Origin of the sequence: Prauserella cavernicola (assembly GCF_016595675.1) — a bacterium.
Taxonomy (GTDB): domain Bacteria; phylum Actinomycetota; class Actinomycetes; order Mycobacteriales; family Pseudonocardiaceae; genus Prauserella_A; species Prauserella_A cavernicola.
Map to the genome: position 1 here is coordinate 55871 of NZ_JAENJH010000011.1, position 56441 is coordinate 112311.

At 71.0% G+C, this 56441-nt stretch carries 56 protein-coding genes (2 of these 56 running past the window's edge); 41 read left to right on the top strand and 15 right to left on the bottom strand.

All coding sequences use genetic code 11. The features are described 5' to 3' along the window. From JHE00_RS30195 to JHE00_RS30225, 7 genes are all read left to right on the top strand, one after another. Positions 1–292, top strand: the 3' portion of a protein-coding gene (locus JHE00_RS30195; RefSeq protein ID WP_200324738.1) for a DUF3558 family protein. It extends 290 nt beyond the left edge of the window; only the last 292 of its 582 coding nucleotides appear in the window; its start codon lies beyond the left edge, outside the window; it ends in the stop codon at positions 290–292. Continuing rightward, positions 289–879, top strand: a complete 591-nt coding sequence (locus JHE00_RS30200) for a PE-PGRS family protein (protein ID WP_200324740.1) — start codon at positions 289–291, stop codon at positions 877–879. The genes JHE00_RS30195 and JHE00_RS30200 overlap by 4 nt, the downstream gene beginning before the upstream one ends. Continuing rightward, a complete protein-coding gene (locus tag JHE00_RS30205; RefSeq protein ID WP_200324742.1) occupies positions 876–1619 on the top strand; it encodes an ESX secretion-associated protein EspG in 744 nt (247 codons plus the stop codon). Before JHE00_RS30200 ends, JHE00_RS30205 begins: the two co-directional genes overlap by 4 nt. A 341-nt stretch (positions 1620–1960) precedes the next feature. Then, positions 1961–2392, top strand: a complete 432-nt coding sequence (mraZ, locus tag JHE00_RS30210; RefSeq protein ID WP_200324744.1) for a division/cell wall cluster transcriptional repressor MraZ — start codon at positions 1961–1963, stop codon at positions 2390–2392. Between the two features lie 195 nt (positions 2393–2587). Continuing rightward, positions 2588–3544 carry a 16S rRNA (cytosine(1402)-N(4))-methyltransferase RsmH gene (gene rsmH / locus JHE00_RS30215; protein WP_307832183.1) on the top strand — a complete coding sequence of 319 codons (957 nt, stop codon included), beginning with the start codon at positions 2588–2590 and terminating at the stop codon, positions 3542–3544. Beyond that, positions 3544–4317 carry a cell division protein FtsL gene (ftsL, locus tag JHE00_RS30220; protein ID WP_200324747.1) on the top strand — a complete coding sequence of 258 codons (774 nt, stop codon included), beginning with the start codon at positions 3544–3546 and terminating at the stop codon, positions 4315–4317. The genes rsmH and ftsL overlap by 1 nt, the downstream gene beginning before the upstream one ends. Beyond that, entirely contained in the window at positions 4317–6233 is a 1917-nt protein-coding gene (locus tag JHE00_RS30225; protein ID WP_200324749.1) for a peptidoglycan D,D-transpeptidase FtsI family protein, read from the top strand. Before ftsL ends, JHE00_RS30225 begins: the two co-directional genes overlap by 1 nt. A 95-nt stretch (positions 6234–6328) precedes the next feature. On the opposite strand, the gene JHE00_RS30230 is transcribed toward JHE00_RS30225, so the two are convergent. Continuing rightward, a complete protein-coding gene (locus tag JHE00_RS30230; protein WP_200324751.1) occupies positions 6329–7156 on the bottom strand; it encodes an ABC transporter permease in 828 nt (275 codons plus the stop codon). Next, complete coding sequence (locus JHE00_RS30235) at positions 7153–8136, bottom strand: ATP-binding cassette domain-containing protein (RefSeq protein ID WP_200324753.1); 984 nt, start codon at positions 8134–8136, stop codon at positions 7153–7155. Before JHE00_RS30235 ends, JHE00_RS30230 begins: the two co-directional genes overlap by 4 nt. A 91-nt stretch (positions 8137–8227) precedes the next feature. On the opposite strand from JHE00_RS30235, the gene JHE00_RS30240 reads away from it, so the two are divergent. Then, positions 8228–8959, top strand: coding sequence for a TetR/AcrR family transcriptional regulator (locus tag JHE00_RS30240; RefSeq protein ID WP_307832184.1), 732 nt, complete (start codon positions 8228–8230; stop codon positions 8957–8959). 22 nt (positions 8960–8981) lie between these two features. On the opposite strand, the gene JHE00_RS30245 is transcribed toward JHE00_RS30240, so the two are convergent. Continuing rightward, on the bottom strand, positions 8982–10778 hold the full coding sequence (locus tag JHE00_RS30245; RefSeq protein WP_200324757.1) for an AMP-dependent synthetase/ligase: 1797 nt from the start codon (positions 10776–10778) through the stop codon (positions 8982–8984). Positions 10779–10919: 141 nt separating this feature from the next. On the opposite strand from JHE00_RS30245, the gene JHE00_RS30250 reads away from it, so the two are divergent. From JHE00_RS30250 to JHE00_RS30280, 7 genes are read left to right on the top strand one after another with little or no spacing between them, the layout of a single operon-like run. Next, a complete protein-coding gene (locus tag JHE00_RS30250) occupies positions 10920–11327 on the top strand; it encodes a polyketide cyclase / dehydrase and lipid transport (RefSeq protein ID WP_372440518.1) in 408 nt (135 codons plus the stop codon). A gap of 9 nt (positions 11328–11336) precedes the next feature. Then, positions 11337–12125 carry a metallophosphoesterase family protein gene (locus tag JHE00_RS30255; RefSeq protein WP_200324759.1) on the top strand — a complete coding sequence of 263 codons (789 nt, stop codon included), beginning with the start codon at positions 11337–11339 and terminating at the stop codon, positions 12123–12125. Positions 12126–12151: 26 nt separating this feature from the next. Then, a complete protein-coding gene (locus JHE00_RS30260) occupies positions 12152–12604 on the top strand; it encodes an SRPBCC family protein (RefSeq protein ID WP_200324761.1) in 453 nt (150 codons plus the stop codon). Between the two features lies 1 nt (position 12605). Next, a complete protein-coding gene (locus tag JHE00_RS30265) occupies positions 12606–13745 on the top strand; it encodes an ArsA family ATPase (RefSeq protein WP_200324763.1) in 1140 nt (379 codons plus the stop codon). Between the two features lie 2 nt (positions 13746–13747). Continuing rightward, on the top strand, positions 13748–14203 hold the full coding sequence (locus JHE00_RS30270) for a hypothetical protein (RefSeq protein WP_200324765.1): 456 nt from the start codon (positions 13748–13750) through the stop codon (positions 14201–14203). Then, positions 14204–15160 carry an ROK family protein gene (locus tag JHE00_RS30275; RefSeq protein ID WP_200324767.1) on the top strand — a complete coding sequence of 319 codons (957 nt, stop codon included), beginning with the start codon at positions 14204–14206 and terminating at the stop codon, positions 15158–15160. It begins immediately after the preceding gene. A gap of 9 nt (positions 15161–15169) precedes the next feature. Beyond that, the gene (locus tag JHE00_RS30280; protein ID WP_200324769.1) at positions 15170–16057 is read left to right on the top strand and encodes an NUDIX hydrolase; all 888 of its coding nucleotides are present in this window, start codon (positions 15170–15172) and stop codon (positions 16055–16057) included. Here JHE00_RS30280 and JHE00_RS30285 read toward each other — a convergent pair. After that, a complete protein-coding gene (locus JHE00_RS30285) occupies positions 16054–16593 on the bottom strand; it encodes a hypothetical protein (RefSeq protein ID WP_200324771.1) in 540 nt (179 codons plus the stop codon). The two genes, JHE00_RS30280 and JHE00_RS30285, sit on opposite strands and share 4 nt — an antisense overlap. Continuing rightward, positions 16590–17351: an alpha/beta hydrolase gene (locus JHE00_RS30290; RefSeq protein ID WP_200324774.1), complete on the bottom strand. Its 762-nt coding sequence runs from the start codon at positions 17349–17351 to the stop codon at positions 16590–16592. Before JHE00_RS30290 ends, JHE00_RS30285 begins: the two co-directional genes overlap by 4 nt. A gap of 189 nt (positions 17352–17540) precedes the next feature. Here JHE00_RS30290 and JHE00_RS30295 point away from each other — a divergent pair, with 189 nt between their 5' ends. Next, positions 17541–18302 (top strand): lysophospholipid acyltransferase family protein, encoded by a 762-nt coding sequence (locus JHE00_RS30295; RefSeq protein WP_200324776.1) that lies wholly within the window; start codon positions 17541–17543, stop codon positions 18300–18302. A 21-nt stretch (positions 18303–18323) separates the two neighbouring features. Further along, positions 18324–18827 (top strand): polyadenylate-specific 3'-exoribonuclease AS, encoded by a 504-nt coding sequence (locus tag JHE00_RS30300; protein ID WP_200324778.1) that lies wholly within the window; start codon positions 18324–18326, stop codon positions 18825–18827. 49 nt (positions 18828–18876) lie between these two features. Here JHE00_RS30300 and JHE00_RS30305 read toward each other — a convergent pair whose 3' ends face one another. Continuing rightward, a complete protein-coding gene (locus JHE00_RS30305) occupies positions 18877–19968 on the bottom strand; it encodes a 3-deoxy-7-phosphoheptulonate synthase (protein WP_200324780.1) in 1092 nt (363 codons plus the stop codon). Between the two features lie 360 nt (positions 19969–20328). On the opposite strand from JHE00_RS30305, the gene JHE00_RS30310 reads away from it, so the two are divergent. Then, a complete protein-coding gene (locus JHE00_RS30310) occupies positions 20329–21354 on the top strand; it encodes a 6-phosphofructokinase (protein ID WP_200324782.1) in 1026 nt (341 codons plus the stop codon). Between the two features lie 72 nt (positions 21355–21426). On the opposite strand, the gene JHE00_RS30315 is transcribed toward JHE00_RS30310, so the two are convergent. Continuing rightward, on the bottom strand, positions 21427–21873 hold the full coding sequence (locus tag JHE00_RS30315; protein ID WP_200324784.1) for a hypothetical protein: 447 nt from the start codon (positions 21871–21873) through the stop codon (positions 21427–21429). A gap of 77 nt (positions 21874–21950) precedes the next feature. Here JHE00_RS30315 and JHE00_RS30320 point away from each other — a divergent pair, with 77 nt between their 5' ends. The 3 genes from JHE00_RS30320 (at position 21951) to tesB (ending at position 25050) form a co-directional block, all read left to right on the top strand. Beyond that, positions 21951–22616, top strand: coding sequence for a DUF2461 domain-containing protein (locus JHE00_RS30320; RefSeq protein ID WP_200324786.1), 666 nt, complete (start codon positions 21951–21953; stop codon positions 22614–22616). A 66-nt stretch (positions 22617–22682) separates the two neighbouring features. Then, positions 22683–24107 carry a pyruvate kinase gene (pyk, locus tag JHE00_RS30325; protein WP_200324788.1) on the top strand — a complete coding sequence of 475 codons (1425 nt, stop codon included), beginning with the start codon at positions 22683–22685 and terminating at the stop codon, positions 24105–24107. Positions 24108–24144: 37 nt separating this feature from the next. Continuing rightward, positions 24145–25050 (top strand): acyl-CoA thioesterase II, encoded by a 906-nt coding sequence (gene tesB / locus JHE00_RS30330; protein WP_200324790.1) that lies wholly within the window; start codon positions 24145–24147, stop codon positions 25048–25050. Between the two features lie 86 nt (positions 25051–25136). Here tesB and JHE00_RS30335 read toward each other — a convergent pair whose 3' ends face one another. Next, entirely contained in the window at positions 25137–25487 is a 351-nt protein-coding gene (locus JHE00_RS30335; RefSeq protein WP_307832185.1) for a hypothetical protein, read from the bottom strand. A 191-nt stretch (positions 25488–25678) separates the two neighbouring features. Here JHE00_RS30335 and JHE00_RS30340 point away from each other — a divergent pair, with 191 nt between their 5' ends. The 4 genes from JHE00_RS30340 to JHE00_RS30355 all read left to right on the top strand — a co-directional run bounded on the left by JHE00_RS30340 (position 25679) and on the right by JHE00_RS30355 (position 30202). Beyond that, positions 25679–26551 carry a helix-turn-helix domain-containing protein gene (locus JHE00_RS30340; protein ID WP_200324792.1) on the top strand — a complete coding sequence of 291 codons (873 nt, stop codon included), beginning with the start codon at positions 25679–25681 and terminating at the stop codon, positions 26549–26551. A gap of 11 nt (positions 26552–26562) precedes the next feature. Beyond that, a complete protein-coding gene (locus JHE00_RS30345; RefSeq protein ID WP_200324794.1) occupies positions 26563–26772 on the top strand; it encodes a DUF397 domain-containing protein in 210 nt (69 codons plus the stop codon). 163 nt (positions 26773–26935) lie between these two features. Further along, positions 26936–27142 (top strand): hypothetical protein, encoded by a 207-nt coding sequence (locus JHE00_RS30350; RefSeq protein WP_230425247.1) that lies wholly within the window; start codon positions 26936–26938, stop codon positions 27140–27142. A 60-nt stretch (positions 27143–27202) separates the two neighbouring features. Beyond that, the gene (locus JHE00_RS30355) at positions 27203–30202 is read left to right on the top strand and encodes a helix-turn-helix transcriptional regulator (protein ID WP_200324796.1); all 3000 of its coding nucleotides are present in this window, start codon (positions 27203–27205) and stop codon (positions 30200–30202) included. A 7-nt stretch (positions 30203–30209) separates the two neighbouring features. Here the strand turns inward: JHE00_RS30355 and JHE00_RS30360 are convergent, their stop codons facing one another. After that, a complete protein-coding gene (locus JHE00_RS30360; RefSeq protein ID WP_200324798.1) occupies positions 30210–31811 on the bottom strand; it encodes a succinic semialdehyde dehydrogenase in 1602 nt (533 codons plus the stop codon). A gap of 65 nt (positions 31812–31876) precedes the next feature. Next, positions 31877–32479 (bottom strand): TetR/AcrR family transcriptional regulator, encoded by a 603-nt coding sequence (locus JHE00_RS30365; RefSeq protein ID WP_200324800.1) that lies wholly within the window; start codon positions 32477–32479, stop codon positions 31877–31879. 101 nt (positions 32480–32580) lie between these two features. Here JHE00_RS30365 and JHE00_RS30370 point away from each other — a divergent pair, with 101 nt between their 5' ends. The 7 genes from JHE00_RS30370 (at position 32581) to JHE00_RS30400 (ending at position 37889) form a co-directional block, all read left to right on the top strand. Next, positions 32581–33732 carry an acyl-CoA dehydrogenase family protein gene (locus tag JHE00_RS30370; protein WP_200324802.1) on the top strand — a complete coding sequence of 384 codons (1152 nt, stop codon included), beginning with the start codon at positions 32581–32583 and terminating at the stop codon, positions 33730–33732. 14 nt (positions 33733–33746) lie between these two features. Further along, the gene (locus tag JHE00_RS30375; RefSeq protein WP_200324804.1) at positions 33747–34889 is read left to right on the top strand and encodes a CaiB/BaiF CoA transferase family protein; all 1143 of its coding nucleotides are present in this window, start codon (positions 33747–33749) and stop codon (positions 34887–34889) included. Positions 34890–35119: 230 nt separating this feature from the next. Next, positions 35120–35287 carry a hypothetical protein gene (locus tag JHE00_RS30380; protein ID WP_200324806.1) on the top strand — a complete coding sequence of 56 codons (168 nt, stop codon included), beginning with the start codon at positions 35120–35122 and terminating at the stop codon, positions 35285–35287. A gap of 314 nt (positions 35288–35601) precedes the next feature. Then, positions 35602–36096 carry a helix-turn-helix transcriptional regulator gene (locus JHE00_RS30385; RefSeq protein ID WP_200324808.1) on the top strand — a complete coding sequence of 165 codons (495 nt, stop codon included), beginning with the start codon at positions 35602–35604 and terminating at the stop codon, positions 36094–36096. 106 nt (positions 36097–36202) lie between these two features. Further along, positions 36203–37033, top strand: a complete 831-nt coding sequence (locus JHE00_RS30390; RefSeq protein WP_307832186.1) for a lytic transglycosylase domain-containing protein — start codon at positions 36203–36205, stop codon at positions 37031–37033. Positions 37034–37102: 69 nt separating this feature from the next. Further along, complete coding sequence (locus JHE00_RS30395; protein WP_200324812.1) at positions 37103–37534, top strand: hypothetical protein; 432 nt, start codon at positions 37103–37105, stop codon at positions 37532–37534. 1 nt (position 37535) lies between these two features. Beyond that, the gene (locus JHE00_RS30400; RefSeq protein ID WP_200324814.1) at positions 37536–37889 is read left to right on the top strand and encodes a DUF3817 domain-containing protein; all 354 of its coding nucleotides are present in this window, start codon (positions 37536–37538) and stop codon (positions 37887–37889) included. On the opposite strand, the gene JHE00_RS30405 is transcribed toward JHE00_RS30400, so the two are convergent. From JHE00_RS30405 to JHE00_RS30415, 3 genes are read right to left on the bottom strand one after another with little or no spacing between them, the layout of a single operon-like run. Beyond that, positions 37867–38727 (bottom strand): spermidine synthase, encoded by an 861-nt coding sequence (locus JHE00_RS30405; protein WP_200324816.1) that lies wholly within the window; start codon positions 38725–38727, stop codon positions 37867–37869. The genes JHE00_RS30400 and JHE00_RS30405 overlap by 23 nt on opposite strands. Position 38728: 1 nt before the next feature. Beyond that, positions 38729–39118 (bottom strand): adenosylmethionine decarboxylase, encoded by a 390-nt coding sequence (gene speD / locus JHE00_RS30410; protein ID WP_200324818.1) that lies wholly within the window; start codon positions 39116–39118, stop codon positions 38729–38731. Then, positions 39108–40283 carry a type III PLP-dependent enzyme gene (locus tag JHE00_RS30415; RefSeq protein WP_307832187.1) on the bottom strand — a complete coding sequence of 392 codons (1176 nt, stop codon included), beginning with the start codon at positions 40281–40283 and terminating at the stop codon, positions 39108–39110. Before JHE00_RS30415 ends, speD begins: the two co-directional genes overlap by 11 nt. 1239 nt (positions 40284–41522) lie before the next feature. Between JHE00_RS30415 and JHE00_RS30420 the strand changes: the two genes are divergently transcribed. From JHE00_RS30420 to JHE00_RS30450, 7 genes are all read left to right on the top strand, one after another. Beyond that, entirely contained in the window at positions 41523–45611 is a 4089-nt protein-coding gene (locus JHE00_RS30420; protein WP_307832188.1) for a sensor histidine kinase, read from the top strand. Beyond that, positions 45608–46060: a roadblock/LC7 domain-containing protein gene (locus JHE00_RS30425; protein ID WP_200324824.1), complete on the top strand. Its 453-nt coding sequence runs from the start codon at positions 45608–45610 to the stop codon at positions 46058–46060. The genes JHE00_RS30420 and JHE00_RS30425 overlap by 4 nt, the downstream gene beginning before the upstream one ends. Next, positions 46057–46683 (top strand): DUF742 domain-containing protein, encoded by a 627-nt coding sequence (locus tag JHE00_RS30430; protein ID WP_230425248.1) that lies wholly within the window; start codon positions 46057–46059, stop codon positions 46681–46683. Before JHE00_RS30425 ends, JHE00_RS30430 begins: the two co-directional genes overlap by 4 nt. Continuing rightward, complete coding sequence (locus JHE00_RS30435) at positions 46664–47278, top strand: GTP-binding protein (protein ID WP_200324826.1); 615 nt, start codon at positions 46664–46666, stop codon at positions 47276–47278. The genes JHE00_RS30430 and JHE00_RS30435 overlap by 20 nt, the downstream gene beginning before the upstream one ends. A gap of 79 nt (positions 47279–47357) precedes the next feature. Then, a complete protein-coding gene (gene icmF / locus JHE00_RS30440) occupies positions 47358–50594 on the top strand; it encodes a fused isobutyryl-CoA mutase/GTPase IcmF (protein ID WP_200324828.1) in 3237 nt (1078 codons plus the stop codon). Positions 50595–50661: 67 nt separating this feature from the next. After that, on the top strand, positions 50662–51492 hold the full coding sequence (locus JHE00_RS30445) for an LLM class F420-dependent oxidoreductase (RefSeq protein ID WP_200324830.1): 831 nt from the start codon (positions 50662–50664) through the stop codon (positions 51490–51492). 120 nt (positions 51493–51612) lie between these two features. Next, on the top strand, positions 51613–52353 hold the full coding sequence (locus JHE00_RS30450; RefSeq protein ID WP_200324832.1) for a polysaccharide deacetylase family protein: 741 nt from the start codon (positions 51613–51615) through the stop codon (positions 52351–52353). Between the two features lie 9 nt (positions 52354–52362). On the opposite strand, the gene JHE00_RS30455 is transcribed toward JHE00_RS30450, so the two are convergent. After that, entirely contained in the window at positions 52363–53406 is a 1044-nt protein-coding gene (locus tag JHE00_RS30455) for a sensor histidine kinase (RefSeq protein WP_307832189.1), read from the bottom strand. A 69-nt stretch (positions 53407–53475) separates the two neighbouring features. On the opposite strand from JHE00_RS30455, the gene JHE00_RS30460 reads away from it, so the two are divergent. Further along, positions 53476–54108 (top strand): response regulator transcription factor, encoded by a 633-nt coding sequence (locus JHE00_RS30460; protein WP_200324834.1) that lies wholly within the window; start codon positions 53476–53478, stop codon positions 54106–54108. Here the strand turns inward: JHE00_RS30460 and kstR are convergent. Continuing rightward, the gene (gene kstR / locus JHE00_RS30465; RefSeq protein ID WP_200324837.1) at positions 54090–54716 is read right to left on the bottom strand and encodes a cholesterol catabolism transcriptional regulator KstR; all 627 of its coding nucleotides are present in this window, start codon (positions 54714–54716) and stop codon (positions 54090–54092) included. The genes JHE00_RS30460 and kstR overlap by 19 nt on opposite strands. Positions 54717–54837: 121 nt before the next feature. On the opposite strand from kstR, the gene JHE00_RS30470 reads away from it, so the two are divergent. Further along, positions 54838–56441, top strand: partial view of an acyl-CoA dehydrogenase family protein gene (locus tag JHE00_RS30470; RefSeq protein ID WP_200324839.1) — the 5' portion only. It continues 499 nt past the right edge of the window; the window shows 1604 of its 2103 coding nt (coding positions 1–1604); it begins with the start codon at positions 54838–54840; the stop codon falls past the right edge of the window.

The window sequence follows — 56441 nt, forward strand, 5'->3', positions numbered from 1 at the left end:
CGGTTCCCACGGCGTCACCATCACGCTGGACGAGACCTCCGGGCTCGACGAGCTGCGCACCGGCGAGAACGAGTCCGCCGAGGAACTCAGGATCGGCACCCACGACGCGCTGCGGGTCGCCGACGCCGAAGCCGACGACGGCACGTGCGCGGTCCTGCTGGCGGCGGGGGAGTCCGCGAGCGTGCACGTGGACGTGTCCAACACGAACTTCACCGGTACCGCCGAGGCGTGCACGCGGGCGGACACGGTGGCCGAGCTGATCGAACCGAAACTGCCGGGAGGGCTGTCATGACCGGCCGGGCGCTACCGAGCACGGACCGCCGCTACGAGTGGTACAGCCACGAGGCGCTCAAGGCACAGGTCGAGTCGGGCAACGAGCCCGCCGAGGCGGGCGAGATCGGTCGCGAGTGGAGTGAGCTGGCCGGCGCGCTGCGCGACGCGGGCGACGCGATCACCGGGATGTCCGGCGAGAGCGAACAGGCCTGGACCGGACAGGGCGGCGACGCGCTGCGCCGGGTGCTGGCCAGTGCCGCGGGGTGGTCGCGCGAGGTCGCGGCCGTGTCGCAGACCCTGGGTGACGCGGTGGGCAGCCAGGCCGAGGCCGCGGCCAGGGCCCGCGCCGAGATGCCGGAACCGGTGCCCTACGAACCCGGCGACCTGATCCGCAGCGCCGTGGCGGCAGGCGACATCGGCGCGCTCGCGGGGCTGTCCGGCATGTTGTCCGCCATGCGGGAGGAGTCCGAGGCCGCCAGGCAACGGGCGATCGACGTTCTTTACGCGCGCGACGCCGCGCTGCGCGAGGCCGTGCCCCCGTCGTCGTTCTCGGCGCCGCCGCCGCTCACGAGCGGATCGGCGCAGGGCGGGCCGGTCCCGCGTTGATCCGGCTGTCGGCATCGGCGTTCGACATCCTCTGGTCCGACCTCGGGCACGGCAGCCCACCTGCTCCGTTGCACGTGCCGAGCGTGGGCGAGACCGACGCCGAGCGTGCGGAGATCCGGCGCGCCGTGCACGACAACCTCGCCGAGCGCGGGCTGTTCACCCGCGGCGGGCCCGACGAGGCGCTGCGCGAGCGGCTCGGTCTGCTGGCGAGCGCGTCGGTCTACGTCGAGTGTGAAGCGCTGCTGGACCTGGACGAGCCGGAGCCCGTGCGGGCCGTCGCCGCCGCGCGTGGCCGCGACGGCGTGCTGGCCGTGCAGCCTCAGCGCACCATCGGGTTGTCGGCGATCGGGGAGGGCGAACTGTTCTCCGCCGCCGTGTCCGTGCTGCCGGAGCTGGAGCCCGGCCCCGGCCAGGGCGTGAGCCTGCCGGCCTCGGCGCTGGGATCCGCCGCGGATCCCGTGTACGACAGCGCCTCCCGTGGCTCGGCGGCCTACGAGCGGCAGGTGCGCGAGGTGCTCGCCATCCAGGCCAGGCCCGCGCTCGCCGCGGGCCAGTTCTCCGTGAGTGTCCGAGATGGACACCGGTTGCACCGGCTCGGCGGGGTGAGCTGGTTCGTCACCGACGTGGGCGCCTACCTCGGCACCGTCGCGGCGGGCCGGGGCGACGAGGACTGGATCAGTGTGGCGCCGGTGGACCAGTCGCGCCTGGCTGCCCGGCTCGCCGACATCGTCGACGCCTGAGCCCCCGCTTCCCCCACCACCCACCACGCCCCCCACTTTCCGCCACCGGGACCCCGAAGGTCCGTTCCTGCGGGCTCCGGTGCCTCTGAAAACCCTCAGACGCACGTGTCCACTCACCCGCGGCGGCGATCTCCCCCCACTGGCCCCCACCTGATCCCCACCTCGTTGACCTGCGCAAACTCTGAATGCACGTGCACGATCGAGCTGTTTCTACGTTGACTGTGGTGAAAAGTGGGGTACGGTGGTGACTAGTGGGGCGGAAGGGAAGCCTCGTGGCCGATCTCGCTGAAATCCGCGGGCACGTGGGGATCGACGGCGGTCGGTAGGGGAGGTGGAGGCCGATGTTCCTCGGCACCCACACCCCGAAACTGGACGACAAGGGGCGGCTCACGTTGCCCGCGAAGTTCCGTGACGCGCTGGCGGGTGGGCTGATGATCACCAAGGGACAGGATCACTGCCTCTACGTCTTCCCGCGTGCGGAGTTCGAGCAGATGGCGCGCAAGGTGGCCGAGGCGCCGTTCACGAACGAATCGGTGCGGGCCTACCAGCGGTATCTGTTCGCGGGAACCGACGAACAGCGTCCGGACGGCCAGGGGCGCATCGCCATCGCCAACGAGCTCCGTCGCTATGCGGGGCTCAACAAGGACTGCGTGGTGATCGGAGCGATCACCAGGCTGGAGATCTGGGACGCCCCGTCGTGGCAGGGCTACTTGGAAGAACACGAAGACAGTTACGCCAAGGCGCAGGAGGAGATCCTGCCCGGCGTGTTCTGACGATCGGCCGGGACACCCGCGTGGTCGGGAGGCGCGGGTTCCCGCTGATCGTGCTGAGGGAACGACGAAGTTCCGACGCGGATGCCGTCAGGCTGCGGCCCTGATGCACCTTCCCCGGTATCAGGTCCGCAACCTGACGGCATCCGCATTGGAAGTGAAAAAAACGGGGCGGTGAGGCGAAAGGGGGCGGCGCCTGTGAACAACGGCACCGCGCACCTGCCTGTGCTGCTCGACCGCGTGCTGGAGCTCTTCGCTCCCGCGCTCACCGGCCGCGACGCCGTGCTGGTCGACACCACGCTCGGGCTCGGCGGACACGCCGACGCCCTGCTCTCCGCACATCCCTCGCTCCGCCTGATCGGACTCGACCGGGACCCCAACGCGCTCGAGCGCTCCCGTGAACGGCTCGCCCGCCACGGGGAGCGCGCGGAGTTCGTCCACGCCGTGTACGACCGGCTGCCCGACGTGCTCGAGGAGCGCGGGCTGTCGCATGTGGACGGCGTGCTGATGGACCTGGGCGTGTCGTCGATGCAACTCGACCTCGCCGAGCGCGGGTTCGCCTACTCCAAGGACGCACCGCTCGACATGCGCATGGACCCGACCACGGGACGCACCGCGGCCGACGTGCTCAACACCTACGCGGTCGGCGACCTGACGCGGATCCTGCGCGAGTACGGCGAGGAACGCTTCGCTCACCGCATCGCCAAGGCCGTCGCCGCGGAGCGCGAGAAGCAACCCTTCGATCGCAGCGAACGGCTCGTCGAACTGCTCTACGACACGGTGCCCGCGCCGAGCAGGCGCACCGGAGGGCATCCCGCGAAGCGCACGTTCCAGGCTCTGCGCATCGAGGTCAACGGGGAGCTGGACACGCTGCGGACCGCCGTGCCCTCGGCGATCGACGCACTGGTTCCCGGCGGCCGCATCGTCGTGGAGTCCTACCAGTCGCTGGAGGACCGGATCGTCAAGCGCGCGTTCGCCGAGAAGGCGAGTTCGCGCACCCCCGAGGGGCTGCCGGTGGAGCTGCCGGGCCACGGTCCCGAGCTGCGCCTGCTCACCCGGGGAGCCGAGAAGGCCGACGAGCGGGAGATCGAACACAACGCGCGTGCCGCCTCGGTGCGGTTGCGCGCGGCCGAACGGATTGGAGCGGATGCCTGATGACCGCACCTGCACGCACCCGCACACGTTCCCGCTCCCAGTCCGCGACCCGTACCCGGCAGCGAGCACGCGCGTCCGTCACCACCGCGCCCGAGGCACCGGAGGTCGTCGGTTCGCCGAAGCGGCGAAGCTCCGCCGCGGAACGGGCCTACGCCCGCCGCGCGCAGCGCGCACAGGAGTTGCGCCAGGAGGCCGTCCGCGAGCCACAGGCCCAGGGGCTGAAGCTGCGCCTGCGCTGGCCGCGTTCCCGCGCGTCGTTCGTGCTGCTGTTGATGGCGCTCATGGTGGCGGGAGTGGCGACGACGCTGTGGCTGTCCACTCAGGCCATCGCGGACTCCTACCGGCTGGAAGAGCTGCGGCAGAACAACGCGCAGCTCGCCGAGAACTCCGAGCAGCTGCAGCGCGATGTCTCCTCCGCCGAGTCGCCCGGCTCGCTGGCGGACCGGGCCAAGGCGCTCGGCATGGTGCCCGGCGGCAACCCGGCCCGCATCGTGGTGAACCCCGACGGTTCGCTGCGCGTCGTCGGCGAGCCCACCGAGGCGACCGAACCCGCGCCGCCGCCCGCGCCCGAGCAGCCGGAACCGCCCGCTCCGGCGGACGGTGAGCAGGCACAGGGCGAGCAGGCTCAGGGGCGGGAGCAGGGCGAGGCCCCCGCGGGGCAGAACGAGAGCCAGGACGGGGCCCAGGGGGAGAACCAGGGCCAGGACCCGCAGGCCGGTGACGCGGCCGAGGGCCGGTCACAGGAGGAACAGGCAGCGACCGAAGGGGACTGATGCCAGGCCAGGCACGATCGCGAGGGGGCGGCGGCGGAACCCGCCGCACCTACTCGGCGAAGGCGCGCAGAGGGGGCGCGCCCAGCAGCGACGGTGGCAACCGGACCCGGTTCGTGGCCGGGCGGATCTTCCTGGTCGTCCTGCTGGTCGCGGCGGGGCTGAAACTCGTGCAGGTGCAGGGTTTCCAGGCCGAGGCGTTGTCTGAGAAGGCCGAGCGCCAGCGCACCACGACCATCGACATCCCGGCCCAGCGCGGCTCCATTGTGGACCGCAACGGGCAGGAGCTGGCGTTCAGCGTGGAGACGCGGATGCTGTGGGCGAACCTGCGGCTGATGCGCAAGACGTGGGACGAGTTCGCGCGCGAGAACCCGGAGACGGGGGAGGACTACAAGACGCGGGTCGCGGAGATCGCCGAGTTCATCGCGGCGAAGCTGCCCGGCAAGACCACCGAGGCGGAGCTGCTCGAGAAGTTCCACAAGGACGCGTCGTTCACCTATCTCGTCGACGAGGTGGAGCCCTCGGTCGCCGACGAGATCAAGGCCGAGTTCCCCGAGATCGGTTTCGAGAAGCGGGCCAAGCGCGAGTACCCGGGTGGAACGCTCGCGTCCAACCTCGTCGGCTTCGCCAACTGGCGTACCGACGATCCGGACGTGTCCAAGCACAACGTCCACGGGCTCTCCGGTCTGGAGAACATGCGCGACAGCGACCTGGCCGGAACTCCGGGGCAGCAGATCGTGGACACCGCGCAGGGACAGGACGGGGTCGTGATCCCCGGTACCGAGCGAGACCTGCAGGACGCGATCCCCGGTTCCGATCTGGAGCTGACGATCGACTCCGACCTGCAGTACGACCTGCAGAACAAGCTCGCGGAGTACGTCAAGGCCGCCGACGCTCAGGGCGGCAGCGCGGTGATCATGGACGCCAAGACCGGTGAGGTCTACGCGCTGGCCAACGACAAGTCGCTGGACCCGAACGCGGGCTCGCTCGACCCCGACCTGATGAACAACACCGCGGTCACCACCCCGTTCGAGCCCGGGTCGGTGAACAAGATCGTCACCGCGGCGGCGGCGGTGGAGCACGGCCTCGTGGAGCCGGACTCGATCCGCCAGGTGCCGGGGTCGATCAAGATCGCCGACCACACCGTGCACGACGCGTGGGACCACGGCACCCAGCCGTTCACGGCCACCGGCATCTTCGCGAAGTCGTCCAACGTGGGCACGCTGATGCTCTCGGAGGAGCTCGGACCGGACCGCTATCTCGATATGCTCAAGAAGTTCGGGCTCGGCAAGCGCACCGGAATCGGCCTGCCCGGCGAGAGCCCCGGCTACATTCCGCCGCGTAGCCAGTGGTCCGGCACGACGTTCGGCAACCTGCCGATCGGGCAGGGCCTGTCGATGACCGTGGTGCAGATGGCGAGCATGTACCAGGCCATCGCGAACGACGGCGTGCGCGTGGAGCCCAGGGTCGTCAGCGCCAAGGTGAACCAGGACGGCGACCGGGTTCCCGAGCCGAAGCCGAAGTCGACGCGTGTGGTGAGCGCCAAGACCGCCGACACGGTCAAGGACATGCTGCGCGCGGTGGTCCAGGACGGCGACACCTACCACCGGGGCACCGCGCCGCAGGCGGCGCTGGAGGGCTACCAGATCTCCGGCAAGACCGGCACCGGTCAGCAGGTCGACCCGAACACCGGCGCCTACAGCGATCATCTTTACAACATCACGTTCGCGGGGATCCTGCCCGCGGACGAGCCGCGGTTCGTGGTGGGTATCCGGCTGGACGCCCCGGACACGACGTTGCCGGAGGGTTCCTCGGCGGCGCCGCTGTTCCAGGAGATCTCGTCCTACCTCGCGCAGCGCTACCAGCTGCCGCTGTCGGACAAGCCGGCTCCGGTCGTGCCGCTGATCCAGGCAGGCTGAGACCTGGCACAGACCTGGCACCTCGGACACCCGCGACAGACGACGACGGCCCGGCGCTTCCCCCGAGGAGCGCCGGGCCGTCGTCGCGTTCGGGCTCAGAGCCCGGCGAGGCGGAACCTCCGGATCGAGAGCGGCACGAAGATCACCAGCAGCAGCACGCACCAGCCGACGGTGGCGAGCACCGGGTTGGCGATGGGCCAGGCCACGTCGCCCGCGGGCAGCCCGGGGTTGCCGAACAGCTCGCGGCAGGCGGCCGTCGCGGCGCTGACCGGGTTCCAGTCGGCGATCGTCTGCAGGATCGCGGGCATCCCGTCGGTGGGCACGAAGATGTTGGAGATCATCGTGATCGGCATGATCAGCGGGCCGATGCGCGCGGCCGTCTCCTCGTTCTTCGCCAGCGCCCCGAGGAACACCCCGACCCACGACACCGCGTACTGCAGCAACAGCAGCAGGGCGAACCCGGCGACGGTGGCGCCGACGCCGTTGTGCGCGCGCCAGCCGAACAGCAGGCCGCACAGGGCCATGATGGCGAGGCTGCCCATCGCGATGATCAGGTCCGCGGCAGTCTGTCCGAACGGGACGGCGGAGCGGGCCATCGGCATTGAGCGGTAACGGTCCATCACGCCGAGCCCGTTGTCCTTGGCGATCACCGTGAGCGCGCCCATCACGGCGAACACGGTGCTCATCACGAACAGCCCCGGCATGAGGTACTCGCGGTAGTTGCCGCCGCCCGGAATCGGGATGGCGGAGCCGAAGACGTAGCCGAACAGGATCACCGACACGAGCGGGAACGCGAACGTGGCCGCGATCTGGCCCGGCTGGTGCTTGAGCTTGAGCAGGTTGCGGCTCATGACGGCGAGCCCGTCGGAGAGGCCGGAGCGCAGTGCCGACGCGGGTGCCGACGCGGGTGCGGGCGCGGTCATCGGGCCGCCTCCTCGGTGGTCGTGGTGGTGGGTTTGCCGGTCAGCGTCAGGAACACCTCGTCGAGGGTGGGCCTGCGGATACCGACGTCCACCGCCTTGACACCCGCCTGGTCGAGCTGGCGCACGATGTCGGGAAGAGCGAGCGAGTCGGATCCCACCGACACGCTCAGCAGCAGGCGGTCGGCATCGACGTCCGGCTCCACCCCGGCGTTGGCGAGCACGGCGAGCGCCCGCGCGGCCTCCCCGATCTCGGCCGCGTCGCCCACGGTCACGTCGATGCGGCCCCCGATCCGGGCCTTGAGCTCGTCGGGAGTGCCGGACGCGATCACCTTGCCGGTGTCGATCACCGCGATATTCTGGGCGAGCTGGTCGGCCTCGTCGAGGTACTGGGTGGTGAGCAGCACGGTGGTGCCCTGGGCGACGAGCTCGCGCACGGTGTCCCAGATCTCGTTGCGGCTGCGCGGGTCCAGTCCCGTGGTCGGCTCGTCCAGGAATAGCACGGTCGGCGAGATGATCAGGCTCGAGATCAGGTCGAGCCTGCGCCGCATGCCGCCTGAGTAGGTCTTGACCAGCCGGTCGCCCGCGTGGTCGAGGCTGAAGCGCTCGAGCAGCTCGTCGGCGCGCGCCCGGGCCCGCTTGGAGCCGAGGTGGAAGAGCCTGCCGAAGATGCGCAGGTTCTCCCGGCCCGTGAGCTGCTCGTCGAGTGCGGCGTGTTGTCCTGCGAGCCCGATCTGCCTGCGCACGGCGGGTGCGTCGCGCACCACGTCGTGGCCCGCGACCGTGGCCGTGCCCTCGTCGGGCCTGGTGAGTGTCGTGAAAACGCGGACAGCCGTGCTCTTGCCCGCGCCGTTCGGGCCGAGCACGCCGTAGACCATGCCGGCGGGCACGGTGAGGTCGAGCCCGTCGAGGGCCTGCGTCTGCCCGAACCTCTTTCGTAGTCCCTCGGCGACGACCACCGCGTCGCCTGTGTGTGTCCCCATGAAGTCCCCTGAAGTGAGTACGATGTACGCGGTAACCAAGATAGCCAACCGAGTACGACGTACGCAACTAGGTTTCGCCGGAGGAGAACGCGTGGCAGGCAAGAGCGAGGCGCGGCTGTCGAACCTGTCGCGTCTGTGGGGGGATCAGACGCAGCGCACGCGCGGTCCCGCGCCCGCCTACACCTGCGAACAGATCGCCGACGCCGCCATCGAGCTCGCCGACGAGGAGGGGCTGGAGTCGGTCTCCATGCGCAAGGTCGCCGCGCGCCTCGGCACCGGCGCCATGAGCCTGTACCGCTACGTCGAGAGCAAGGACTCGCTCATCGATCTGATGGGCGACCGGATCGTCGGCAGGGAGGGCTGGCCCGAGCTGACCGGCGACTGGAAGCGGGACCTGGGTGACTTCGCGCGCGGGCAGCGACGCGCCCTGCTGGAGCGTCCGTGGCTCTCGCGTGTCTGGTCGGGCATGCCCGCGATCGGGCCGAACATGTTGCGCGGGTTCGAACGCACGATGTCCATTCTGGACGGACTCGGCCTCGGCATCGACGACATGTTCGAGACCATCGGGCTGCTCAACGCCTGGATCGACGGGCACGTGCAGAGCGAGCTCGCACTGCGCGCCTACTTCGGTGACGTCGACGACGAGGAGGTGCAGCGGGCGATGGGGCCCTACGTGCAGGCGGTCATGGACAGTGGTGAGTACCCCTACTTCACGCAGGTGATCACTGACGCCCAAGGCCCCCACGACGACCCCGAGCGGCGTTTCGAGCGGTCACTGGAGCGCCTGCTCGCCGGCATCGAGGCCACTCTCCCCGGTCGGTGAGAGTGGCCCCCGTGCCGCGTGCTTACTTCGCGTAGAGCGAGTCGATCGCCGTGGCGTAGTTCTTGCTCACCACGTTGCGCTTGAGCTTGAGGCTCGGCGTGATCTCGCCGCCCGCCTCGGTGAAGTCGGACGGCAGGATCGTGAACTTCTTGATCGACTCGGCGTGCGACACGAGCTTGTTGGCCTCGTCGACCGCGGCCTGCACCGCCGCCCTGAGGTCGGAGTCGTCGGCCAGGTCGGAGACCGAGGCGCCCTCGGGCTTGCCCCGCTGTGACTTCCAGGTCGGGAAGAACTCCTCGTCGATGGTCACGAGCACGCCGATGAACGGACGCTGGTCGCCCACCACCATCGCCTGGCTGATCAGCGGATCGGCCTTGAGCGTGTCCTCGAGCCCCGACGGTGCGACGTTCTTGCCGCCCGCGGTGACGATGATCTCCTTCTTGCGGCCGGTGATCTTGAGGAAGCCCTCGTCGTCGAGCTCACCGAGATCGCCGGTGTGGAACCAGCCGTCCTCGAGCGACTCCGCGGTGGCCTGGGCGTTGTTCCAGTACGACGTGAACACGATGTCGCCCTTGAGCAGCACCTCGCCGTCGTCGGCGATGCGCACCGAGGTGCCCGCCACCGGCTTGCCGACCGTGCCGACCTTGAACGCGCCCTCGGTGTTGACGTTGGCCGCGGCGCTGGTCTCGGTGAGCCCGTAGCCCTCGAACACCGGAACGCCGATGCCGCGGAAGAAGTGCGCGAGCCGGGCACCCAGCGGGGCGCCACCGGAGACGGCGGCGACGCAGCGTCCGCCGAGCGCCGCGCGCAGCTTGGTGTAGACGAGCTTGTCGAACACGGTGTGCTTGAGCTTGAGTCCCAGCCCGGCCCCGCCGGAGTCCGCGGCCTGGCTGTAGGCGACGGCCGTGGCCTCGGCCGCGTCGAAGATCTTGCCCTTGCCCTCGGAGTGGGCCTTGAGCTTGGCTCCGTTGTAGACCTTCTCGAACACGCGCGGCACGGCCACGACGAACGTGGGCCGGAAGGTGCCGAGGTCGGCCACCAGGTCCTTGATGTCGGCGGTGTGCCCCAGCGTCGCGCGCGAGGCGAAGGCCGTCAGCGCGATGGCGCGGGCCAGGATGTGGGCCAGCGGCAGGAACAGCAGCAGCGAGTTGCCCGCGCCCATCAGCGACGGGAACGCGTCGAGGTCCGCGCGTACCTCGGCGAGCAGGTTGCGGTGCGTCAACGTGACGCCCTTCGGCCTGCCCGTGGTGCCTGACGTGTAGACGATCGTGGCCACCTCGTCGGCCTTCACGGCACGGCGGCGGGTGTGCACGTCGTCGTCGGTGACCTCGGCGCCCCGCGAGCCCAGCTCCTCGAGCGCGGGCGTGGCCCCCTCGATCTGCCACACGTGGTCGAGCGCGGGCAGCTTGTCCCTGACCGTCGCGAGCGTGGCGGTGTGCTCGGCCGTCTCGACGAACACGGCCTTCGCGCCCGAGTCGGAGAGGATCCAGTGCAGCTGCTCGGCCGACGAGGTCTCGTAGATCGGCACCGTGACGCCGCCCGCGGCCCAGATCGCGAAGTCGATCAGGGTCCACTCGTAGCGGGTCTTGGACATGAGCCCGATCCGGTCTCCCTGCTGGATCCCGGCCGAGAGCAGACCCTTCGCGACGGTGAGCACCTCGGCGGCGAACTCGCGCGCGGTCACGTCCCGCCACGAGCCGTCGTCCTGCCTGCGGAAACTCACGGTGTCGCCGAAGCGCTCGGCGTTGGCCCACACGACGTCCGACGCGTTCTCGTCGTCGCCAACTGCTCGGTTGGCGGGGGCGCTGTACTCGCGCACGTGAACCTCCGTGTCCCACTGTGTTACTCGCCGGTCAACTTAGCCGCACGCCGCCCGTTTGACCATGGTTTGTCCCCGGTCCGTCCCTGGGTTGACCATGGGCAGGTCACGGCGGTGCGGTGAGCATGTCATTCTGCACCCGTGTTGGCTTCCCAGAACGCCCCCGCGCTGGACATCGTTGACGAAACGTTCCTTGCGGTGCCGCCGGGCACGGTCGCCGCCGCGTTCGCCGATCCCCGGTCGTGGGCGCGATACTGGCCCGACCTGGTGCTCGAAGTGTATACCGATCGCGGTGACCAGGGACTGCGCTGGACGGTGCGCGGCGCGCTCGTCGGCACCATGGAGGTGTGGCTGGAGCCGGTGCTCGACGGCACCCTGCTGCACTACTTCCTCCGCGCGACCCCGGAGACCGCACTGCGCCCGCGTGAGCTGCGGCGCGAGTTCGACCGCAGGGCCCGCGCCGCGAAGACGATCGCGCTCGGCCTCAAGCAGGTCCTCGAGGACGGCAGGGCCCCGGGTGTGCCGCCCCGTGCCGAGCAGGCTGGGTAGGCTGGAGACGTGCGGGTTCATGTCGTCTCCGACGTGCATGGCAACGCGGAGGCGCTCGCCCGCGCCGGTGAGGGCGCCGACGCGCTCGTGGTGCTCGGAGACCTGATCGACTTCGTCGACTATCACGAGCACGGCAAGGGCATCCTCGGCGCGTTGTTCGGCGCCGACAACGTGGGCACCTTCGCCCGGCTCCGCCGTGAGGGCACCCGCGACGAGACCGTCGCCTTCTCCCGCTCGCTGTGGGCGAGCCTCGAGGATCCAGGCAGCGCCGTGGACGAGGCCATCCGAGCGCAGTACGCCGAGCTCTTCGGCGCGATGACCGCTCCGACCTACGCCGTGCCGGGCAACGTCGACGCGCCCGGACTGTGGCCCGAGTTCGCGGGACCCGGAATCCACCTCACCGACGGCGAGGTGGTGGAGATCGGCGGCCTGCGCTTCGGCTTCATCGGCGGTGCGTTGCTGCCCGACGGCGTGGTGCCCCGGCGCAATGGGATCTGGCGGCCGTACCTGCGCACGCGCGAGGAGTTCGACAAGTCCGCCGCCGAACTGCGCGGCATCGACGTCTTGTGCAGCCACATCCCGCCCGCCGTGCCGGAACTGACCTACGACGTGGTCGCGCGCCGCGCCGAGATCGGTTCCGAGGCGCTGCTCGGGCTCATCACCGCGGAGCAGCCGCGGTGGTCGCTGTTCGGGCACGTCCACCAGCCGCTCGCGGCCCGGTCGCGGTCCGGCCGGACCGAGTGCCGCAACGTCGGTCATTTCAAGCACACGGCGCGCCCGTACGTGCTGCGCTGGTAGGCGGCGCAACCGCTACGCTGACGCCCATGGCCGAGCAGTCCACGCAGTCCATCGAGGTCGACGCCGCGCCAGAGGAGATCATGGCGGTCATCGCCGACCTGTCCTCGTATCCGGAGTGGGCCAAGGCCGTCCAGGAGACCGAGGTGCTCGCCGCCGACGAGGCGGGCAGGGCGAAACAGGTCAAGTTCACTCTGGACTCTGGCCCCGTCAAGGACGTGTACACCCTGGAATACGACTGGGCGGCCGATGGCCTCTCGGTGAGTTGGCACCTCGTGAAGGGGCAGATGCAGAAGGCGCAGAACGGGCGCTATCTGCTCCAGCCCGTCGGCGACCGCACGAAGGTGACCTACACGCTCTCCGTGGAGCTGGTGCTGCCCATGATCGGCCTCCTGCGCCGCAAGGCCGAGAAGATGATCATGGATACGGCGCTCAAGGAGCTCAAGCGCCGCGTCGAGGACGAGGACAAGGACGAGGAGTAGCGTGCGGGTCCTGCTGTTCACCGGCAAGGGCGGCGTCGGCAAGACGACGCTGGCCGCGGCCACGGCGGCCGCGCTCGCGAGCCGGGGCAGCAAGACACTCGTCGTCTCCACCGACCCCGCGCACTCGCTCGGCGACGCGTTCGGCGGGCCGCTCACCGGCGAGCCGGCCGAGGTGGACCCGGGGCTGCACGCCGCGCAGATCGACTCGCGCTCGCTCGTCGACGGTGCCTGGCAGACGCTGCGCGCACAGCTGCGCTCGGCGCTCGTCACGGGCGCGGGGCTCGACAGCCTCGACGCGGAGGAGCTGACCGTCGTCCCCGGCGTCGACGAACTGCTCGCGCTCGGCGAGGTGCGGCGCCTCGCCGAGACCGGGCCGTGGGAGGTCGTGGTCGTCGACTGCGGCCCGACCGCGGAGACGTTGCGGTTGCTGTCGCTGCCCGAGGCGGTGTCGGGCTACCTCACGAGGATGTACGGCTGGAAGACGAAACTGTCCGGCGTCGCGAGGTCGGTCGACAAGCTGGCCTCCCAGCTGGAGTCGTTGCGCGCGCTGCTCACCGACCCGGTCACCACGAGCGTGCGGCTGGTGCTGACGCCCGAGCGCGTGGTGGTGGCCGAGACGCGCCGGACGCTGACCTCGCTCGCCCTGCGCGGCGTTCGCGTCGACGGCCTGATCGTCAACCGCCTGATGCCGGCGCCCGGGATGTGGCGCGGGTCGGCGGCGACGTGGCTGCGCACCCGGCGCGCCCAGCAGGAGGAGGTGCTGGCCGAGCTGTCCCGCTCGGCGCTCGGCGAGGGCATGCTGAGCTCGGTGGAGCACCGCGCCGCCGAGCCGGTCGGCCTGCCCGCGCTGCGCGAGATCGCCCGCGAGCTCTACGGCGACGCCACGCCGCTGGCCGGGGCGGGGGACGACCCCGCCCCGCTGCTCACGATGTCCGAAGTGGACGGCGGCTACGAGCTGCGCGTGGCACTACCGCTCACCAGGGACAGCGTCGTCGACCTGGCTCGCATCGACGACGACCTCGCCATCACCGTGGACGGTTTCCGGCGCCTGGTCGCGCTGCCCGAGACCCTGCGGACGTGCCGGATCGCCGATGCCGAGTCCGATTCCCGCGGACTGCTGGTGCATCTGGAAAGGACCTGACTGTGACGGGCAACGACGACGGCGCCCGGCTCGCCGAGGAGATCCGGTTGCTCGTCGACCTGGTCGTCGACCGCGCGGCGCCGTGGCTCGAGGGTGTGATCGCCGCCGGGCACGGCACCGAGGAACCCGGCGGCGAGAACAGTGGTGAGCACAGCGGTGAGCACGATGGCGAGCCCCGGCCCCGGCAGGGTGCGTGCTCGTGGTGCCCGCTGTGCGCGGTCGTGGCCGTGGTGCGCGGCGAACGCCCCGAGTTGGCCGCGCGAGTGCTCGAACAGGCGGCGCAGCTCGTCGCCCTGCTGCGCGCCGTGCTGGCCGACCGCTGGCAGCCGCAGGAGGGCGTGCACATGCCGGGCTTCGAGCCCGAACCCCGCCCCGAGCCCGCTGGCAACGGCGCGGCGCCCCGGGTCCAGCACGTGGCGGTGCGGCCGAGGGCCGAGTGGGAGCACCAGGAGTCCTAGATGCTGGCGATCGGCGTCGACGTCGGTGGCACGAGTGTGCGGGCCGGCGTCGTGGACGAGCAGGGCGCGCTCCTCGACACCGCGCGGGTGGGCACGCCCGGCGGCGAGGTGGCGCTGGAGGACGCGATCACCGGCGTGGTCGAGGAACTGCGCAACCGGCACGAGATCGGGGCCGTCGGCCTCGCGGTGGCGGCGTTCGTGCGGCCCGACCGGCGCGGAGTGCTGTACGCGCCGCACCTGGCGTGGCGCGCGGCGCCCGTCGGCGACCGCATCGCCAAACGCGTCGGCCTGCCGGTGACACTCGAACACGACGCCAACGCCGCGGCGCTCGGCGAGCACCGCTTCGGCGCCGCCCGGGGTGCGGGCGTGGCGACACTCGTGGCACTCGGCACCGGAATCGGAGCCGGGCTGCTGCTGGACGGCCGCATCTTCCGCGGTGCGCACGGCGTCGCCCCCGAGCTCGGGCACCTGTGCGTGGTGCCCGGCGGCAGGATCTGCTCGTGCGGCAAGTACGGCTGCTGGGAGCGTTACTGCAGCGGGACCGCGCTGGCGGCCACCGCGATCGAGCTCCTCGCGCGTCATCCCGGCCGCTCGACCGTGCTCGCGCGGGAACACCGCGGCGATCCGGGCTCGGTCACGGGACGCCGGGTCGCCGGAGCCGCGCGCGACGGAGATCCGGTCGCCCGGCTCGCGCTGGCCGAGCTGGCCCGCTGGCTGGGGGAGGGCTTCGCGCTCGTCGCCGACGTCTACGACCCCGAGGTGATCGTGCTCGGCGGCGGGGTGTCGGAGTCGGCGCCGCTGTTCCTCGACGAGGCGCGCGAGCACTACGCGCACGCTGTGACCGGCGCGGGACACCGCCCGCTGGCCAGGATCAGGACGGCCCAGCTCGGCGACGAGGCGGCGATCGTGGGGGCCGCGACGCTCGCGAGGGAGGAAACCGCCCGCTCGAATCGCTAGGCTGGCGGGATGCTGCTCGGTGACGGCGACGGGTTCGTCAGCTGCCTGTGCGGTGAGCGGCACTGGGGGCTGCACGGCGCGGCCGGTCTGCTGCTGACCGACCCAGGGCGCGGAGTGTTGCTCCAGCACCGCGCCGGCTGGACCCACCACGGCGAAACCTGGGCGCTTCCCGGCGGCGCGATCCGCTCCGACGAGACGCCCGCGCAGGCGGCGACCCGGGAGACGGAAGAGGAGACCGCGGTACCCGCGTGCTCGGTACGCCTGCTCGCCGCGCGCGCCGAGGACCACGGCAGCTGGAGCTACACCACCGTGCTCGCCACCGTCCGCGACGCCGTGCTCCCGCGCGTCGCCAACGCCGAGAGCACCGCGCTGGACTGGGTCGATCCCGCCGAGGTGGAGAACTACCCGCTGCACCGCAACTTCGCGGCCGCGTGGCCGAGCCTGCGCGCACAGCTCGACCGCGAGCTGGTGTTCGTGGTGGACGGGGCCAACGTGGTGGGCTCGCGACCGGACGGCTGGTGGCGGGACCGGGCGGGCGCGGCGGTGCGGCTGCGCGACCGGCTCGCGGTGCTCACCCGCACCGGCGTCGAGACGGCGGACCTCGATCTCGAGCACGAGGGCCGGTGGCTGTGGTGGCCGAGGATCGTGCTCGTCGTCGAGGGCAAGGCGAAGCGGACGGAGGCGAGTGCCGCCGTCGAGGTGGTGTCCGCCGAGCACGACGGCGACAGTGCGATCGTCGCGACCACGGCCGCGTTGCGCCGCGAGCGCCCTCGCGACCACGTCGTCGTGGTGACCGCGGACCGGCTGCTCGGGCAACGCGTGCGCGCGGAGGGCGCCGCCCTCGTCGCGCCATCGGCGCTGCTGGGACTGCTCGACGCGTGTGAGGCCGCGTCCTAGACCTGGGCGCCGTTGGTCGGATCCGCGCCGTCGGGCGGACCCTGCTTCACCCGCAGCAAGAGCAACGCGATGCCGGTGGCCAGCGCCAGCATGCCGAGCGGCGTGCCCAGGGTGGCGGTGAGCCCGATCAGCCCGGGAGCGATGAGCAGCAGCAGGCCCACCACGAAGAACAGCAACACCACGAACGCGCCCTTGCGCGGCTTCGGCAGGGGAGGCGGCTCCGGTGGCACGTAGTGCTCGTCGTCGCTCGCCGGGTCGGGGCCGAGCATCGTCTCGTCCCAGCCCGAGCCGCCCTCGCGCCAGCCGCCGCCCGCGGGCGCGGGGTCGTCGGTCTGGGGCCTGCGCGGCTCCGGCTCCGGGGCGGCCTCCGCGCGCTCGGCTGCGGCGTCGGTCTTCGGTTCCGGATCCGGATCCGAGCGAGGACCCGGACTGCCCGCCGTCTCCAGGCCGAAGCCCTCGGCGCGCAGGTCGGCGATGATCTCCTCGAAGGTCGCGTCGACGTCCTCCGGACCGTCCGACCCTGCAGTTCTGCTCACCGGGCACCCACCTGCCTGACCTCGCGGACGAACTCCGCGCTGCGTTCGAAGATCAACGGCGCGTCGTTGTCGAGCGTCGCCACGTGGTAACTGTCGCGCAGCGGCACGTCGACGAGCTCGACGCTGCGCACCCCTCGCGCGACGACCTCGGAGTTGACCGGCTCCACGATGTGGTCAACGACCGAGTGCAGCAGCAGAAGCGGCTGCGTCACCAGGGAAAGGTCGGCGCGCACGAGCTTCCAGAGCCTGCGCAGGCTCTCGGCCGCCCGCACCGGGGTCCGATCGTAGGCCAGTTCGGTGACGCCGGGCTTCTTGATGTCCCCGCCGAGCCCCTTCACCGAGGGCAGTACGGGGGCGAGGACCGGCAGGAACTTGGCGTCGAGGCGCCGGGTCAGCACCGACGGGTTCACCAGCGCGAGCCCGGCGACGGCGTCGCCGCGCCGTTGGGCCAGCCGCAGCGCGAGCGTGCCGCCCATCGACTGGCCGAAGACGAACACCGACTCGCAGCGCCGGCTCAGCGCCGTGAACTCGGCGTCGACGCAGTCGTACCAGTCTGTCCACCGCGTCCGGTTGCACTCCTGCCAGGTGGTGCCGTGGCCGGGCAGCCGGGGGCAGCTGACCGTGAGGCCCCGCCCGGCGAGGAACTCGCCCCACGGCCGCATGCTGGCCGGGTTGCCGGTGAAACCGTGACACAAGAGCACGCCGACCTCGGTCGAGTCGGTGTGCGAGAACGGCTCAGCGCCGGCGAGCACAGGCATGCCCGATCGCCCTCCCTGCGAGCTACGTGGTCCCATGTTCGCACGCGCGGCGGCCTCCGTGGAGGACCGGCCCGGCTGTGAGATCGATCGCGGCGCCAGGGCAAGCGGGTGTAGGCGGTTGTGCCACGGCACACACGGTTCGTAGGCTTTCCTGCGGCCGGGTGTGCACAGAAGGAGGGTCTGAACGCGGTGCTGTATCGCCTCATGAAGTACGTGCTGCTCGGTCCATTGCTGCGCCTGTTCTGGCCGACCAAGGTGACGGGCCTGGAGAACATCCCGGAGACCGGCGGCGCGATCGTCGCCAGCAACCATCTCGCCGTGGCCGACTCGTTCTTCATGCCGCTCTACGTGCACCGTCGCGTCACGTTCCCGGCGAAGCAGGAGTATTTCACCGAGCCCGGCATCAAGGGCAAGCTCAAGAAGTGGTTCTTCACCGGCGTCGGGCAGTTCCCGATCGACCGCTCCGGAGGCTCGGCGGCGCAGGCCGCGCTCGACACGGCCACCCGGCTCGTCCAGGAGGGCCGCCTGCTCGGCATCTACCCCGAGGGCACGCGCTCGCCCGACGGCAGGCTCTACAAGGGCAAGACCGGTGTGGCGCGCATCGCACTGGAGTCGCGGGCCCCGGTCATCCCGGTCGCGATGATCGGCACCGACGGCGTCAACCCCATCGGCTCCAAGATGTGGCGGCCGCGCAGGCTCGAGATCCGCTTCGGCGCACCGCTGGACTTCTCGCGCTACGAGGGGCTCTCGGGCGATCGGTTCGTGGAACGCTCGATCACCGACGAGATCATGTACGCGCTGATGGAGCTCTCCGGCCAGGAGTACGTCGACATCTACGCGGCCAAGGCCAAGGAGCTGCTCGCCGCCGAGGAGGCCGGCGTGCGGCCCGCCGTGCCGATGCAGGCGGACGCGCGCGACGCCACGCGGCTCCCGCAGAGCAAGGCAGGCTGAGCCTTCGAGTACCGTGCTGCGGTGCGATTCTTCTACGACACCGAGTTCATCGAGGACGGCGTGACGATCGACCTGGTGTCGATCGGTGTCGTGGACGCCGACGGCCGCGAGTACTACGCCGTCTCCACCGAGTTCGATCCCGCGAAGGCGGGCCCGTGGGTGCGCGAGAACGTGCTGGACAAGCTGCCCTCGCCCGCGGACCCCGCGTGGCGCGGCCGTGAACAGATCCGCGCCGAGCTGCTCGACTTCTTCGGCACCCCGCCGGGTGGGATCGAGCTGTGGGCGTGGTTCGCCGCGTACGACCACGTCGCCCTCGCCCAGCTCTGGGGCCCGATGCCCGCGTTGCCGAGGCAGCTCCCGCGCTTCACCCACGACCTGCGCCAGCGCTGGGAGGACGTCGGTAAGCCGCGGCTGCCGTCGCCGCCGTCCGACGCTCACGACGCGCTCGCCGACGCGCGGCACAACCTCGAGCGCTGGAAAGTGATCGAACAGATCCGCAAGCGCAAGGGTTTCCCCGCGGCCTGAGCCGCCCGCGCCACCTCACGTCGTCGGGAGGTGGCCTGCGGGCGGGTCCTCAGCGCGACGGGACCGCGGCGGCGAGCTCGTCGAGCAGCCCCTCGGTCGTGGACCAGTCGACGCACGCGTCGGTGATGCTCTGGCCGTAGGTCAGCTCGTCGGCCTCGCCCAGCGTGAGGTCCTGGCGCCCACCCTCGAGGAAGCTCTCCAGCATCAGCCCGGCGATGCCGCGCTCGCCGGAGCCGATGCGCCCGGCCAGCTCGCTCACCACACCGGCCTGGCGGTGGTGGTCCTTGCCGCTGTTGCCGTGGCTGGCGTCGACGATGACCCGCTCGGGCAGTCCGGCCTTGGCCAGCCGGGACAGCGTGTCGGCCACGGTCGCGGCGTCGTAGTTGGGTCCGCCGCTGCTGCCGCGCAGGATCACGTGGCAGTCCGGGTTGCCCGCCGTCGTGAACAGCGCCGCGAGCCCGTCGGAGTTGATGCCGGGGAACACGTGGCTCGCCGCGGCGGCGCGCGTCGCGTCCACGGCCACCTGCACGTCACCCTCGGTGGAGTTCTTGATCCCCACCGGCATCGACAGTGCGCTGCACAGCTGCCGGTGCACCTGGCTGGCCGCCGTCCGCGCGCCGATCGAGCCCCAGCTGACGATGTCGGAGATGAACTGCGGCGTGATCGGGTCGAGGAACTCGCAGCCGACCGGAAGTCCCAGCGCGGAGACGTCGAGCAGCAGCTGCCTGGCCAGGCGCAGCCCCTTGTTGACGGCGAAGCTGCCGTCGAGGTCGGGGTCGTTGATCAGGCCCTTCCAGCCGAGCGTGGTCCTGGGCTTCTCGAAGTACACGCGCATCACGATGTGGAGCTGGTCGCGGACCTTGTCGGCGTGCTCGGCGAGCCTGCGCGCGTAGTCGAGCGCGGCCTCGGGGTCGTGCACCGAACACGGACCGGCGACGACGAGCAGCCGGTCGTCGCGGCCGTCGAGGATGTCGATCGTGTCGGCGCGGCCCTGCGCGACGGTCTTGGCGACCGCGGCGTCCAGGGGATGTTCCTCGCGGAGCAGGGCGGGGGACAGCAGCGGGCTGACGTGCGTGGTGCGCTGTTCGTCGAGCTGCGCGGCGGGATCGGTGACGTCCGCGGGAGCTGCGCTGGGTGACATGGGGTGGCTTCCTTTCCGCAAGCCGCCCCGAGTTCGAGCCGGCTTGGCATCCGGCTCGAGGTGGAGGTGGTCAGCGCACGGTGTCGCCGACCGGCCCACCCGGGGCCGGCCTGCTAAACCAGAAATAACGACGCCGCGCGAGGGGGCGGGCGTCCGCGCTGGTGAACTCGTTCACGGCGGTCACACTACAGCCGCCCGCGGCGAATGCGGACCCGGGCACAGAAATCCGAGGCCATCCTTGACAGTGCGGTCGTGACCGGGGAGCCGATCCACCTGCACCGATCAAGTGGAAAACCGCTAGGCTGGCGGCGCCAAGTGTGACGAAAAACAAACGCAAGACAAACGCGGAGGTTTGATCTGATGCGAGTCGGTGTGCTGACCGGTGGCGGGGACTGCCCCGGGCTCAACGCCGTCATCCGTGCGGTCGTGCTGAAGGGCATCGACGCGCACGGCTGGGAGTTCGTCGGCTTCCGCAACGGGTGGCAGGGACCGCTCACCGGCGAGAGCAGGCCGCTGGGCCGCGACGACGTCGAGGGCATCCTCACCCGCGGTGGCACGATTCTGGGGTCCTCCCGGACCAACCCCTACAAGGACGGCGGCGGTTCGGAGCGCATCAAGGAGGTGCTCGCCGAACAGGGTGTCGACGCGCTGGTCGCGATCGGTGGCGAGGACACCCTCGGCGTGGCCAAGCGGCTCACCGACGACGGCGTGAACGTGGTCGGTGTGCCCAAGACCATCGACAACGACCTCGGTGCCACCGACTACACCTTCGGTTTCGACACCGCGGTGCACATCGCCACCGAGGCGATCGACCGGCTGCACACCACGGCGGAGTCGCACCACCGTGCGCTCGTCGTCGAGGTGATGGGCCGCCACGCGGGCTGGATCGCGCTGCACTCCGGCCTCGCCGGTGGCGCGAGCGTGATCCTGGTGCCGGAGCGGCCGTTCTCCGTGGAGCAGGTCGTCCAGTGGGTCGAGCGCCGGTTCGAGCGCGAGTACGCCCCGATCATCGTGGTGGCCGAGGGCGCGCTGCCCGAGGGCGGCGCCGAACTGCTGCAGAGCGGCGAGAAGGACGCCTTCGGGCACGTCCGGCTCGGTGGTGTCGGCACGTGGCTCGCCGAGGAGATCGCGCAGCGCACGGGCAAGGAGTCGCGGGCCGTCGTGCTCGGGCACACCCAGCGCGGCGGGACGCCGACGGCCTACGACCGGGTGCTCGCCACGCGGTTCGGCCTGCACGCGGTGGACGCCGTCGCCGACGGCGACTTCGGCGTGATGGTGGGGCTGCGCGGCACCGACATCGTGCGCGTCAAGCTCTCCGAGGCCACGGCCGAGCTCAAGACCGTGCCGCCGGAGCGCTACGCCGAGGCCGAGGTCTTCTTCGGCTGAGCACCGCGATCGCAGGCGGGCACGGCATTCCCGTGCCCGTCGGCGATAGCGGCGTCCACATCGGACTTGCCGTCAGGGGAGCAGCCGGGCCAGTTCCCTGTCGAGGTCGCTGATCACGAAGGACTTTCCCGCTCGCGTGCGTACCCGCACGGCGGGACCCGGTTCGAGTACGAACGCCACCTCGCCGGCACCGAGCGGGCGGTAGCCGTAGCCGCGAAAGTCCCGCAGCGGCCGCACCTCGTCGAGTACCTCGACGCCGATGATGTCGGCTCTCGGGATCACCTTGCGGAAGACGGGTGCGACCTCGAGCACCACCCGCCGGTCGTCGACGTCGATGCGGTGCCGCACTCCCAGCATCAGCACCGGAATACCGAGCAGGACCACGGTCGCGATGACGGCGTCGAGCATCTCGTCGTCCCGCGTCATCCACACCGCCACGGTGAGCGCCACGCAGAGCGCGAGCGCCGCCAGCAGCACTCGTCGCACGCGGGTGGACGGCGTCAGTGTGCGGCGGTACATGGTCATCACTCTAGAGATGGCTCGCCACCACGGGTCGCCGCCGAGGGGCTGTCGTAGGGCTGTCCTAGGGTTGGCGCATGCGGTTCGGGGGTTTCGGCGAGTACGCGATCGACTTCTACGACGGCCTGGTGGTGGACAACTCCAAGCCCTACTGGGACGCCAACGTCGCGACGTACAAGTCCGACGTGCGCGCACCGATGGAGGCGATGCTGGCGGAGCTGGCGCCCGAGTTCGGCGAGGGTTTCGGCGAGGGCAAGGTGTTCCGCCCCTACCGCGACGTGCGCTTCGCTAAGGACAAGACGCCGTACAAGACCCACTGCGGCGGCGTGATCGAACAGGGCAGGGGTGGCGGCGCCTACTACGTCGAGGTGGGCCCCGACGGGCTGCGGGTGGGCGGCGGCTGCTTCCACCTCGCCGCCGACCAGCTCGCCCGGTACCGCCAGGCCGTCGACACCGAGATCCACGGCGCGGCGCTGGAGCAGGTGCTCGCCACGCTCCGCCGGCAGGGCTGGGAGATCGCGGGCGACGCGCTGAAGACCAAGCCGCGCGGTTTCGACGCCGACCATCCCCGGCTGGACCTGCTGCGGCACCGCTCGGTGTACGCGGTGCGCGTGTGGGAACCCGACGACGCGCTGCACGAGCGCACGTGCCTCGATCGGGTACGAAAGGCGTGGCGTCAGCTGCGCCCGTTCAACGAGTGGGCGCGCGACCACGTGGGCCCGAGCGAGCTCCCGCGGCGGTGAAGGAATCCTTAACGATCTCGGGATCGGTACAGACGTGCGCGGAGTAAGGGACTAGGCTGCTCAGGTGTGAGCCGACGAGCGAAGATCGTATGCACCCTCGGCCCTGCGACGGCGACGGCGGAGAAGGTCCGTGCGCTCGTCGAGGCCGGTATGGATGTCGCACGCATGAACTTCAGCCATGGCAGCCATGGCGACCACAAGCAGGTCTACGACCTCATCCGGAACGCGGCGGCGGAGACCGGCCGCGCGGTCGGAATCCTGGCCGACCTGCAGGGCCCCAAGATCCGGCTCGGTACCTTCGCGGGCGGTCCCGTCGAGTGGCGTACCGGTGACCGGGTCCGCATCACCGTCGAGGACGTGCAGGGCACCCACGACCGCGTCTCGACGACGTACAAGGGGCTCGCCAAGGACGCCAAGCCGGGCGACCGCCTGCTGGTCGACGACGGCAAGGTCGGTCTCGTGGTCGAGGGCGTCGAAGGCCCCGACGTGCTGTGCGAGGTGACCGAGGGCGGTCCCGTCAGCAACAACAAGGGTGTCTCGCTGCCGGGCATGGACGTGTCGGTGCCCGCGATGTCCGACAAGGACGTCGAGGACCTCGAGTTCGCCATGGAGCTGGGTGTCGACTTCGTCGCGCTGTCCTTCGTGCGCTCGCCCGCCGACATCGACCTGGTGCACCAGGTGATGGACCGGGTCGGCAAGGGCAGGGCGCCCGTCATCGCCAAGCTCGAGAAGCCCGAGGCCGTCTACAACCTCGAGGCGATCGTGCTGGCCTTCGACGGCGTGATGGTGGCGCGCGGTGACCTCGGCGTCGAGCTGCCGCTCGAGCAGGTTCCGCTGGTGCAGAAGCGGGCCATCCAGATCGCCCGCGAGAACGCCAAGCCGGTGATCGTCGCGACGCAGATGCTCGACTCGATGATCAACAACTCGCGCCCGACGCGCGCGGAGGCCTCGGACGTGGCCAACGCCGTGCTCGACGGCGCCGACGCGGTGATGCTCTCCGGCGAGACCAGCGTGGGCCGCTACCCGATCGAGACGGTCGAGACGATGAGCCGCATCGTCGAGGCCGTCGAGGCCGACCTGCCGTCGGTGCCGCCGTTGAGCCACGTGCCGCGGACCAAGCGGGGCGTGATCTCCTACGCCGCCCGCGACATCGGCGAGCGCCTCAACGCCAAGGCACTGGTCGCGTTCACGCAGTCCGGTGACACCGTGCGCAGGCTGGCGCGGCTGCACACCCGGTTGCCGCTGCTCGCGTTCACGCCGCTGGAGAGCGTGCGCAGCCAGCTGACGATGACGTGGGGCACCACGGCGCGGATCGTGCCGCACGCCGACTCGACGGACCGCATGATCCAGCAGGTCGACCACGCGATGCTCGAGACCGGCCGCTACCAGGCGGGCGACCTCGTGGTCATCGTCGCGGGCTCGCCCCCGGGCACCATCGGCTCGACCAACCTGATCCGGGTGCACCGGCTCGGTGAGGACGACCACGCCTGAGGGGCGGGGCGCGGCGCGAGCGTGTTGAATCCCGGGCATGACTGAGCTGGCGAGAGCAGCCGCGACAGGACTGGACACAGCGGCGGGCCACGGCGGGCAACAGGTGCTCGACCGGCTGGTCGGGCTGCTGGACCTGGAGAAGATCGAGGAGAATATCTTCCGCGGCGTGAGCCCGCCGCACTCGCCGACGCGGGTGTTCGGCGGGCAGGTCGCGGGACAGGCCCTCGTCGCCGCGGGCCGCACGGTGCCGGAGGAGCGCACGGTGCACTCGCTGCACGCGTACTTCATCCGGCCCGGCGACCCGAAGGTCCCGATCGTCTACGAGGTCGACCGCATCCGCGACGGTCGCTCGTTCACCACCCGGCGCGTCACCGCCGTGCAGCACGGCAAGGCGATCTTCGCTCTGTCCGCGTCGTTCCAGCTCGACGAGGACGGTGTGGAGCACTCCGAGCAGATGCCCGACGTCCCGGACCCGGAGTCGCTGCCGACGTTGCTCGAGCGCACGGGGGAGTACGCCGACAAGCTCGGGCTGCGGGCGCAGCCGCGGCCGATCGACATCCGCTACGTCAACGACCCGCCGTGGGTGACGAGGGAGAGCGGGGAACGGCCATCGCGCAACCAGGTCTGGATGCGGGCCGATGGCATGCTGGCCGACAGTCAGCTGCTGCACGTGTGCGTGCTGACCTACGCCTCGGACATGACGTTGCTGGACTCCGTGCTGGCGAGCCACGGCGTGTACTGGGACCTGGACCGTGTGCTGGGTGCGAGTCTCGACCACGCGCTGTGGTTCCACCGCCCGTTCCGGGCCGACGAGTGGTTCCTCTACGACAGTGGCTCGCCCACCGCGTCGGGCGCGCGCGGGCTGGCGACGGGCCGGTTCTTCTCCCGCGACGGCAGGCATCTCGCCACCGTCGTGCAGGAGGGTCTGATCAGGGTTCTCTGAGGTCGCGACTGCGGTGAAGACCACCCGGTGCTCGGGTGAAGGTGGCCCTCACCGCAGCGGCCGCATCCCTGGACTTCGGGGTCGTCTCAGCTGGCCACGTGCAGCGGGGCCCGGCCGCGCCGGTGATGGCGCGCCGGGTCCGTCTCGCCGCGCGTGGCCTCCTCGATGTCGGGGCCGAGCGCGAGGTGTGCGGCGAGGTAGGCGCGGCACGGCAGTTTGCCGCGCTTGCGCGGGAAGAACCGGGGCCGCCTGCCGTGGCACACCGAGCAGTGCCCGGTGGTGTCGAGGCGGTGTTCGGAGAGCACGGATCTCAGTGCGGCGACGAGCAACGTCGAGTGCTGGTGTGAGGAGCCTGCGTTCACCGTGTGGGTGACGTCGTCGAGCTTGCGGTGCACGCTCGCCTGCAGCGGGTTGACGATGTGGTCTCGCCCGGGCACGTGGATCTCACCTGCGTTTCATTGCGTGGAACTCTTCAGCCACCAACGCCCGGAGCCTACCCTGGGATTCTGCAAATTGCAGTCCACCGATTGGGCAACGTTGCCTGTCGTGCCAGCGTCAATGCATCACCCGTTTCGGAAGCTGCTGGTTAGATGTCGAACGGGGACGCTCGTGAACCGGAGGTGAAGCCATGACCCGAGGGCAAGGCCCGACCGTGCGGCGGCGGAGGCTGGCCAGCGAGCTGCGGCGGCTCCGGGAAGCGGCCGAGCTGACCATCGACGAGGTGGGCGAGAAACTCGAGTGCTCGGCCTCCAAGGTCAGCCGGATCGAGACCGGGCACGTGGGTGTCACCCCGCGCGACGCCAGGGACATGCTCGAGCTCTACGGCCTGCGCGGCGACGAGCAGGAGGCGCTGGTCCAGCTCGCCAGGGAGGCGCGCAAACGCGGCTGGTGGCACGCGTACAACGAGGTGTTCACCGGTACCTTCGTCGGGCTCGAGGCCGACGCCAGTTCACTGCGGGCGTTCCAGGCGCTGCTGGTGCCGGGTCTGTTGCAGACCACGCGCTACGCGCACGCTGTGATCAGGGCGATGCGCCCGGACGCCGCCGACAGTGAGATCGACCGCCGGGTCGACGCGCGCAGGGAACGTCAGCAGCTCCTGCGCGACTCGCACCCGCCGGAGTACTGGGCGGTGATCGACGAGGCCGTGCTGCACCGGTGTGTCGGCGGCGCCGAGGTGATGGCCGAGCAGCTCACCAAGCTCGCCGAGCTCGCCCAGCTGCCGCACGTCACCATTCAGGTGGTTCCGCTGGAGGCGGGCGCGCACCCGGGAATGGAAGGCCCGTTTCTGATCCTGGGCTTTCCCGAGCAGGCCGATCACGACGTCGTGTACGTCGAGAGCACCAGCACGGGGCTGTACCTGGAGCTCGAGCCCGACGTGCGGCGATACGCGCTGATGTTCGATCATTTGCGGGCCACCGCACTGAGACCGGACGATTCGATCCGGCTGATCGAGGCCGCCGCGCGGCGGTTCGACACCTGCGGAACCAACGAAGCGAACTAAGGAGTGGGGTCATGGGGACCAAGGTCGACAGCGCCGGTCTGCACTGGCGCAAGAGCAGCCACAGCGGCGGCGGCAACGACTGCGTCGAGATCGCCTTCACCGCCGACGGCACGGCTGTCCGCGACTCCAAGAACCCCGCCGTGGGGGCGCTGAGCCTGCCCGCGGCGGGGTGGGACGCCTTACTGAGCGCGGCGCGCTCGGGTGAGCTGAACCTGCGCTGACCTCCGGTTCTCCCGCAATTCCCCGGCCCCTTACCCCGGCCGCGCTCGTCGTGGCGCCGGGTAAGGGGCCGGATCGTCTCCGCCCGACGTGAACGACCGATGCCCGCGCCTGCTCCTCAGGACGACTCTCGTGCTCATCACGAGGAACGAGGAGTTGAGAGGGATGACGAGGATGCCGGCGGGATGGGCCTGGGACGCGGTGCAGGCAGAGGTGGCCTACCGCCAGGAGGAGCTGCGCAAGTCGGGCCGCGGCGGACGGGCGCGGGGGCGCCGCTGGGGCCGTCGCGGGACCACAGAGGTGCGGATCCCGGAGCAGCGGGTGACGGAGCACGACGCGGAGCGGGCCACGTCGCTGCCGCGCCCGAGCTGAGGCGGGGCGGTCATGCTCTGTGCGAAAACCGTGTCGGGGTTGTCGGTGGGGTAGGAGACAATGCCTCACGTGCCCCGTCTCGGTTCTGGAATCCCGCTTGTCGGCCGTGTCGACGAGCTGGCGCGCCTGCGCGCCGCTGTCGATCGCGCGCGCCGCGCCGAGGCCGCCGCGGTGCTGCTGGCCGGCGACGCCGGGGTCGGCAAGACCCGGCTGGTGACCGAGCTCGGCGGCCACGCCGAATCGCAGGGCGCGCTGGTGCTCACGGGCCGGTGCCTCGACGTCGGGGAGGGCGGGTTGCCGTACCTGCCCTTCGCCGAGGCACTGGCCCCGCTGGCCACGTCGGGCGACGACCCGGTCGCGCGGGCCGTGCGCGCGCGACCGGCGCTGGGGCGCCTGCTGCCCTTGGTTCCCGAGGCACCCGCCGCGGCGCCGGACTTCGCCATGGCCGGCGACGTCGACGTGCGGCCGCGGCTGCGTGCCGAGGTGGATCTGGGGCAGCTGCAACTGTTCGACGCCGTGCTGGGTGTGCTCAGCGAGATCAGTGAACACCGGCCGGTGGTGCTGGTGCTGGAGGACCTGCATTGGGCCGACGGTTCCACCCGGAACCTGGTGTCGTTCCTCATCTCGCGGCTGCGGGCGCAGCGCGTGCTCATGGTCGGAACCTATCGCGAGGAGGACGTGTACCGGCGGCATCCATTGCGCGGGCTGCTCGTCGAGCTCGTGCGACTGCCCGCAGTCGAGCGCGTGGAGCTGCGGCCGTTCGGCGAGGCCGACGCGCGCGCGTTCGTCGAGGCGCTGGCCGAGAAGCCGTTGCCGCCCGACGTGCTGGCCGACATGGTCGCGCGCTCGGAGGGCAACCCGTTCTTCGCCGAGGAGCTGCTGGCCTCGAGTGACGACTGCGACGACCTGCCCGCCGGGCTGGCCGAGGTGCTGCTGGCCAGGCTGGAACGGCTCGGCCAGGACACGCGCCGGGTCCTGCGCGTGGTCGCGGTCGCGGGTGAGGGCGTGGCCCACGCGGCGCTGGCGGAGGTCTCCGGGCTCGGCGAGCTCGAACTGGACGAGGCGCTGCGCGAGGCCGTGCAGCACCACGCGCTCGTGATCGAGCGTGGTTTCTACCAGTTCCGGCACGCGCTGTTGCAGGAGGCGGTCTACGCCGATCTGTTGCCGGGGGAGCGGACCCGCATGCACGCGGCCTACGCCACGCGCGTCCGGACCAACCCGCAGGGCCGGGGCCGGGAGGCCAAACTCGCCTATCACAGCCTGCGGAGCAAGGACTTCCCTACGGCGCTGACGGCGCTGGTGCAGGCCGCCGACGAGGCTGCGCGGCTCGGCGCGCCGGGCACGGCGCTGCGGCATCTCGAACAGGCGCTGGAGATCTGGGACGCGGTGCCCGACTCCGCGCGGCCGGAGGGCTACGGCGAGCTGAAGCTGTTGATGGAGGCGTCGCACTACGCGGGCGCGTCCGGTGATCCCGAGCGGGCGATCGCCTTCGCGCGCTCAGCGGCCGAGGCCCTGCCGCCCGATCTCGACCGCGGGAGCGCGGCGATGGTGTGGCGCAGGCTCGCCGAGTCCCTGCTGTCACTGGACGGCTCGTTCGACGAGGCGCCGCCGACGATCGAGCGTGCGTGGGAACTCGTCGCCGACGCGGGCCCGAGCCGGGCGCGCGCGTGGGTGCTCGCCACGCGAGCCCAGATCCAGCGCGCGGAGCTGCGGCTGGAGGACGCGAGGTGGAGCGCCGAGAACGCGGTCGCCGACGCGCGCACCGTGGGCATCGGCGACGCGGAGGCCTCGGCACTGGTCACCTTGGGCGCGCTGGCCGACTCGGACGGCAAGGTCGACCAGGCTCGGCAGCGGCTCGTGGAGGGCGTGGCCAAGGCCCGCTCCACCGGGGCGCTGCACGTGGAGCTGCGGGCGATGTACTACCTCGCGCTGAGCCACGACGACCAGGGCGAGCTCGACCAGGCGCTGCGGCTCTACCGCAGTGGCGCCGACCGGGCAGAGGAGACCGGGCTGGCGTGGAGCGCGTTCGGCCTGAACTCGCGGCTGCGTTACGTCTCGGTGCGCTATCTCGTCGGGGACTGGCCCGACGACGCCGTCGAGCGGCCGAGGTCGCCGGTCTCCAGCACGGTCACCACGATCATGAACACGGCCTGGGTCCACCTCATGGTCGCCAGGGGGCGCTTCGCCGAGGCGGAACGGCTCGTGGCCGATCTGCGCGCCCACTGGCGTTCTGATCTCTGGATCGCGATGGCGGCCACGGCGTCCGGCTCGGAGCTCGCCTACTGGCAGGGCGAGTACGAGCGGGCGGCCCGTCTGGTGCGGGATGGGGTCGCGCGGTTCGACGAGTTCTATCCCCGGGCACTGGGCGGCATCCGGATCTGCGCGCTCGGTCTCGAGGCCGCCGCCGCGTGGGCCACCGAGGCCCGGCTGCGCGGCGACACCGCGGCGGTCGCCGAGGCGGGCGAGCTGGGCGCGGCCTTGCTGGCGCACGTGAGGGACTGCGTCGAGCACGGCACGCCGCGCTCGGGCACCATCGGCCCCGAGGGCCAGGCGTGGCTGTTGCGAGCGGAAGCGGCCGCGAGCGGGCTCGCCGGGCCCGCCGACGCGTCGCTGTGGGCGAAGGTGGTCGAGGCGTTCGGCTACGGCGCCGTGTACGAGCAGGCGATCTGCCGCCTGCGGCACGCCGAGGCGTTGCTGGCCGCGGGCGACACCGCGCCCGCGGCGCAGGAGCTCGGCGAGGCGCACGCGTTCGCCGAGCGGCTCGAGGCGGGACCGCTGCGCACGGCGGTGCGCGACCTCGCGCGCAGGGCGCGCGTGGAGCTGCCTGGCCTGGCACCGGCCAGGGACGTCGTGGACCTGCTCACCGAACGGGAACGCGCGGTGCTCGAGCGGGTCGCGCTCGGCCGGACCAACCGTCAGGTGGGCGAGGAGCTCTACATCAGCGAGAAGACCGTGAGCGTGCACCTGTCGCGGGCGATGGCGAAGCTCGGTGCGAGCAGGCGCGCCGAGGCCGTCGCCATCGCCTACGACAGGGGACTGCTCGCCAGGGCGGCTCCGTAGCCTGCGGCTACCGGCCGGGCAGGCGCCGCAGGGCTTTCATGCCCACGGTCATCGCGGAGGTCCACAGTTTCGGCGGCAGTCCGCGCGGCGGCCGCAGCCGCAGTCCGCGCTGCACGGCGATCGCCTGGGCCTCGGTGTAGCGGAGCAGACCGTCGGCGCCGTTGCGCCTGCCCACTCCGGAGTCCTTCATACCGCCCATCGGCACGCCGATCGTGCCGAACGTGGCGGCGTAGCCCTCGTTGACGTTGACCGTGCCGGCCTTGAGCCGCCCGGCCACGTCCCGGCCGCGCCGGGCATCGCTCGTCCAGACGCTCGCGTTGAGCCCGAACGGCGTGTCGTTGGCGCGGCCGACGGCATCGTCCACATCGGAGTAGGAGTACACCGACACGACGGGGCCGAACGTCTCCTCGGCGAACAGTTGTGCCCGCTCGGTGACTCCCGTGAGGACGGTCGGCTCGTAGAACAGGGGGCCGAGATCGGGCCGGGCGCGCCCTCCGGTGACCACGGTCGCCCCCGTGGACCTCGCGTCGTCGACGTGCGCGGAGACCGTGGCGAGCTGTTCCGGCGAGGTGAGCGAGCCCATGCCGGGTCCGTAGTCCAGCGCCGCGCCGAGGCGCAGTGCCTCGGTGCGCGCGGCGAACTCGCGGACGAACTCCTCGCGGATGCTGTCGTGGACGTAGATCCGCTCCACCGACACGCACAGCTGCCCCGCCGAGGCGAAGCACGCGGTGACCGCGCCCGCCGCGGCCTTGCGCACGTCGGCGTCGGGCAGCACGATCAGCGGGTTCTTGCCGCCCAGCTCCAGCGAGTAGCTCGTGAGCCGCCGGGCGATGCGCCCTGCGAGGTCCTTGCCGGTGGGGGTGGAGCCGGTGAAGCAGACGTAGTCGGACTCCTCGACGATCGCGTCGCCGATGCGCGAGCCCCGGCCGAGCACGATCTGCCAGGCGTCGGCTGGCAGCCCGGCCCGCTCGGCGAGCTCGTGCAGCCACAGCGCCGAGAGCGCGGTCTGGTTGTCGGGTTTCTGCACCACGGCGTTGCCCGCGACGAGCGCGGGCAGCACGTCCATCGCGGTGAGCGCGAGCGGGTAATTCCACGGCGAGATGATGCCGACGACGCCCTTGGGATGGCGGAGCTCGCCTGCCGTGGTCAGCACCGGCAGCGCGCCGGGAGCCCGGCGTGGCGCGAGCAGGCGCGGGGCGCGCTTGCCGTAGTAGGCCGCCACGAGCGCGGTGGCGCTGACCTCGTCGAAGGCGTCGAGCCGGGCCTTGCCCGCCTCGACCTGCACCAGGTCGAGCGCCTCGTCCTGGTGCCGCAGCACCAGTTCGTGCAGGCGCAGCAGGATCCGGGCGCGCTCGGCGGCCGGCCGGGCGGCCCACGTGCGCTGGGCGCGCCGGGCGGTGGCGAACGCGGCGCGCGCGTCGGCGTCGGTGGCCTGGGGCAGGACCGCCGTGGTGAGGCCCGTGAACGGGGCCTTCATCTCCGCGGGGGCCGAGTCCGTGCCTCCCGCGACGCGCTGGAGCAGTGCTGTGGCCCTGCTCGTCGGCGGCGCTCCGGCCACCCCGCCGATCGTGTCCGGCCGCTCGGTCCGCACGGGAACGGTGCTCGTCATGCCGCCTCCGATAGCAACGTTGTTACCGACGAGTAGAGCATACCGTGGGTATGGCCGCGAGCGCGTCAGTGTGCGAAGTGGGCCACCACGATGCGCTTCCACTCGTCGAGCAACTGCGTGCGCCGCGCGGGATCGCCGCCCAGTTCGGCGTCCAGCGCGAGCCCGCGGGTGAGGTTGACGGTGAGCCAGTACAGCGTCTCCACCTTGTCCCTGGGCAGGTCACCGGAGAGCCGTGCGATGTGCTCCAGCGTCGAGCGGCCCAGCGCGCGGTCGACCGGCCGCATGGCGGCGCGCAGTTCACCGTCGGTGCGCGCCGCGATCCAGAGTTCCATCGCGGCGGTGGCCAGGGTGCCCGAGTACGACTCCCACAGCAGGTCCACGGCGGCGGCGACGCGCTCGGGTCCCTCGGGCAGCCGGTCGATCTCGGGCGCCCGCTGCTCCTTGAGCTTGAGGGTCAGGTGCTCGACGGCGGCGGCCATCAGCTCGGTCTTGGCGGCGAAGTGGTGCTGGAAGGCGCCTTTCGAGACGCCGGCGCGGGCGCAGATCTCCTGCATCGAGGTGCGCGGGTAGCCCAGCTCGACCAGGCAGTCGATCGTGGCGTCGAGCAGCGCCGCCCGCGTCTGCTCCCGCCGCTGCGCCTGCGTGCGGTGGCCCCGCGCCGTGGTCATGGCGCCCCCTTTACCTGTCGGCCGAGCGGATGTACATTCCGAGCAGAATTTACATTCCAACTGGATTGTTTTCCAGTGCCGGAGACCAGGAGGGCAGGGCTGTGCCGCTGCAGATCCAGAGAAGCTCGTGGCTGAACACCGAGCTCGATGACTTCCGGCAGCTCGCCAAGTCGTTCTGCGAGAACGAGCTCAAGCCTCATCAGGAACGCTGGATCGCGGCCAAGCAGGTGGACCGCGAGCTGTGGACCAAGGCCGGCGAGGTCGGGCTGCTCGCACTGTCCATTCCGGAGTCCTACGGCGGTGGTGGCGGCACGTTCGCCCACGAGACCGTGCTCTACGAGGAGCAGGCCCGCAGCGGCGACGGCGGCTGGGGCGTGTCCGTCCACAACGGAATCGTCGCGCACTACCTGCTCGCCTACGCCTCGGAGGAGCGGAAGAAGGAGTGGCTGCCCAAGTTCGCCAGCGGCGAGTTCGTCGGCGCCGTCGCGATGACCGAGCCGGGCACCGGGTCGGACCTGCAGGGCATCAAGACCCGCGCCGTGCGCGAGGGTGACGAGTACGTGATCAACGGTGCCAAGACCTTCATCACCAACGGCGCCCACGCCGACCTCGTCGTGGTGGCGGTGAAGACCGACCCCGACGGCGGAGCCAAGGGTGTGTCGCTGATCGCCGTGCCCACGGACACGCCCGGCTTCCGCCGCGGCCGCGTGCTCGACAAGGTCGGCCTGCGCGCCCAGGACACCGCGGAGCTGTTCTTCGACGACGTGCGCGTGCCCGTGGCCAACCTGCTGGGCGATCAGGAGGGGCAGGGCTTCATCCAGCTGATGCAGCAGCTGCCGCAGGAGCGCCTGATCATCGCGGTCACCGCGGTGGCGGGTCTCGAGGCGGCGGTGGAGCAGACCCTGGCCTACACCAAGGAGCGCACCGCGTTCGGCCGGCCGATCTTCGGCTTCCAGAACACCAAGTTCACGCTGGCCGAGGCCGCCACCGAGGCCGCCGTCGCGCGTGCCTTCCTCGACCAGTGCATCGAGCGCCACCTCAGGGGCGAGCTCGACGTGCAGGGCGCGGCGATGGCGAAGCTGTGGACCACCGAGCGCGTCAACAAGGTGATCGACGACTGCGTGCAGCTCTTCGGCGGCTACGGCTACATGATGGAGTACCCGATCGCGCGGGCCTGGGCCGACGTCCGCATCTCGCGGATCTTCGGCGGCACCAGCGAGATCATGAAGGACATCATCTCGCGCACACTCTGAAAGGAAGTCGGGCGATGAAGGCTGGGCCGCTCAGTGGCCTCAAGGTGATCGAGCTCGCCGGGCTGGCCCCGGCGCCGTTCGCCTGCACGATCCTCGCAGACCTCGGCGCGGACGTCATCAGGGTCGACCGCGCGACACCGGGCGAGGACGTGCTCGGTCTGCCCTACGACCCGCTGCTGCGCGGGCGCAGGACGATCGGCGTGAACACCAAGACGCCCGAGGGCGTGGAGCTGGTGCTCACGCTCGCCGAGAAGGCCGACGCATTCGTGGAGGGCTTCCGGCCGGGCGTCGCCGAGCGCATGGGGATCGGGCCGGAGCAGGTGCACGCGCGCAATCCGAGGCTGGTCTACGGCCGGGTCACGGGATGGGGTCAGGACGGCCCGCTCGCGCAGGCCGCCGGTCACGACATCAACTACCTCGGCCTCGCGGGCGCGCTGGAGCCAATCGGCAGGGCCGGGGAGCGCCCGGTGCCGCCGGTGAACTTCCTCGGCGACTTCGGCGGGGGAGGGCTGTTCCTCGCGATGGGAATGCTCGCGGCGCTCTACGAGCGGACCTCGTCCGGCAGGGGGCAGGTCGTGGACGCCTCGATGGTCGACGGCGCGGCGCTGCTCACCACACAGCTCTACGGGCTCAAGGCCAGCGGTGTGTGGGAGGGCGAGCGCGGGCAGAACCTGCTCGACGGCGGTGCGCCGTGTTACGACACCTACGAGTGCGCCGACGGTAAGTACGTCGCCGTCGGGGCGCTGGAGATGCGCTTCTGGGCCGCGCTCGTACAGGTGCTCGATCTGGACGCCGAGGACCTGCCGGTGCACCTCGACCAGCGGGAGTGGCCGCGGCTGCGCGAGATCCTCGCGGCGGAGATCGCCAAGTACTCGAGGGACGAGCTCGTCGCCAAGGCGGAGGGCACGGACGCGTGCCTGACCCCGGTGCTCACGCCGGAGGAGGCGGCGCGGCACCCGCACAACGCTGAGCGCGGCACCTTCGTCGAGATCGGCGGAGTGGTCCAGCCCGCGCCGGGCCCGCGGTTCGACCGCACCCCGCCCGCTACTCCGGAGCCGCCGCACGAGAAGGGCGCGGACACCGGGGAGGTCCTCGACGAGCTTGGTCTGGACCCCGGCGAGATCGCGGCACTGCGCGCCGCGGGAGCGCTCGCCTGAGGCCTGCGACACGGCGGCGTGTCGCAGCGGCGCCGTTGTGGTGATCACGCCTAAGGTGACGGTGTCCTGCGGATTGAAGGGATTTCATGATCTACGGGTAGTCACCGCTGACGCCCGTTCGCGTGATTACCCGTCAGGATGCCTTGTGGTGAGGCATCATGACGGGGTACTTGGCGGGAGAGCAGCGCGGTCGCCGTGCCTGGCACCGCCCGGATGGATCGGATGGAGCCATGTCGCCGGGTCTCAAGAAAGTCCTCATTTTCGGCGTGGTGGCGCTCGTCCTGTTCCTCCTGATCAGCCGCCCCAACGAGTCGGCCGACGCCGTGCAGACGGCGCTCAGCTGGTTGCGCGACGGAGCCGAAGCGATCGTGACGTTCGTGCAGAGCCTCTTCTCCTAGTCCAGACCACGGCCGACCGGCACCGCGTCGCGGTGCCGGTTCTTTTGTTGCGCGCACACGTGTCTGGTGACTCTCTGTCGCGAAATCCCGCCCGGAGGCTTGATTGCTCCACCATCCGGGTGGATTCATGTGGTTAAGGCGCTGGTCAACGGATTCGTCGGCGAGAGGGTCTGGCGGAGTCGCGGCTCGCTCTCATACGGTGCTCACATTGCGTGATCGGCCGGTTCCCCAGGCCTCACGCTTCACATCTCGAACACCGTTGCTCGACCAGTCTTTTGCGATACGACAGCAGTTGCGTGGCAGAGGAGGCAGGGATGCGAGATCCCGGAGTTGACGCCGTGATCCGGCAGTGGACGTCCGAGCGCCAGCAGAGCGCGGAGGACCGCGAGATCAACCGGATCGCCTCGGCGTGGCTCGCGGAGGCGCCTCAGGCCTCCCAGCCGGCCCCGGGAATTCCGGGACAGCGAGGCAACACCGGCGCGGGCCGCTGGGCCCCCGTCGACGCCGCCGACCCGGGCTACCTCGCCGCCATGCGCGAGCGGGTTCCCGACGCACCCGACGAGCTGCTGACCGCCGCGGCGGGCTGGTGGCAGATGATCGGCAGCGTCAGCGAGGCCGAAGCGTGGTGGGACGCGGGCATCAGCCCGCTCGATCAGCGCGCGCTCGACTACCGGGCCGCGGGACTGGCACCCGAGGACCTGAGCAAGCGGCTCGGCCCGCTCACCGTTCTGGACCACCTCCGCCGGGGCAGCGCTCCCGCGTGGTGTGTCGCCCGGCTCTCCCGGCAGCGTCGCGACGCCGCCAGCTGATCTCCGCGGGGCCCGTAACGCTAGTCTGCGCTGACTCGTTGTTGGCAGTGAGTCACAAGGTCGGCTAGTGGAGGGCCCAGCGGTGCAAGATCCGGGGACGCGCGAGGTGACGCGTCCGGGGCGGGCGGCCCTCGTCCGGCTGGTCGTCGTCGTGGCCGTACTGGCCGTGGGTGCGGGTGGTGCGTGGCTCATCGCCCGCGCCGGCACTCCGGAGGCGGGACCGATCACCACCGACATTCCCGCGCTCCAAGTGGAACCGGCCCAGGTGGAGCCCGGTTCCGTGGTCCCCGCGGCCGACGTGGTCGCGGGCGCCCGCACCGGCGGCAGCGACATCCGGCCACCTCAGCAGGAACAGTCCGGCGCCGATCCGCTCGGCGACTGGGCGGAGAGCACGTCCGCCGCGGTGGGTGTGCCCGCCAGGGCGCTGCGCGCCTATGGCAACGCCGAACTGGCGGTGCGGGCCAGTCAGCCGGACTGCCGGGTCTCCTGGGCCACCCTCGCCGGGATCGGCCGCATCGAGTCCGACCACGGCCGCTACGGCGGAGTCGAGCTCGGTGAGGACGGCAGGCCGTCGAGTCCCATCATCGGTGTGCCGCTCAACGGTTCCGCCGGGGTGCGGGCGATTCCCGACACCGACGGCGGCTCTCTCGACGGCGATCCCGTGCACGACAGGGCCGTCGGCCCGATGCAGTTCATCCCCAGCACCTGGGCCCGCTGGGCCAGCGACGCCAACGGCGACGGGGCGGGCGACCCGCAGCAGATCGACGACGCCGCGCTGGCCGCGGCGCGGTACCTGTGCGCGGGCGGCAGGGACATGGCCTCCGCCGAGGGCTGGTGGGCCGGGATCATGTCGTACAACAACTCGGTGGAGTACGCGCAGAAGGTCTTCGCACTCGCCGACGCCTACGCCACGCAGGCGCAGACCGCCCAGGGATGACCTACAGCGTGTCGTAGAAGGGTGCCCTGTGGCCGCCCCCACCCTGGCCAGGGTGCTAACTTCGAAGGCGTGTCCCTGAGCTCCACGACAGCCCGCCGGCTCGCCATCGTCGGCGTCAGCGTGCTGAGCGTGCTCATCTGCTTCGGCCTCGCGTGGTGGCAGTGGGAGCGGTTCTCCTCGGCGGGCGGCTCGTTCCAGAACCTCGGTTACGTACTGCAGTGGCCGCTGTTCGGGCTCTTCCCCGCCTTCATGTTCTGGCGCATCCGCAGGCTGAACCGCCAGCATCGAGCCGAGAACGCACCCGGGTCCGAGTCGCCGGGCAGCGAGCAGGGCACACCGAGCAGTGGCCGGAGCGAGTGGGGCCACCGGCCCGCCGACGTTCCGCCACCGCGACCGTCGATCCGGCAGGCGCCCCGGCCCGTCGACGACGAGGACGAGGAACTGGCCGCGTACAACCGGTACCTGGCCGAGCTGAACGCCCGCGACCAAGAGGTGACATGACATGGTGACGACCGACCGCGACGAGACGCAGGCGGCTCCGGCCGCGACGTCCCTGCAGGGACCACTGAAGCGGTTCCGCATCGCGGCCTTCGCCACCGGCATCGGGCTGCTGGGCCTGTGCGTCGTGATGGTGGTGCGCTACGTCTTCGACAACCCCGACCCCTCGGCCATCTACTCGCCGATCCACGGCGTGATCTACATGATCTACCTGGTGGTGGCGGTGGACCTCGCGCTCAAGGCTCGCTGGTCGGTGAAGGGGACCGTGGGCGTGCTGCTCGCCGGCTGTGTTCCGCTCCTGTCGTTCTATGTCGAGCGCAAGGTCACCCAGCGCGTCACCGCGGGCCGCAAGCTCTGACCGAGTACGGCGCCACGGAACACCCGCGCAGCGTCTCCGCGTCGATCGAGCGCGGCCGGTAGCCCGTTCCCGCCGCCAGCGTCGCGGTCATGACGTCCACCGGGTCGGTGACCGGGTCGGGCCTGCCCGACAGGAACGCCCACTCGTGCTCGTCGGAGCCGAAGTACACGACCGTCCCGAAGACGTCGTGGAACCGCTGCCACGCCGCGATCAGCGTGTCGTTGCGCCACAGCGTCGGGCACCCCGCCTGGCACGTCACGACGCCGCCGGGGGCGAGGACCGCGGCGCAGCGGCGCAGGAAGTCGGCGCCGTACAGCCGGTTGTGCTGGGCGCTCTCGTCCGTGTTCTCGTCGGGCAGGTCGATCACCACCACGTCGTAACGCGTGGTCGTGGTGGCGAGGAACTCGAACCCGTCGCGGTAGTGGATCCGGACCGGGCCATCGCCGCGCTCGGCGTCGGCGAGCTCGGTGGGGGAGTAGCCGTAGGGCAGGTGCTCGGCGCACGCGCGCACGGCCTGCTGGTCGATGTCGACGTGATCGACCAGCTCGGCGCCGTGGTCCACGGCGATCCCGCTCGCCACGCCCTCGCTGGAGCCGATGATCAGCACGGAACGCACCCGCTCGGCCAGCAGGAGCGCGGGCACGAGCAGTGCCTCGTGGTAGACGAGCTGGCTCTGCTCGGTGCTCTGCCGTTCGTCGTCGCAGAACAGCGTGACGCCCTGCTCGGTCGTGCCGATCACGACGTGCTGGAAGTCGGTGTGGGTGTCGAGGACGGTGTCGGACACCTCCCAGACCCGGGTGAGGCCGGGGCCGAGCGGCTCGGAGATCTGCTGGGTCACGTCACTTCCCCGCGGTAGCGGCCTCGCGGCCGCGCTGGACGGTGGTCATGGACACCGAGTCGGTGCCGAGTGCCGCGGCGAGCAGCCGGACGGCCTGTTCGGGGTCGGCGCGGTCGCCGCAGGTGAATACGTCGACGAACAGCGCCCCGATCTCGGGATAGGTGTGCACCGAGGCGTGCGACTCGGCGAGCAGCGCGAGCACGGTGACGCCCTGGGGTTCGAAGCGGTGCGCGACCACCTCGCGCACACTGGCTCCGGCCGAGGTGAGCGCCCCGGCGAGCGTGGTGCGCAGGAACTGCTCGTCGTCGAGCCGCTCCGGCGCGACTCCGTCGAGCTCGGCCAGGACGTGTCTGCCGGAGAACGCTCCGACTCCGGCGAACTCAGTCGGCACCGGGGTTCCTCCCTTCCTGGGCGGGGATGCAGTGGGTCCGCAGTGGCGGGATTCCGTTGAACGCCACCGACGAGTAGCTCGCGGTGTAGGCGCCGGCGGCGAGGATGTCGATCCGGTCGCCGGGACGCAAGGAGAGCGGCAGCCGGTAGGGCGTCCGCTGGTACAGCACGTCGTCACCATCGCACGTCGGGCCTGCGATGATCACCGGTCCGTCCTCGCCTGAGTGATCTGTGACAACCTCCAGCCGGTAGGTGATCGCCTCGTTCTCGGTCTCGGCGAGCCCGTTGTAGCGGCCGACGTCGAGATAGACCCAGCGGTGCGGGTCGCCGGCCGCCTTGCGCGACACCAGGATCACCTCGCTGCGGATCAGTCCGGCCTCGGCGACGATCGCCCTGCCCGGTTCGAGGACCAGCTCCGGCTCCTGTCCCGGCAGGTGCGCCCGTAGTGCGTCGCCGATGGCGGTGGCGTAGTCGGCGGTCGCGGGCGCGGGGCCGGTGTAGCCGATCGCGAGACCACCGCCCGCGTTGAGCCTGCGCAGGACGACGCCGTGCTCGGCCGTGGCGGTGAACACCTTGGCCGCGGCGGCGATCGCCAGCTCCCACGCCGTGGGATCGAGCTGCTGCGACCCGACGTGGAAGCTGACGCCGACGGGGTCGAGCCCCAGTTCGGCGGCGCGCAGCAGCAGCTCGACCGCTTCCGCTCCCGCGCAGCCGAACTTCTGCCCGAACGGGGTGACCGACGCCGGCGTCTCCACGAGCAGGCGCACCGAGACCTGCGCGCCGGGCGCGTGCGTGGCGACGTGGGCCAGGTCGCTCTCGGCGTCGACGGCGAACTCCCGCACGCCCGCGTGGTGGGCGAAGGCGATGTCTGCCCGCTTCTTGATGGTGTTGCCGTACGACAGGGTCTCCGGCGCGGCGCCCGCCGCGAGGCAGAGCTCGATCTCGGCGGGGCTGGCCACGTCGAAGGTCGCGCCCTCTGCCGCGAGGGCCCGCAGCACCGCTGGTTCCGGATTGGCCTTGACCGCGTACTGGATGCGGCTGTCCGCGAACGTCGCGGCCAGCGCGCGGTAGCGCTCCAGCACGGTCTCGACGTCGATCACGAGACAGGGAGTGGGTGGGTCGTGCTCGGCGAGGAAGCCGCGAATTCGATCACGCGTAGTACTCACTCGGCCCAGCGTGTCACCTCCGTCCGGCGTCGGCGCGAACGCACCTCCATTCCGCGTACGCGGCATTGCGCCGCACGGAGCAAGCGGGACCTCCGGAACGGAAGTTGCAGTCCTGACCTCGGCCGGGGCCGCACGGGCGTCGCGGACCGGCCGCCGATTTCCCGGCGATGGCATTCTGTCCGGATTTTCGGAAAAGGGTGCGTCCGGTGCCTCGGAAAGCGATTCATGACAACGTCGTCATCGATTTATCCGGGCTCCGCGGGGTCCGGTATTCGCAATTCGCGGATGCGGAAAATGGGCGCGGGGCCGCCTCGCGGCGAGGCGGACTGCCCTGAACGGGCGAGGGGAGGGTGTCGCCGGGCCGGCGGTGGTGCGCGCCGCGCGCGAGCGGAGCGCCCGCGCCGCCGGACGTGGGGTCAGTCCAGGCGGATCGCGCCGTTCACCCGGGTTGGCGGAGTCCCAGATGGCGCTCCGTCATGCCCCGCCGCGTACAGGTGTCGAACGGGTGAAGAACGCTCGACGACGGTCCCCCTGCGAATTACCCTGGGTAGCACGCCAAGATGAGGGAAGCGCGTTGTCCGGCGTCTGTCCAGTGGATCACGCTTCGGTGAAGATCCCCTGGCGGAGCCACTGAACTCGTTAAGAACCACCGGGGTGATCCCGTTCGTCGAAGCCACAACATCGGGGACTCTTTGGGGTGTTCACTCCACCGTGACGGCGCGTCGGCTAGGCCGTTCGGGTGGCCGAATGGGGTGGCCTTGCTCTATGTGGGTGACCCTTGATGCTCGGTCCATGATGAATGCGGTAACCGAATTGCGGTCCGGGGCATCGCCTCCGGGTGAATGGGCGGCCCACCGACGAGTGGAAATCTGTATTTCCGCTGGTCACGGGGTGCCGCTCGACAACATTTGCCGAGTACCCGATTGGTGTACGCTTTCTTCACCTCGACCGAAGTCAATTGGGCACTGTTACGCCTGGACGCTGTGCAGTTCGCATGATGCGATGTGCGGTGCCCTCCGGGGGTTGACGGACGTCGGCCGGTGCACGGACAACGACGGCGAACGCTGGACATCCAGCGGCGAAGGATGGGCTCACATGCTGTACACGACCGGTCGCGTACGACACACGGCCCTACTTCGCGGCACCTGGTAGGCGAGACGTCATGAGCCGTCGGCAGACAGCGAGCAAGCCGGAGGAGGAGTCACCTTCGTGACCGTTGCTGGAGAAGGTCAAGTGTCCGTGGGGACGCTTCTCGGCCAGCCGGCCCCCAAGCCGTCGAAGTGGCGTTCCCTCGCGCGGTGGCGCGACTGGAGCCTGCCCGTCAAGCTCGGGGCCGTCACCCTCGTTCCCATCGTCATCGCGCTGGTTTTGGGCGGGATCACGCTCGGCAGCCAGCTGGATCGCTCCGACCGCTACGACCGGGTCGCGCGCTTCGCCGAGCTGGGTGCCGCCGCGAGGACCACGCTCGACGGGGTCCAGCGGGAGCGCGCGCAGACCGCGGAGCTGCTCACCGCGGGATCGGGCCCCGAGTCACCCGAGCTGAACACCGTGCGCGGCGAAGTCGACCGCGCGGTCGCCGCCCTGAACAGTGCGGCGAGCGCCGCCGACCCCGACGGCATCGCCGCCCAGCGCCAGGACGTCACCGACCAGCTGGGCCGGCTCGCGGAGCTGCGCGAGCAGGTCGGTGCCGGCCAGCTCGGCGCCGTGCAGGCCCTCACCGAGTACTCCTCGATCTCGTCGGCGTTGCTGAACCTCGACGTGGCGCTCGTGGCGGGCATGGGCGACGACGGCATCGGCGGCACGCCCAGTGCGCTGCACGACCTGCTCGTCGCCAAGGAAGAGGTGTCGGTCCAGCAGGCGCTGATCGGCTACGGCGTCGGCCGCGGTGGCCTCGCGCCGAGCGAGTTCAACCAGCTCCGTACCTCCGACGTGCGGCTGACCGACCGGCTCGCCGAGTTCCGCATCGCCGCCACCGACGCGCAGCGCCAGGACTTCGACTCGACCGTCAGCGGCGAGGCCTTCGACGATCTCGACCGCGTGGTGGACAACGTGCTCGCCGGGCAGGACTCCGGTGGTTCCGCGAGCTTCGGCTCGACCTCGGCCCAGCAGTGGGCCGACACCTCAGGTGCGGTGTTCACCGCGCTGGGCGAGGTGTCGAACGGGCTGGGTGGCCAGGTCACCAGCGCCGCCACCGATCTCGCCGACGGTGCGGGTACCGGCGTGGTGGTGCTGGCCGTGGTGCTCGTCGTCGCGTTGCTGCTGGCCGCCGCGGTGGTCTTCCTGATCACGCGACAGCTCCTGCGGTCGCTGAAGCTGCTGCGGACGAGGGCGCTCGAGGTCGCGGAGAAGGATCTGCCCGCCGCGGTCCGCACCATTCAGGAGGGCCGCTCGCAGAGCACCGACGTGCAGCCCGTGCCCGTGCTCACCGACGACGAGATCGGCCAGGTCGCGCGCGCGTTCGACGCGGTGCACAGCCAGGCGCTGCGGCTCGCCGTCGAGCAGGCGGGCATGCGCACCGGCTACGCGAGCGTGTTCGTCAACCTCTCCCGCCGCAGCCAGAGCCTCGTGCAGCGGCAGCTGCAGCTGATCGAGCGCCTCGAACGTGACGAGGAGGACGCCGACCAGCTGGCCACGCTGTTCCAGCTCGACCACCTCGCCACCCGCATGCGGCGCAACAACGAGAACCTCATGGTCCTCTCGGGCGCCGAGCCTGGCCGCCGGTCTGGCCAGCCGGTCAGCACCACCGACGTGCTGCGGGCCGCGGTGTCGGAGATCGAGCAGTACCAACGGGTTTCGGTGCGCACGCCACCGCAGCAGCGGATCGTCGGCTACGCGGCGGGCGACCTCGTCCGGCTCGTCGCCGAGCTGCTCGACAACGCCACCGCGTTCTCCGCGCCGGAGACCCAGGTGACGGTCGCGACGCGACTGATGGACGACAACTCGCTGTCCATCGACATCGTGGACCGCGGGATCGGCATGAACGAGGCCGAGGTGTCCGAGGCCAACGCACGCCTGACCGAAGCGGGGTCGGTCGATCTCGCGACGTCGCGGCGGATGGGACTGTTCGTGGTCGGACGACTCGCGAGCAGGCACGGGTTCGGCGTCACCTTGAACGGGGGCAAGGACATCGTCGGTGTCCGCGCGACCGTGCTGGTGCCGGCCGAGCTCGTGATGAGCGGCCAGGCCGTCCATCCAGGACTGTCGCAGCAGGACCAGCCGACTCAGCAGTTGCCGGCGGCACCTCAGCCATCGGCTCCCGCGGGACAGGGCCCCGGCGGGCTGCCGCGCCGGAAGACCAACGGCGTCAGCAGGCCGAACACGCTGCCCGCGTTCTCGCAGACCCCACCGTCGCCGCCGTCGGCCGCCGAGGTGTCCGGGACTGCGCTGTTCACTCCGATCGGCAGGGACGAACCGCTGCCGGAACAGTCCCGCGGTGCGCCGCAGTGGCCGCAGCCGAGGGAGGAGGCACCGCCCACCGTCAACGGGGTCGCGTCCGCCGACGCGGTCGCCGAGCCGGACACCGAGGCGACGGGCCAGCCCGAGCAGTCCACAGCGGACGGTGCCCCCGGCCAGCCCGCCGGGACGCCCGACGCCGAGGGCGCGGACGACTCCGTGCAGGCCGGGCTGATCGACGAGGCGTTGAGCGGCAAGGACCTGTTCGCCGCCAACAGCACAGTCGTCAGCGACTGGTGGAGCGCGGCGACCACCGAGAGCGATGCCGAGCGCAAGGCGACGCAGGGCATGGACCCGTCGGAGACGACACCGATCTTCGACGAGATGCTCTCCGTGTGGTTCCGCAGCGACGCCGAGACTGCGCCGCAGAGCGGCCGCAGCGGCTGGGACTTCGCCGCGGACGAGCGGTGGCGCACGGTGCAGGCGGTGGCGGGCAACGCGCCCGCCGACTACACCGACGCCGGCCTGCCGAGGCGCCGCAAGGGTGAGCAGTTGTTGCCGGGCAGCGCGGTTCCCGCCGCGCAGGAGCCCGTGGCCAAGGCCGCTCCGGTCGCGCCAGCGCAGGAGGCCAAGCCGGAGGTGCCCGCACGCGACGCCGTCGATGTGCGCAGCAGGCTCAACAGCTTCCAGCAGGGTGTGAGCAGGGGCCGCCGCCAGCGCACGCCTGCGGAGCAGCAGCCGCCGGGGGCCACCCCGGCTCAGCCGCAGACACCGGACGACGCCGCGCAGGACAAGAGCGGCCAGGAGACGGCGTCGCAGGGCAGGACCACGTCGCAGGACGAGGCGAGCACGGCGACGCCTCAGGAGAAGGCGTCCACTCAGGCCCCGGCTCAGACCCCGGCGAAATCCCAGGGCTCGACGGCGGCACAGGATGGCGGCACCTCCGACAGCACGGCCGAGCCTCAGGATGCGGTGGCGTCCGAGAACACGACCGCAGCCGAGGGAACGGCGAAGTCCCGGGACACGGCCAAGCCTCGCGGCACGGCCAAGTCCCAGGGCGGGTCGCGGAGCTCGGCGAAGCCGCAGAGTGCCGCCGGGTCGTCGAGCATGGCCAAGGCCCAGGCCACGGCCAACGCTCAGGCGGCCGCGAAGGCTCAGGCCAACGCTCAGGCGAACGCCCAGGACAAGGCCAAGTCGCAGACCGCGGCGAAGTCCCAGAGCAAGGCCGAAGCCCAGGACACGACCACGCCCGAGGACACGACCAAGCCCCAGAGCAAGGCCGGCACTCCGGACAAGACCAAGTCCCAGGGCAAGGCCGAGACTCAGGACAAGGCCGCGACCCAGGGCAAGACCGGGACTCAGGACAAGGCCGCGACCCAGAGCAAGACCGGGACCCAGAGCAAGGCCGAGACTCAGGACAAGGCCGAGATTCCGGGCCAGGCGTCGCCGCAGAAGCCCCAGGCGGACGAGGCGGCCACGCCCGAGGAGAAACCGAAGACCACCGCGTCGGGTCTGCCCCGGCGGCAGCCGAGGAAGAAGGCGGCCCCGGTCGCCGATCCGAGGCAGCTGCCGGAGCAGCCGGCCCCCGCGCGGGCGGCTGAGGCGGGACCGGCAGGCGAGGACATCGCCGACGCCGCGCCCGCTTCGGCGTGGGCGTTCGCCACCGACGACTCGTGGCGCACGGTACAGCAGGTGGCGGATTCCTCTCCGGCGAGCTTCACGTCGGCGGGACTGCCGAGGCGCCGCAGGGGGGAACAGCTGCTGCCGGGCAGCATGTCCTCGCCGGGCAGTACGACTGGGAACCGCCCGAGGACGGAACGCGATCCCGCGGACGTCCGTGGCAGGCTCAGCAGCTTCCAGCAAGGAATTCGCCGAGGCCGGCATCGGACCGCTCAGGCGACCGAGAGCAGTCAAGAGAAAGTGGAGGGTGAATGACCGCGCCGGAACGGGCTCAGCCCCAGCAGAATCAGTTCGGGTGGCTGGTGAACGACTTCGCCGAGCGAGTGCCCGGCGTCGCGCACGCCGTGGTGGTGTCGGCGGACGGGTTGCTCCTCACCGCCTCCAACCGGCTCCCGCTCGACCGCGCCGACCAGCTCGCGGCCGTCGCGTCCGGACTCGTCAGCCTCACCCAGGGTGCCGCGCGCTGCTTCGAGGCGGGCGCGGTGAACGAGACGGTCGTGGAGATGGAACTCGGCATCATGGTGCTGATGTCCATCAGCGACGGTTCGTGCCTCGCCGTGCTGGCCGCGCCCAACTGCGACATCGGCCAGGTGGCGTATGAGATGACGCTGCTCGTCGACCGCGTCGGGCAGATCCTGACGCCGGAGCTGCGTGCTCAGCTGCAGGGTGCGGCCGGTCCGCTGGTCGGCGAACCGGTGGGATGATCGAGGCGATGAGCATGGGGGCCGGATTCTCGGGCGAACACGACCCGGGCACGTATGCCGACGTGCCGGGCGGATTCGCGTCGAACTCTGGTCGCGGCCGTCGGACCCGAGGCACACGCAGTAATGATCCCGGTACCGAACATGGCCGGGAGTCACCACCGCAGCCCCCGCCCATGGAGGCGGAGGAGCACGGTGAGACCCGGTCACAGACCGGAGAGGAGCAGTTTGTGTCGGCCGAAGCCATCCCAGTCATGCCGGCTGTGCCGCCGCCGCATCCAGCGGAGGAGACTGGTTTCGTCCGTCCGTACGCCATCACGGGTGGCCGGACCAAGGCGAACTACCCGCTGGAGCTCGAAACCTTGGTCTCCACTCGTGAGGCCGCCGTGATGGCGGTGCCCGACCAGATCGAGCACCAGCTGATCATGGAAGAATGTCGAACCCCACGTTCGGTCGCCGAGATCGCTGCGGCTCTCCGTGTCCCGCTCGGCGTGGCGCGGGTGCTGATCAGCGATGCGGCGGACACGGGGCTGGTCGCGGTACACAAGACCATCTCTGGTGACGAGGGCGCCGAAGCGCATCTGATGTTGATGGAAAGGGTTTTGAGTGGACTCCGTCGGCTTTAAGGCACCGCGCGATGCCGCGCCGAAGACGATGACGTCGGCCAAGATCGTGGTGGCCGGGGGCTTCGGTGCGGGCAAGACGACCTTCGTCGGGTCGGTGTCGGAGATCGTGCCGCTGACGACCGAGGCGATGATGACGGACGCGAGTACCGGCATCGACGATCTCGAGGCGACGCCCAATAAGGCCACGACGACCGTGGCCATGGACTTCGGCCGCGTCTCGCTGGACGAGGATCTGATCCTCTACCTGTTCGGGACGCCAGGGCAGCAGCGCTTCTGGTTCATGTGGGACGACCTGGTCCGCGGTGCCATCGGCGCCGTGGTGCTCGCGGACACGCGACGGCTCGCGGACTCGTTCGCCCCCGTCGACTTCTTCGAGGACAGGGGACTGCCCTACATCGTCGGCGTGAACACGTTCGACGGCGTCGTGCACCACGATCTGAACGATGTGCGGGAGGCGCTGTCGATCGACCAGTCCATCCCGATCGTTCGCTGTGATGCCCGGGACCGGGAGAGCACCAAGCAGACGCTGATCACGATGGTCGAGTACGCCATGCGGCAGTGGATCGCGTTGCGTTCCGCGACCCCCGCTGGCTGAATCGATACCGGACGGCTGAGACCGCCGTCACGGTAGTACTTGGGTTCAAAACAGTAGGAAGTCCAAGTATTTTGGAGGGATGACCTCCGAACTGCACCGGCCTGCGCACCCCGTCAGGTTCGTGACCGCCGCGAGTCTCTTCGACGGCCATGACGCGTCCATCAACATCATGCGGCGCATCTTGCAGTCGCAGGGCGCCGAAGTGGTTCACCTCGGGCACAACCGCTCGGTCGACGAGGTGGTCACGGCGGCGATCTCGGAGGACGTCCAGGGCGTGGCCATCAGTGCCTACCAGGGTGGGCACGTGGAGTACTTCACGTACCTGGTCGACCTGCTGCGCGAGCGGGGGGCCGGGCACGTCAAGGTCTACGGCGGGGGCGGCGGGGTCATCGTCCGCGAGGAGATCGACCTGCTGCACTCGCGCGGGGTCGCCCGGATCTTCTCGCCGGACGACGGGCTCCAGCTGGGCCTGCCCGGCATGATCAACCTGATGGTGCGGGAGTGCGACTCCGACCTCGCGGTGCAGGAGAACGGCTCGGTCGAGCAGCTCCTCTCGGGCGACGTGCCGACGCTCGCGCGGACGATCACGCGGCTGCAGCAGGAGGTCCTGCCGCCGGAGTGGCTCGCCCGCATCGAGGAGACGGCGCGCACGCGCACGGTGCCGGTGCTCGGCATCACCGGCACCGGCGGCTCGGGCAAGTCCTCGCTCACCGACGAGCTGGTCCGGCGGTTCCGGCTCGACCAGGAGGACAAGCTCCGGATCGCGGTGCTCGCGATCGACCCGTCGCGGCGCAAGGGTGGTGGCGCGCTGCTCGGCGACCGCATCCGCATGAACTGCCTCGACCGCGACCGCGTGTTCTTCCGGTCGCTGGCCACCCGCACGTCGAGCGGCGAGATCCCGGCGGGGCTCGACGAGGCGATCCTGGCGTGCAAGGCCGCGGGTTTCGACCTCGTGATCGTCGAGACGCCGGGCATCGGCCAGGGCGACGCCGGCATCATCGACCACGTCGACCACGCGCTGTACGTGATGACGCCGGAGTTCGGTGCCGCCTCGCAGCTCGAGAAGATCGACATGCTCGACTTCGCCGACGCCGTGGCTATCAACAAGTTCGAGCGGCGCGGCGCCGAGGACGCCCGGCGCGACGTCGCCCGCCAGCTGGTGCGCAACCGCGAGGCGTTCCACTCCGCGCCCGAGGACATGCCGGTGTACGGCACCAGTGCGGCGAAGTTCAACGACGACGGCGTGACCGCGCTGTACCAGCACCTGCGTGATCTGCTGGCCGGCAGCGGGCTGTCGGTGTCGGCCGGGGTGCTGCCGAAGGTTGAGAGCAAGGTCTCCAGCGAGCTCGCCACGATCATCCCCACCGACCGCGCGCGCTACCTCGCCGACATCGCGGGCACGGTGCGCGGCTACCACGAGCAGACCGGCAAGCAGGTGGAGGCCGTGCGCAGGCGCGGGCATCTCGCCGCCGCGCGCGACGAGCTGACCGCCGCGGGTGCCGGAACCGAGGATCTGCAACGGTTGCTGGCCGACGCCGAGTCCGGAGTGGACACGGCGACGACGGAGCTGCTCGAGCACTGGCAGGGGCTCGCCGAGTCCTACCGCGACGACGAGCTCGTGTTCACCGTGCGCGACAAGGAGATCCGCACCCAGCTGTGGCGCGAGACGCTGTCCGGCAACCGGGTGCCGAGGGTCGCGCTGCCGCGCCACTCCGATCCCGGCGAGCTGCTGTCGTTCCTGCGCCGCGAGCACCTGCCCGGCTACTTCCCCTACACCGCGGGCGTGTTCCCGTTCAAGCGCGAGGGCGAGGACCCGGCCAGGATGTTCGCGGGGGAGGGCGACGCGTTCCGCACCAACCGGCGGTTCAAGTACCTCTCGTCCGACTCCGATGCCAAGCGTTTGTCGACGGCCTTCGACTCGGTGACGCTCTACGGGTTCGACCCGGACACGCGTCCCGACATCTACGGCAAGGTGGGCACCTCCGGCGTCTCCATCGCGACGCTCGAGGACATGGTGGTGCTCTACGACGGCTTCGATCTCACCGCGCCGAGCACGTCGGTGTCGATGACGATCAACGGGCCCGCGCCGACGATCCTCGCGTTCTTCCTCAACACCGCGATCGACCAGAAGCTCGACGCGTTCCGCGAGGAGCACGGGCGCGAGCCCTCGGCCGAGGAGGCCGAGGAGATCCGTGCCTGGACGCTGAAGCAGGTGCGGGGCACGGTGCAGGCCGACATCCTCAAGGAGGACCAGGGCCAGAACACCTGCATCTTCTCCACCGAGTTCAGCCTGCGGATGATGGCCGACATCCAGGAGTGGTTCATCCAGCAGGGCGTGCGCAACTTCTACTCGGTGTCGATCTCGGGCTACCACATCGCCGAGGCCGGGGCGAACCCCATCTCGCAGCTGGCGTTCACGCTGGCCAACGGGTTCACCTACGTCGAGTCCTACCTCGCGCGCGGCATGGACATCGACGAGTTCGCGCCCAACCTGTCGTTCTTCTTCTCCAACGGCATGGACGCCGAGTACTCGGTGCTGGGCAGGGTGGCGCGGCGGATCTGGTCCGTGGCGATGCGGGAGAAGTACGGCGCGAACGAGCGGTCGCAGAAGCTCAAGTACCACGTGCAGACCTCGGGTCGCTCCCTGCACGCGCAGGAGATGAGCTTCAACGACATCCGCACCACGTTGCAGGCGCTGTGCGCGCTCTACGACAACGCGAACTCCTTGCACACCAACGCCTACGACGAGGCGATCACCACGCCGAGCGAGAGCTCCGTGCGCCGCGCCATGGCGATCCAGATGGTCATCAACAAGGAATGGGGCCTGTCGAAGAACGAGAACCCGCTGCAGGGCTCGTTCGTGATCGACGAGCTGACCGACCTCGTGGAGGAGGCGGTGCTCACGGAGTTCGACCGCATCTCCGAGCGGGGCGGCGTGCTGGGCGCCATGGAGACCGGCTACCAGCGCGGCAAGATCCAGGACGAGTCGATCCTGTACGAGCGGCTCAAGCACGACGGCTCGCTGCCGATCGTCGGTGTGAACACCTTCCGCAACCCGCACGCCGACGAGGAGGAGGTGGAGGTCGAGCTGGCTCGCGCCACCGAGGAGCAGAAGCAGTCGCAGCTCGACCGGCTCGCCGGCTTCCAGGAGCGCAACCGGGAGGAGGCGCAGCAGGCGCTCACGCGGCTGCGCGCGGCCGCCACGCGGGGTGACAACGTGTTCGCGGTGCTGATGGACGCGGCGCGGGTCTGCTCGCTGGGTGAGATCACCGACGCGTTCTTCGAGGTCGGAGGCCAGTACCGCCGCAACGTGTGAGCCGGAGGCGTCGCTGGATGGTGTCCACCGGGGAATAGGCCGCTCGGATGGCGAGTTGCCCACGAACATGGACTTCGGAATCGCCACCTTCGTGACCGACAACGGCATCCGGCCGGACGTGCTGGCCAGGGCGAGTGAGGAACGTGGGTTCACCACGCTGTCCATCGCCGAGCACTCGCACATCCCGGCGAGCAGGCAGTCGCCGTATCCCGGCGGAGGCGACCTCCCGAGCGTCTACTACCGCACCCTCGACCCGTTCGTGGCGCTGACCGCGGCCGCGGCGGCCACGACGACGCTGCGCGTGGGTACCGGCATCGCATTGCTGATCCAGCGCGACCTGTTCCACACCGCCAACGAGGTGGCGAGCCTGGACCTGCTCTCGGGCGGCCGCTTCGAGTTCGGGGTCGGGGTCGGCTGGAACCGCGAGGAGATGCGCAACCACGGCACCGATCCGACGACGCGCGGCGCCCTGCTGAACGAGCAACTGGCCGCGCTCAAGGAGATCTGGGCCAAGGATGAGGCCGAGTTCCACGGCGAGCACGTCGACTTCGACCCGGTGTTCGCGTGGCCCAAGCCCGTGCAGAAGCCGCATCCGCCGATCTTCGTCGGCGGCGAGAGCGAGGCCGCGCTGAACCGGCTCGCGACCTACGGCGACGGCTGGTTGCCGCGCCCGGGGACCTCCGCCGACGAGCTGGTGCGGGTCCGGAAGTGGCTGGCCGACCACGGCCGCACCGGCGTGCCGTTCTCCGTCTGGGGCGCCCCGGCCGATCCCGCGCAGCTCTCCGCGTACGCCGACGGTGGCGTCGAGCAGGTGAACCTCCTGCTGCCGACCAAGGGTGAGAGCGAGACGCTGAGCAAGCTCGACGAGCTGGCGAAGGTGGCCGAGGCACACCGCTGAGCGAGGCGTAGTCGTCGAGGGAGGCCGCCCCGAGATCGTGCGGGGCGGCCTCCTCTCGTCCCTGGGTACTAGTACCTCGGCGGCTTCCGCGGTGCCAGGCACTGCGGCAGGTTGCTCGCCATGCGTGTCCTTGCCCGCTCGCGGCGCGCCCGCAGAGCCCTCGCCGCGAGCCTGATCGTCGTCGTTGTGCTGGCCGGATCGGCCTACGGTACGAACCTGCTGCTCAACGCCAGGACGGTCCAGTTGTTCGGCGGTGTCACCGCCCGCGTCGAGACGCCGCACCGGGTCGTGGCGCTGACGTTCGACGACGGCCCCGACCCCGCGGGCGCGGAGACCCTGCTCGACACGCTCGCGCGGTCAGAGGCGCGTGCGACGTTCTACGTCACCGGTCGTGAGCTGGCCGAGAACCCCGCGCTCGGCGCCAGGATCGCCGCCGAGGGGCACGAGCTCGGCAACCACACCTACTCGCACCGGCGGATGGTCATGGTGAGTCCCGGTACGGTCGCCGACGAGATCGAGCGCACCGACGTGCTGATCCGGCGGACCGGCTACCGCGGGGAGATCACGTTCCGCCCGCCCAATGGCAAGAAGCTGTTCTCGCTGCCCGCCTATCTCGACCGGCACGACCGCAAGACGATCATGTGGGACGTGGAGCCCGACTCGTATCCCGAGGTCGCGGCCAGCGCGGCCGGGATCGTGAGCCACACCGTCGAGCGCGTCCGGCCCGGTTCGATCGTGCTGCTGCACGGCATGTACTCGAGCAGGGAGCAGACCCGGCTCGCGGTGGGCCCGCTGATCGAGCGGCTCCGGGCCGAGGGCTACCGCTTCGTCACGGTGTCGGAGTTGCTGGCACTGCGGTGACGGGCACCGTCACCCCCGTCGTGACACGGTGGCGGTGACCACCCAGCGGTGGCCGCGCGGGCCGTGGTCGAGGTGCCCGCCGTGGTCGCGGAGCTGACCGGCGAGGCTCACCAGCCCGAATCCGCCTGCCGGGGCGCCCGGGGCGGGATCGGCGAGGTCGTTGGCGGCCTCGATGTGCACGACGTCGTCCCGCACGAGCACGTCGAGTTCGAGCAGGGTGCCCGGTCCGGCGTGTCGCAGGGCGTTCGTGGCCACTTCGGCGAGCACACGCTCGGAGAGCTCCCTGGCCTGTCCGTCGAGACCGGCCAGCGCGGCGACCGGGTCGGCGGGCAGGCGCAGGCCGGCGGTACGCAGCCGGTCGAGTACCGCGGGCAGATCCGTGTCCGAGGCCGCGTCCGAGGCGTCGGCGAGGCCGCGCAGCGTGCGCCTGACCTCGGTGAACGCGTCGCGGCCTGCCGAGAGGATCGCGTCCACCCGCTGCCGGTCGCGCTCGCTGAGGTCGTTGGCGGTACGGAGTGCCTCCGCCTGCACGAGCATGACGGCGGTGGTCTGCGCGAGCGTGTCGTGCAGGTGGCGTGCCGTGCGTTCCCGCCGCTGTGCCTCGGCACGGGCACGTTCGTGCTCGACCAGTCGAGTGCGGTCGGCGACGTGCCGCCTGTGCTCGACACCCATCGTCCATGCCACGCCGCACGCGACGACGGCCAGCAGGGCGCCGTCCACCGGTCCCTTGGCCGGGATCATCGCGAGTGCGACGGCCAGGGAGGCGGCGCCCGGCAGCTCCCAGCGCACCGTCCGCTGCGGCGAACTCGGCGCCGTGTAGAGCGCGACGAGCACGGGCACGTACCCGATGTTGCGGGTCAGCCCCAGCATGAGATGTGCGACGGTCGCGACGGTGACGGCCGCGAGCACGATGCCCGGCGCCCGTCGCCGCACGGCCAGCGGCAGGATCTGTGCGGCGCCCACCGCGAGCGCCTGCCAGTCGCCTCCGGTCCAGAGCCCGCCCGCCCAGAACAGCAGTGCGACCATGAGGATCATGCCGAGATCGGTCAACACGGCCGACGAGGTACCGATCCGGCGAAGCACAGTGCCGACAGTAGAGCGTCGTCCAGCGAGGTGATCTCCGTGGTTCGTGTCGTCGTGGTCGACGACCACGCCCTGGTGCGCGAGGGGCTCGCGCTCGTCCTGGACGCGCACCCGGACATCACCGTCGTGGGCCAGAGCGCCGACGGCGCGGGGTTGCTCAGCGTGCTGACATCGGGCTCCGAGCCGGTCGACGTGGTGCTGCTCGACCTCTACCTGCCCGGGATGGACGGCCTCGAGACCCTGCGGAGAGTGCGCACGGAGATCGCCGAACCGCCCGCGGTGCTGATGCTCACCACCATCGGCCGCAGGCACGAGATCCGGCAGGCCCTCGCCGACGGCGCCGCGGGCTTCGTGCTCAAGGACGCGACCGGTGCCGAGCTGGGTGCCGCCGTGCGCGGCGCCCAGGACGGGATCACCGTGATCAGCTCGGCCGCTGCCGCGGAGCTCAGCGCTCCCGGTCCCTCCGGGTTGACGCTCCGCGAGCGGGACGTCCTGTCGCTACTGGGCTCCGGACTGTCCAATCGCGACATCGCCCAACGGCTCGGGCTCGCCGAGCGCACGGTGAAGGTGCACGTCGGCAACGTGCTGGCGAAGCTCGGGGTCGCCAGCAGGACCCAGGCCGCGCTGCGAGCGGGCGACGTGCTCGGCGAGTCTCAGTCGAGCAGCAGGTGAACCGAGAGCTCGAGGCGCTTGGCGACGTCGGTGGCCGAGGCCCGGCGCGTCACCCACGCCACGAGGTTGGCCATCCAGACGTCGGCGATCACGTGGAAGACGTCGCGGTCCTGCTCCGTCGGGTCGTCGATGCCCATCGCCTTGGCGAACATGTTCTCCATGTGCAGCCCGACCTGCTCCACCTCGGCGGCGGCGGTGGTGTCGGCGAACATGAACGCCCTGACCATCGCCTCGGTGAGGTGCGGGTCGCGCTGCATCATCCTGGTGTTGCGGCCGAGGACGAACAGCAGCCGCTCGGTGGGCGTGTCGCCGGGGATGGAGCCGCGGTCGAGCTTGTCCTGGGCGCGTTCGAACTCGCGCGCCAGTCCCGACACGAGCAGGTGGATCTTGGACGGGAAGTAGCGGTAGAGGGTGCCGAGTGCGACGTCGGCGCGTTCGGCGACCGTGCGCATCTGGACGGCGTCGTAGCCGCCCTTGGCGGCGAGTGCGAGTGTCGCGTCGAGGATGCGCTTGCGCCGGTCCCGCTGCGCGGCCGAGCCCAGTTCCTCGCCGCCGATCGGGTTCAGCGCGCTTCGGCTCTTGGCGGCAGCCTTGGGCTTGCTTGCCATCCGCAGTCTCCCCATGTGCAGAACTTGTTTCACTTTGCGTGCTGAGGATACCTAATGTCGGGCCGGGATCGGCCACGGGGTTGCCACCCAAAAAACTGAAACACGTTCTATAATTGCTCACGTGCCGATCGCGATCACGGATGAACAGCGTTCACTGGCCACCTCGATCCGCGCGTGGGCCGCGGGCGAGCGGGACCCCGAGGGTCTCGCCGGCATCGGGCTGGCCGCGATCGCCGTGCCCTGCGAGCTGGGTGGCGCCGGCGCGGGCGTGGCCGATCTGGCGGCGGGTGTCGAGGAGACCGCCGCCGCGCTCGCCGAGGGACCGCTGTTCGGCAGCCTGCTCGCCGGGCTGGTGCTCGCCCGGTTCCCCGGCTCGCCGGTGGCCAAGGAACTGCTGCCCGCGCTCGCCGAGGGCACCGTCCGCGCCGCGGTCGCCCTCGCGCCGGGAGAGGCCACCGGCACCAGAAATACCGACGGCGCGCTGGTGGTCTCGGGCCGCACGCCGGTGGTGCCCGACGCGGCGGAGGCCGACCAGCTGGTGCTCGCCGCCCACGACGGTGCCGACGTCGCGTGGTTCCTCGTCTCCGCCGACCAGGTGTCGGTGACCGAGGTGAGCGCGTTCGACGAGACCCGGCCGATGGCCACGGTGGAGCTGCGCGACGTCACCGTGGCACCGGAGTCGCAGCTGCCCGGTGCCGAGGTGGGAGATCTCGCGGCCACACTCGCCGTCGCCGAGGCCGCGGGGGTCGCCGCGTGGTGCGTGCGCACGGCGAGCGAGTACGCCGTCGTGCGCGAGCAGTTCGGGCGCCCCATCGGCGCGTTCCAGGCCGTCAAGCACCTGTGCGCGGAGATGCTGTGCCGCTCCGAACTGGCCTCGGCACTGGCGTGGGACGCGGCCAGCGCCGCCGACGAGGACCCCGGCCAGCACGCGTTCGCCGCCGCGGTGGCGGCCGCGGGCGCGCTCGACGCCGCCGTGGACAACGCCAAGGACTGCATCCAGGTGCTGGGCGGCATCGGGTTCACCTGGGAGCACGACGCGCACCGCTACCTGCGCCGCGCGCTGTCGCTGCGCCAGCTGCTCGGCGGTTCCGCCCGCTGGCGACGCCGGGCCGCGGAGCTGGCGCTCGCGGGCACCCGGCGCGCGCTCGACGTTGACCTCGCCGGGCACGGCGACGATCCCGTCGCCCGCGGGGCCGCGGAGCTGGCCGCCGAACTGGCGGGCCAGGACGAGCCTCGGGTGCGCGCGCGGCTGGCCGAGACGGGCTATCTCGTGCCCCACTGGCCGCGCCCGTACGGACTGGACGCGACACCGGTGCGGCAGCTGCTGATCGACGCCGAACTGCGCGCGGCCGGAGTGCGCAGGCCCGATCTGGTGATCGGAGCGTGGGCGGTCCCGACGATCCTGCGGCACGGGACGCCGGAGCAGTGCGAGCGGTTCACCGGAGCGACCCTGCGCGGCGAGCTCACGTGGTGCCAGCTCTTCAGCGAGCCCGGCGCCGGATCCGACCTGGCGTCGCTGAGCACGCGGGCGACGCGCGCCGAGGGCGGCTGGCTGCTGAGCGGGCAGAAGGTGTGGACCTCACTCGCCCACGAGGCCGACTGGGCGATCTGCCTCGCCCGCACCGATCCGGACGCGCCCAAGCACAAGGGGATCACGTACTTCCTCGTGGACATGCGCTCGGCGGGCCTCGACATCCGCCCGCTGCGGGAGCTGACCGGCGAGAC

Excerpts from the sequence above, each read along its gene's own strand:
- JHE00_RS30200 (WP_200324740.1), top strand. The coding sequence starts at position 289 with ATGACCGGCCGGGCGCTACCGAGCACGGACCGCCGCTACGAGTGGTAC.
- mraZ (WP_200324744.1), top strand. The coding sequence starts at position 1,961 with ATGTTCCTCGGCACCCACACCCCGAAACTGGACGACAAGGGGCGGCTC.
- ftsL (WP_200324747.1), top strand. The coding sequence starts at position 3,544 with ATGACCGCACCTGCACGCACCCGCACACGTTCCCGCTCCCAGTCCGCG.
- JHE00_RS30225 (WP_200324749.1), top strand. The coding sequence starts at position 4,317 with ATGCCAGGCCAGGCACGATCGCGAGGGGGCGGCGGCGGAACCCGCCGC.
- JHE00_RS30230 (WP_200324751.1), bottom strand. The coding sequence starts at position 7,156 with ATGACCGCGCCCGCACCCGCGTCGGCACCCGCGTCGGCACTGCGCTCC.
- JHE00_RS30235 (WP_200324753.1), bottom strand. The coding sequence starts at position 8,136 with ATGGGGACACACACAGGCGACGCGGTGGTCGTCGCCGAGGGACTACGA.
- JHE00_RS30260 (WP_200324761.1), top strand. The coding sequence starts at position 12,152 with ATGGCCGAGCAGTCCACGCAGTCCATCGAGGTCGACGCCGCGCCAGAG.
- JHE00_RS30275 (WP_200324767.1), top strand. The coding sequence starts at position 14,204 with ATGCTGGCGATCGGCGTCGACGTCGGTGGCACGAGTGTGCGGGCCGGC.
- JHE00_RS30280 (WP_200324769.1), top strand. The coding sequence starts at position 15,170 with ATGCTGCTCGGTGACGGCGACGGGTTCGTCAGCTGCCTGTGCGGTGAG.
- JHE00_RS30290 (WP_200324774.1), bottom strand. The coding sequence starts at position 17,351 with ATGCCTGTGCTCGCCGGCGCTGAGCCGTTCTCGCACACCGACTCGACC.
- JHE00_RS30305 (WP_200324780.1), bottom strand. The coding sequence starts at position 19,968 with ATGTCACCCAGCGCAGCTCCCGCGGACGTCACCGATCCCGCCGCGCAG.
- JHE00_RS30310 (WP_200324782.1), top strand. The coding sequence starts at position 20,329 with ATGCGAGTCGGTGTGCTGACCGGTGGCGGGGACTGCCCCGGGCTCAAC.
- JHE00_RS30315 (WP_200324784.1), bottom strand. The coding sequence starts at position 21,873 with ATGTACCGCCGCACACTGACGCCGTCCACCCGCGTGCGACGAGTGCTG.
- JHE00_RS30320 (WP_200324786.1), top strand. The coding sequence starts at position 21,951 with ATGCGGTTCGGGGGTTTCGGCGAGTACGCGATCGACTTCTACGACGGC.
- tesB (WP_200324790.1), top strand. The coding sequence starts at position 24,145 with ATGACTGAGCTGGCGAGAGCAGCCGCGACAGGACTGGACACAGCGGCG.
- JHE00_RS30340 (WP_200324792.1), top strand. The coding sequence starts at position 25,679 with ATGACCCGAGGGCAAGGCCCGACCGTGCGGCGGCGGAGGCTGGCCAGC.
- JHE00_RS30345 (WP_200324794.1), top strand. The coding sequence starts at position 26,563 with ATGGGGACCAAGGTCGACAGCGCCGGTCTGCACTGGCGCAAGAGCAGC.
- JHE00_RS30350 (WP_230425247.1), top strand. The coding sequence starts at position 26,936 with ATGACGAGGATGCCGGCGGGATGGGCCTGGGACGCGGTGCAGGCAGAG.
- JHE00_RS30355 (WP_200324796.1), top strand. The coding sequence starts at position 27,203 with ATGCCTCACGTGCCCCGTCTCGGTTCTGGAATCCCGCTTGTCGGCCGT.
- JHE00_RS30360 (WP_200324798.1), bottom strand. The coding sequence starts at position 31,811 with ATGACGAGCACCGTTCCCGTGCGGACCGAGCGGCCGGACACGATCGGC.
- JHE00_RS30365 (WP_200324800.1), bottom strand. The coding sequence starts at position 32,479 with ATGACCACGGCGCGGGGCCACCGCACGCAGGCGCAGCGGCGGGAGCAG.
- JHE00_RS30375 (WP_200324804.1), top strand. The coding sequence starts at position 33,747 with ATGAAGGCTGGGCCGCTCAGTGGCCTCAAGGTGATCGAGCTCGCCGGG.
- JHE00_RS30380 (WP_200324806.1), top strand. The coding sequence starts at position 35,120 with ATGTCGCCGGGTCTCAAGAAAGTCCTCATTTTCGGCGTGGTGGCGCTC.
- JHE00_RS30385 (WP_200324808.1), top strand. The coding sequence starts at position 35,602 with ATGCGAGATCCCGGAGTTGACGCCGTGATCCGGCAGTGGACGTCCGAG.
- JHE00_RS30400 (WP_200324814.1), top strand. The coding sequence starts at position 37,536 with ATGGTGACGACCGACCGCGACGAGACGCAGGCGGCTCCGGCCGCGACG.
- JHE00_RS30425 (WP_200324824.1), top strand. The coding sequence starts at position 45,608 with ATGACCGCGCCGGAACGGGCTCAGCCCCAGCAGAATCAGTTCGGGTGG.
- JHE00_RS30430 (WP_230425248.1), top strand. The coding sequence starts at position 46,057 with ATGATCGAGGCGATGAGCATGGGGGCCGGATTCTCGGGCGAACACGAC.
- icmF (WP_200324828.1), top strand. The coding sequence starts at position 47,358 with ATGACCTCCGAACTGCACCGGCCTGCGCACCCCGTCAGGTTCGTGACC.
- JHE00_RS30445 (WP_200324830.1), top strand. The coding sequence starts at position 50,662 with ATGGACTTCGGAATCGCCACCTTCGTGACCGACAACGGCATCCGGCCG.
- JHE00_RS30450 (WP_200324832.1), top strand. The coding sequence starts at position 51,613 with ATGCGTGTCCTTGCCCGCTCGCGGCGCGCCCGCAGAGCCCTCGCCGCG.
- kstR (WP_200324837.1), bottom strand. The coding sequence starts at position 54,716 with ATGGCAAGCAAGCCCAAGGCTGCCGCCAAGAGCCGAAGCGCGCTGAAC.